Raw genomic sequence first — 56,820 nt, 5'->3', positions numbered from 1 at the left:
CAAGAATTAGAAAATGACGGAAGAATCAGTAATTCTGATTTAGCGGAAATTGTTGGCCTCTCACCTTCGGCCTGCCTTAGACGAGTTCAAGAACTTGAGAAGTCAAAGATCATCACAGGTTATCGTGCAAGAATCAATCGAGCCAAGCTTGGTACAAGTTTTACGGCCTATATAACTGTTGGTCTTTCTGTTCACACAAAGAAGTCACAAAAAGATTTTGAGATGGCGATTGCTGAGTCACCTGAAGTCATCGAGTGTCACAATGTTACAGGAAGCTTTGAGTATATTTTAAGAATTGAGACGACTGACCTTGTTTCTTATAAGACGTTTCACACAGATGTTCTTGGAACACTTCCACAAGTAAATTCAATATCAACATACGTTGTACTTGAGTCACCGAAAGATAAAAGAAAATAGAAAGGGATTTTAAAATGGTCGGAGTAGCAGGATTTGAACCTGCGACCCCTTGCTCCCAAAGCAAGTGCGCTACCAAACTGCGCTATACTCCGACATTGAAATTTTGGGTAGGCTATTTATAAGTGATCTTAACCTTTTTGGCAACCCAGAAATTAAACCTTTTTAAAGTTCTTGAAAAAACTTTATAGCAGCTGATACGGCCTTGGCCCTGTGAGAATTTTCATTCTTCCACTCTTCTAATTGCGCTACAGTTTGATCAGGAAAGGCTTTAGGGCAAAATACAGGGTCATAACCGAAGCCCCCATCACCTATGTAACTATCTGAAATCTCGCCTTCCATTCTTCCCTCAAAAAAATATATTTCCTCTGGAGATAAATAAAAACATAGGACACAAGTAAAGTAAGCATTTCGGTTTTGTTCACCTTTTAGCTTCTCTAAAAGTAACTCGGCCCTTTGACGATCAGCTAAACCTTCCCCGCCAAAACGCGCAGAGTAGATTCCTAACTCCTGAGGAAGAGCTTCAACTGTGATCCCTGAATCGTCTGCGACGACAGGTATCTTAAATTCCTCATAGTAAGCTTGTGCTTTTTTAAGAGCATTCTCTTGAAAAGTATTTCCATCTTCCACAACATCTAGTTTTGCGGCTGCTGCATTAATTGTAATATTAGTTTCTTTAAATAAAACAGCAAACTCTTCTGCCTTGTGGGCATTTCCAGTCGCTAAGATAAATTCTTTCATTATTTCCCTAGTGCTTCTTTTTGTTTTTCAAAAACAACTTTTAAAGACTCGGCCGCACAATCCATTAGTGCATCCATTTGCTCTCTAGAAAAAGCTTGTCCCTCTGCCGTTCCTTGTACTTCAATAAACTTTCCAGACTCAGTCATGACAATATTCATATCTGTATGACAGCTTGAATCTTCTTCGTAATTTAAGTCAGCAATGATCTTACCCTCACCATTAATTCCACAACTGATCGCCGCTAGTGGCTCAATAATTGGGCTTTCAGTAAGTTCACCTCTTGCAATTAAACTTTGGATTGCAAGTTCAAGAGCTATGAAACTCCCAGAGATTGAAGTTGTTCTCGTTCCACCATCGGCAACCATAACATCACAATCAAGAGTGATCATGCGCTCACCAAGTTTTTCAAGATCAACGATTGCTCTTAAGCTTCTTCCGATTAGGCGTTGAATTTCTTGTGTACGGCCACCAATTTTAGAGCGCTCTCTTCTTGATCTTGTATGAGTAGAACTTGGTAGCATTGAGTATTCGGCCGTTACCCATCCTTTCCCACTTCCTTTCATCCATCTTGGAACACTTTCTTCAATTGAAGCTGTGACATGAACCTTAGTGTTACCAAATTCTGCAAGAACTGAACCTGCTGCATATGGATTGATATTAATTGAAAAATTAACTTCTCTTGGAGTAGAACGTTCGATAAGTGACATATTGAATACCTCTGAATTTATTAGTATTGTTCGATAATAACATAATGAGAAAATCTATGAAACACCTACATTTTGAAGAAATTCCATCGACCCAAACAATTGCCATTGAAGAAGCGCACCATTATGACCAATTACTTGTCAGTGCCAAGCTTCAAACTTCCGCAAGAGGACGTCGACTTAATAAATGGGAAGACCTACAAGATAGTCTTTGTTTCTCTTGTAAATTAGAGGCCCAAGAGAAGCCAACTCTACTGGCCCTTGAAGTTGCTGTAATGCTTAGTAACTATTTTAATGAGCACAAGCTGCTTCTCAAATGGCCAAATGATATTTTCAATGTAGATAGTCAAAAAATTATGGGGATCTTAGTTAATAAAGACGATGATAACTATATCGTTGGTATTGGTATTAACTATGGAGGACTTCCTCATGAAACATATGGGGTGTTAAAACCTGGAAATAAGTTAAGAGATATCGATTATAAAGAATTACCACTTAAAATCTATCATTACTTTTTAAATAACAGACTTACGGAAGAAGAGACTATCAATCAATGGAATGAAAGATGCTATCATCTTAACAAAGAAGTTAAAATTGTTGACGAAGACTCTGTTATAGAAGGTATTTTTAAAGGAATTGGGGGCTTTGGAGAAGCGCTCATTGAAGTGCAAGGAAAAATAGAGAAAGCCTATACAGGCTCTCTCATTATTAAATAACTATTCTGAAATTGAAGTTAAAACTTGCTTACTAATATTTTTAAGTTCTTTCTTAATAAGATTTTCTGCAAGATCAGGAACGATTTCCCAAATAATTTTTTCAATATTTTGCTCACAATATTCACGAGCATATTTTTCAATAATTGGTGCAACTTCATTTCTAAGCTCAGCTTTAAGCTCTTCAACGTCTACGGATGGTGCTGCTGTCGCAGGAGCTGCTGAAGTTGAAGTATTAATTGATGCAGTCGTCGATGTACCAAATGAGAAATCATCATTCATTTGTGTTACTGATGAAAGATTGATTTCATGCTCATCTTCTTCAGGAGATGAGAACATCTCAGAAGACTCTTCATCTGCATCCCATAGGTTCTCATCAGAAATTTCTTCAAAGTCTTGGTCATCATCAGTCGAAGCTTCAAAAAACTTATCGTCTTCAGCTTCTTCAATATTCTCTGGGGCCTCAAAAGCTATTTCTTCAGACTCCTCTTCTTCAGGTTCTGGAAGATCAAAGTCATCTCCCAGCTCGTCATCCAAGTTTCCAAAATAATTGCTTACATCCAGCACAGAAGAAGATGCATCTTCTTGTTTGGCTTCAGGAAGACCTTCAATAACAGGTGGAAGTGTATCAAATTCTTTTGTTACATCACTACCCTTTAGATTTGTAGGATCAAACCCCCAACCATCTAATTCAGACTGTAAGTTATTATCTATGTCTTCAGAGTCACCATCAAATGTATTATTAGCTGTAAGATCAAACTCTTGAGTCTTATCTTCTTCAGATTGAGCAATTGAGCTATCAACGTCCCAACCAGAAAAATTATCTTCTTCTTGGTCATTGCTCTCAAAACTTTCTTGAGTATCTTCTTGATCATCTTCAAAAGCATCATTTAATGTATCCATCTCAGATACACCACTTTCGATTAACTCATTACATAAAGAAATGAATTTTTCCGTCTCAAATGGTTTAACAACCTTATCTGAATAACCACTAGAGCGTAATTTATTCTCGTCAACGATATCAAATGTACCAAGCATTGCTAATACAGGCGTTGTAGGAAATTTCTTACGAGTCTCTTCTCCTAACTTATAGCCATCATCAGAAAGGCCGAAATCGAGAAGGATAAGATCGAAATCATCACTTTTTGAAAATAATTCTGACTCATCAAGAGCTGAAACAATTTCAAAATCTTGATTTGCGAATGTAATATTTATTACTTTTTGGATTGTCTGACTGTCGTCAGCAACTAATACCTTTTTACTCATATAAAACCTCAATATATTGTTACGCAAAAAATCCAGCTAAGCAAGAGACAGTTTTAATGATTACGGTATGTTTCTAAATGATTGAATAGATAATAGCTGACTGATTATCTAGATTACCTCGACGATTGGCCCCATCAAAAAGATTATTAATCTGAATAACTTCATCTTGAGAAGATTCTTGAATGATTCTCTTAATATCGTGAAGACTTAGGCTTCCATAGACACCATCGCTCAAGACTATAATACGATCATTTGGTTCGACATTTAACTCCCAAATTTTAGGAGCAATATCCTCATATAAACCCAGAGCAACTAAAGGGAATGTACTTTTTTGATGTGAATTATCTGAAATTGAAATTTGTGTAACACAGTCAGGAGTATTAACTAGTGACAGATCCCCATCACGATACATGAGAACTAAACAATTACCACATGAAACGATTGATAGAATATTCTCAGACAACATAGTTAAAGCAGCGGAAACTCCCCCCTTATCATTGAGGGGCTTACTCTTATTGATATCAAGAAGATTCTTATGTGCAATAAACATTGCATTCACTAAGGCATTAGTTTCTAATACATATTGCGGTGAATAGAAGTACGGCATTGTCGCGTTCGGATCACCTGATAGTTTTGAGAAGTATGAGTCAATTGACCTTTTAGCACTTTCTAAATTTCTATCTGATATACCAGAGCCACCAAAGCCATCAAAAACTCCAAAAATCTTTTGTTTAAGATTAATGAAAGTATTATCCTCATTTAGATTTAAATAAGGGCCCTGATGTGTTCTAGCAAAGAAGCTTTGGATTTCTCTCATAGATTTTTCAGCCTTTCACTGGCCTTAAGGTAGTATTCGTTATCAATAGGTGAAATTTGTTGCACCTCTTGAAACTTCTCACGAGCATCTTCAAAAGAGCCAAGAGACTCTGAAATTAAACCCTGTCGATATACCTTTCTTGCCCTTCTCGTTAGTGTATCATTAATATCATCCAGTTCACTTTGGGCATCCAGTTCACTAGGATTATAACGTAAGACTTCTTTAAAAACTTCATAAGAAGCCTTAAGATCTTCGGCCTCTTTTAATGAACGGGCCTTTCCTAGTAATGGGCCAGTAATATTCTTAAGATTCTGACGAGACTTCTTAAGCATATCCACTGCTTTCTTCATGAGGTCTTCATCCATCGACTTTTCACTTATGAATAACTCCAAAGCACCAATGGCCTTAAACCACTCTTCTTGAAGAAAGAGTGTTTCTCCTGGTTTTAGAGCATCAACCATACGTTGTCTTTCCGCTTTCTTTTGAGCTTCTTCAAGTTCTTTTCGATTCTTTTCTTTGATATAAGAATCTAGCTCTAATTCAAGGTTAGCAACATCATAATTATTTGGATCAAGCTCTTTTATCTGTTGGAACAACCCACGAGATAAAGTGACATTTCGCTCTTTTACCGCATCTGCTGCTTTATCGAGTAGATTCTTCACCTTAGCTTGAATGAGCTTTCTCTTTTCTTCAGCACGTCTTTCAAGTTCTGCCTTTTCAAGCTCTGCATACTTATCTTTGGCAAGCTGATAAAAAGTTTGGGCCTGTTTATAATCTTTAGTAATCAGAAATAGCCTTTCAAACTCTGTGATTGCTTCTGCAACATTTCCTTCATTAGCATAACGAGTTGCTAACTGATAGAGGGCCTCTGCTTTTTCCTGCTGTTCTTTTGTAAGCTTCTTATCGATAGAAGTTACAACCTGTTTCTTCTTTTGCTCTTTTGCCTGTTTATCTTTTGCTGTCGCTTTTGGCTTCTCTCCACTATCAGGGAATAAGAACATATAGACACCAAGAAGTACGACAGTATAAATTAGAACTTTCTTACGTTTTTCTGGGTCGTTTAGAATTCGCTTTATAATAGATTTTTCTTCACTGGCCGCTGAATTATCAGATAACTCGAGATCATCAAAGCCTTCATCATCTTCTGATACTTCAACAACTTCTTCGACTTCAATAACTTGGTTATCTTCAACAGGCATCAGCATATCTTGCTGACTTTTAATAAAGTCACTTGCAATTTTAACTGTAAAAGTCGTCGAACCTATAATGAATTCATCACCATTTGTGATTTCTTTTTGGTTAATTCTCTTACCGTTTAGAATAGTCCCATTGGCCGACTGTAAATCTTCTAAAACACACGTGATCTTATTTTTTCTGAGAACAGCATGAACAGAAGAGACCTCAGGGTCTGATAAAACAATCTGACACTTACTTGGATCTCGTCCTATATAAGTCTCAGGTAGCTCAAGGTTAAAATGATCGTAAGGAACATCTTCACCAAATAGCTCAAGCACAAAGTTAGCAAAGCCTGAGAAAACTTGAGTTTTATCTCCTACATCATCATCTAATGTATCAATATCGTATGATTCATCACCATAATTATCGTCATATTCACCGTCATAGTTTTCGTCGTAGTTTTCATCAAAGCCTTCAGAAAAACCCTCTTCTTGCTGACCAAACTCATCAAAACCAGCATCTTGGGTTTCTATATTTTCAGAAGCACTGAATTCATCTTGAACTTCATCGTTGGAGTCTTGCGTCGGAGCATCAAAAGCCTGAGTCTCTTCTTCAAAATCGGATGAGTTATCGATCGGGCCATCAATAATGGCAGTCTCTTCCTCTTCAACTGAATCTTCTGGCTCCACTTCTCCAAAATCATCTTCTGGTAATTGTGGCTCCACGCTTTCTTGAACTACCTGTTCTTCGACTTCGAGGCTTTCAAATAAAACCTTATAATCATTACAAACAAGATAGTAACCACTTGAGACAGGAATCTCTTCAAGAAACATTGGTGCATTATTCACTAAAACAGTATCGTAAGTTGATAGTTTATTAAGTGTCCAACTTACACCGTTAAAATTTAGGCTTGCGAGTCTTCTTGAAATTTGAGGATCATCTAAATGAACGTGGGCTTCTTCAGAACGACCAATTAGGAAACTAGAGCTCTGCCCCATGATCACTTGATCATTAATCTCAATACGATTAAGAATTGTTCCATGTTTAGAAACAGTAATTATCACTCTTTTTCATCCCTAATTTTTCGGCCATATCTTCAACGTTTTTCTTAGCTTCGATAAAGCGTTCATCTGTCTTATATTCAATTAAAAGCTTATAGATTGCACAGTACGTTCCCAATGCTCTATTATACTTCAAAGAATCTTTATTCTTAGTTGCTTGATCAAACATATCTTTAATTTTTTCATCAAGCCTCTGTTTTGCAATATTTAAGTGATAGGCAGCATTCCCATCATTTGGATCGAGAGTTAACGCTAAGTTGAACTCTTGCATGGCCCTAAAGTAATTACCTTCTCGTGCCTCACGTCTACCACGATGAATATAGGCTTCAACTTTTTCTCGTGTTTCAAAGTCCTCAACATACTTGCGACCGGTATTACTATTTGAAGAGTCAATAATTGTACTACCTTCTTTTTTAACACTGGACTTTTTTGTCTTAGTATCGTCCCCGTCCATAAAAAAGAGTAACCCCATGACAGCAACTGCTATATAGATCAACTTCTTTCGTTTCTCTTCAGGAGTAGCAGGGCCCTTTTTTTTCTTAGGCTTAGCCTTCTTCTTTACTTCTTCTTCCTCTTCTTCCTCGTCTTCATCCTCATCATCTTCAGGGTCTTCATATTCAACGAGGGCCTTCTCTTCTTTCACTTCAATAAAAGAGTATTTGAAAACAGTCGAGCCAACGATTATTTTATCGCCAGACTTAAGCTTGTGTTGAGTAACCTTTAGATCATTTACCATCACACCATTTTGTGACTTAAGATCAGTTAACGTGTATTCATTATTTACACGTGTTAATTCAATATGCTCACGAGAAGCTTGAGTATCAAGAATTTGAATGTCGTTTGAACTTAAACGACCAAGAACGATTCGATTACCATTTAAGTAATAACAAATACCTTTATTCTTCCCAGTCATACAGATAATACGATGGTACTGCCCAGAAGACTCTGGGGAAGATAAATTCTTTGTCATTCTAATTGCGGCAACCATTTATATTTAGTCCTCTTTAATTAGTGTAACATAGAACGCTTTAGCAAAATTATCTCGCCCTATTAAACTCGTAACAAAAATATTATAAAAGTGCCCAGAAAGTTCATATTCACCCTTCTGAGATGTACCTCCATTGTCAGCAGAGGCATCACATAATTCAATTATAGTAGCTGCAAATCCTTTTTCACGTGCCACATCTAAGAGGCTCATTCCCTCAGAAGAGCTCCCCCTAATTGCCGTGATATCTTCAGCTAGTGTATTGATATGAGACAGATTCTTTTGTGAATCTAAAACAAGGACTGCCCCTTGGGCTCCTTGCATGAACTCGTATAAGCTCGAAACATAGGATTCATCACTTTCCATTTCATCGAAGCTCATTTCATCATCAGTTTTTTGAAGCTCTCTAATTCTTTGAATCATGGAGTTGATCGATGACCTCAGTGGATCAATTTCCGACCAAAGGTATTCACTATCAACGCTTTTACGATTTCCTCTTAGTGCCTCTTCAATTTGAAACTTCATTTCATCTAGATGCCTAATTGTCATATAGTAGACAATAGCGAAGAAGACGATAGAAGCAATAAATGAAGTAATAAGCGCCTCTAAGTAAGCAACGCGACTTTTCGAGGCCTCATCAGCAATTGAAGAAGGCTTAAACCTAATCGCAATTACACCTACTACATCAAGCTGGCCTGTTTTAACATTAGTTGCTTTAATCTTTTGTCCAATTCCAATTTCACCATTTGATAAACGACTTACCATTGGACGATCATCAGAATTTTTCATAGTCCTTTCGGCCCACTCTCTTACTTGGACAGAAAAAGGGTCATCAATATACATATTAAGCTTTGTAAGAGGTCTTACAATTCGTCCATCGATGTCAAATAGATCATAAGAAACAACGCCGTTATTACCTTGTTCCATAAACTTCGTGTCGACTCGATCAAGATCTTTTCTGGCCAAAGCACCTCTATTTTGTCTTTTAATCTCATCAGCATAGTGAGCACCACGCTTAGCGACCTCTAGAAGTAGTAAACTTTGCGAAGTCTTCATAACTGGAAATATTGTAAGCGTTACGGTAACAACAACAAAAATTGCCAGTAAGATACCTGTTAACACACGCCACTCATACTCTTCATTGATCCCATGAACAAGTGGCATTAAACGATATTTAAAAAGCCAGATAATCTTACCAAAGATATTCTCTGGCATTTCACCACCAGTAATATATGTTGGCTCATCATCTTCTTCTACGGCTTCAACTCTCTTTTTAATAATCTTCTTTTTCTCTTTAACAAAGACAACCTGAAGAATTGAATCTGGAAGCGCTATCTTATCACCGTTTTTAACAGTCGCTCTCTTGACAGCTTTACCGTTAACAAATGTACCATTTGAACTTCCAAGATCTTTAACAAACGCAACATCTTGAGTAACTGTAACTGATAAATGCTTTTTAGAAACACCATTTACAGGAAAGTGAACACTGCATTCCTCAGAGCGTCCTAGGGTATTTTCCCCTTCTTCTAAAATATACTCTTGTCCACGTAGCTTACCAGCTACAACAACTAACTTATACATAACTCTAGAGTATCCCCTTCCTTAATCTCTTGAGGCAACTGTCCATCGGCCAACTCTAGTACACGACTAGCACTGAAAACAATTTGCGTATGTCTCCATGGTTTTAGTCCACGGTATATTTTCTTTATTTCGTTCTTACTATTAAAGAACACAACATCGATTTTATAATTCATAAAACATGTATGAATCGCGTTTGTTCCATAGAAAATCATGCCATCAAATCCGTCCATGCTTTCAGAAAACATTAGTCCTTTTAGCTTCTTGTAAAAAGAGTCTGCTACTATCGCTTGCTTGCAAATTTCAATTCCATTACAAGAAATCTTCATTACTTTCCTCCTACAAGCTCAACAACAAGAGGAGCAAAGATCATCAACAGAACAGATGGAACGATAAATGCCATCATCGGAAATAAAATTTTAGTGGCAGCAGTGGCACCTTCTTTTTCAATTTGAGCTGATTTCTTTTGTCTGATCTCAATTGATAATGCTTTTAGTATTGGTCCAATTGAAGCACCGACAGAGTCAGCAGCAATAAGAGTTGCACAAAATGAAGATATTTGAATTAAGTCCACTCGCCAGGCCATATTTCTTAATGCCTCAGCACGACTTGCCCCAATCTTAATTTCTTTAAGAAGGATTTCGAATTCTTGAGTTAGCGGACCTGGCTTCGCTTTATCCACAACTTTTGTCATTGCAGCAATAAAATCTAGACCAGCTTCAACAGAAAGAGCTAGCATATCAACAGAAAATGGCATTCCATTAATAATATCTTTTTGGCGTTGTTCAATTTTTCCTTTAATCCAAATATCAGGATATAAGAATCCAACAAGGGCCATAACAGGTATTAACGATAGCTTCCAATCAGCTTCAGTAAATTCTCTTACAGCTAAGAACATAATTGGAAAACCAATGATGAGAAATAACTTAAAGGCAAAGAAGTCTTCAGGTGTCATGTCCTCTGTTAATCCAGCACTTGCTAACTTTCTTTTATACTTCTCTTTAATTTTCTTTTTGCTCTTCATCGAAGAAACTATGGGCGAGATATAGCGCTTAAAGAAAGGCCTAGAGTATTGGAGAACAAAACCATGCTTCTTAACATTATCAGCTTTCTTAGAGCCGCCTTCCTCTAATTTTTGTGCCGCTTGAAATGATTCGTTATCTTGAAACATCATTTGAGTCACAATATAGACGGCAATCCCAATAAGAATAATTCCGGCCCACATAAGGAGTTGTGAACTTTCAAATAACTCAGCACCCTTTCTATAATCACAAGCATTCTGCTCACCATTATCACAGGCACTAATAATTAACTTCTTTCCTTCGGCAGCGTAGTTAATACCATCTTGTTTAAAGCTCTTATCAGTAAATGTTTGATAAAGAAGACCTTGCTCAAAACAGCTTGATTGATTTCCTTTTTTACAAGATTCATCAAGTAAGTTTGCATGGTCACGTTTTGAATAATTGGCATAGCTCTGCGCATTTGCATCGAATGTTACAAGCAACGTAAACATGTAAAACAATAAAGAAGTTATGAGACCTTTAGTCATAACATAAGAATATCAAAAATAATTGATTTCAAGCAGTTAGAGGCAATATTGGCCCTATGTGCTAACCTTGATTAACCTGCTCAACAATAGATAAGTTCTCTTTGGTTCCCACCTTACCTGCGACGTCAGGAATATAAGTAGGTGAGTAATTTGATAGGTATTTTTTCTTAAGCTCTAAAACTCGTTCATATTTTTGTGAGATATCCACTTTATCAATATCACCGGCTTCAAATGCCTGTTTCACATAATCATATGCTTCACGACAAGCTTCAAATGAACGATATTCAATAACATCTGCACCGGCACTAAGAGCTTTTAGAGCTGCTTCACCAATTGTAATTTCGTCAGAGATGGCCTTCATTTCCATATCATCAGATATAATTACTTTCTTAAAGCGCAGCTCTTCACGAATTAATTCATAAGCCTTTTTGGAGAATGTACAAATATTATCTGGATCGATTGCATCCACTTTTAAATGTGCCATCATAACAAAATCAACTCTTGCTTTAACAGCTTTTACAAATGGAATAAATTCATTTTCTCTAAGTTCTTCAAGAGACTTATTAACTACTGGAAGTTTAAAGTGTGAATCTTCTAATGTGTCACCATGTCCAGGAAAGTGTTTTGCACATGACATAATTCCACTAGTTTGTTGTCCACGAATAATCGCTGAAACAAATTTCGTTACATCATCAGCATTATCACCGAATGCACGGTCACCAATAACAGTATTTTTTGGATTTGTGAAAATATCACAAACAGGCCCAAGATTTAAATTTACTCCACAACTTAAAAGTTCATTAGACATCAATTGCGAAATTTCAAAGCATAGCTTTGGAGAAGCAGTTTTTGCAACGTCTAACATCGGTGGAATTATAGTAAAGCCTTCACGAAATCTTTGTACTCGTCCACCTTCATGATCTGTTGCTATGAAAAGTGGATAGTTATCACGTAGTGATTGAATATTGTTAATTAGCTCTGCTAACTGAGCTGGAGACTCATAGTTTTGTTTAAAAAGAATAACTCCACCAATATTTTCTTTTTGAATAAAGCTTTCTTCTTCTGTCGTTAATTGTGTACCACTGATACCAGTAATAAATAATTGACCTAATATATTATTCATCTATTTGCCTTTACCTTTAAGTTTTGGATCTAAGTAATCTCTTAGGCCATCACCAAAGAGATTTAAAGAGATAATTAAACCTGTCATTAGTAAGCTAGTCACGATTACAACATGAGGTGCCTCTAAAAGAACTAGCTTTGCCATCGCAAGGATTGCTCCCCATGAGTATTCACTTGCTCCCAATCCAAGGAATCCTAAACTAGCCTCACTAATTATAACTCCACTTATTCCAAGAACAAAGTGAATGGAAATAACTGGTACAATACTTGGTAAAATTGACTTATAGAATAAACGAAATTCACTTACTCCTATTGCTCTTGCACTTTCAACATATCCTAAATTTAAGACACGCATTGTCTCGCCTCGAGCAATACGAGCATAACCAGGCCATGATGTGAAAATTAGACAGAGTACTAATCCAGTAAAAGATTGTCCCGAAAAAGACATAACTAAAATGGCGAGTAAAATACTAGGAAAAATAAAAATTAAGTTAGTAAACATATCCATTATTTCAGAAACAAACTTAATTTTTATTGCAGATAGATAACCTATAACAATACCAATAACACAAGCACTAGAACTGATTAAAAGAGAAATCCCTACTGTGTAAATAAGCCCAACGCTAAGAACCTTAAATAAGCTCCTTCCATTGATGTCTGTGCCTAAAAAATAATCTTGTGAGAAAGGTGCAAACAATTCATGAGATATAATACTTGAAGGAGTATAGTTAAAACCATTCATAAATAACCAAAGTAAGGCCCAGAGAATATATATTGAAAGGATGACGCCACCGAAGATCATTTCATTGTTTATTTTCTTCTTTCTCACTAACCTATCCTTGGATCAATTTTTTCATTTAAATAATCAACTAATACATAAACAAGCATATAGATAACTGTTGAGTAGGCGATAATCCCCTGTACCAGAGGATAATCACGATTATTAATGGCCTCAAACAATAGAGAGCCAAGACCAGGAATATCAAAAATAGTTTCAGTAATAACAGTACCGGCCAGTACTACAGAAAGTTGAATTGCAACAACATTTAAAATCGTCGGCATACAAATTTTAACTAGACGATATACGATCGCAGAGTTTGAAAGTCCCTTAGCATTTAAAACCAAAACCCATAACTGAGATTCTTCTTCAAGATACTTATTTCTCATTACTCTTACGATAACAGATGATAGAGGAAGAACTAATGTCGTCACAGGAATTACCATATGCATGACAGATTCCCACTGAGAAACTGGAAAAATCCCGAGCTTAATTGAAAAAACTAAAACAAGTAATGGAGCCAAAGAGAAGATCGGAAATGACAACAGAGTTAAAGTAATTACACGTATGGCCGTATCTGGTAATTGTGATTTCTTAATTGCAGAAATAACACCGATGGCAATTCCAATTGGTGTTGATATTAAAATTGAAATTAATGCCAACACAAGAGTTGGTGGCAAGTTTTGTTTTATTAGAGTAACAACTGACTCTTTCTTAAAAAATGACTTTCCTAGATCAAGAGTGATGATTCCTTTTGCAAAATCAACATATTGCTCAACAAGTCCTTTATCAAGTCCAAGTTCAGCACGATACTTTTGGATCTCTTCAACCTTAGCTTCGGGCCCAAGTAATCTTTCCACAGGATCACCAGGAGTTAATCTCAAGGCGAAAAATATCGTAGTGATTGCAAAAAATAATGTAAAAAATGATTTTAAGAATAACTTCATTTAACCAACTCTTTTGATAGGCCCTGGGATGCCCAGTAGTGACCAACAACATCTAGGTTCTTATTTAATATATAAACTTGCTCCTGGCCGCCAGCGGCTAAGAGAAAGCGATAATTTCCTTTTTTATCAAATTCATCAAAACTTAATCTTGCTTCAGAAAGGATTTCTTTAGGAATATTTAAATATTGTTCTTGGAAGTATGGAAAGCTTTCCCAAAGAATATGAAAATTCATGTCACCATTTTTTTTCTCTATGGCCTTCTTGATAAACCCTGATACCTTTGCACAATCAATAATCGATGAATAAAAACAAATTGCTTTTACTCCACGAGGAACATCAAACTCACGTTGTCCCAACCATTTATACTCTGGTGAATTTAGATTATAGAGGATCTTTCTTCTTTTTAAGTCAATCTGTCCACTTACTGTGTAAACATCATTATTTAAATAAAATGTTGATTCGTACTTAATTGGTACTAAGAAGAATACTTCCTTAGCAATTTTCTTTCTCTTTGAGATAACTATAGTCTTCTCATAGACTTTAGATTTGTTAACTGGAGAAACAATCTGTGTTTTACGTACGTATTCACGATCCTTGTTAAAACCAGACATCATTTCAACAAGATACTCGCCACTTACTTCTAATTGCTTATATTGATTAGTAGCCGCCGTCAGCTGATCATTAATATCCTCGTTCAGCACACTACATGAAGCAATTAAGAATAGAAAAAGCACACCAAGAGGTCGCAACATAAACTACTCCTCTATTTTTTGATTAATATACTTATTAAATTCCTCATCAAGTGAAGTTAAAATTATTGATTTATCATCAAGCTCTTGCAGATATGATTCTAGCTCACCATTACTCTCGAATTTAATACCAATTTTTTTCATTGGAATATTATCGAGTCTAAAATTTACATAATCGATATCGTAAACTTTTTGGATATTTGAGATGTCATATGAATTTTTCTCTAAAACTAAAGTTCCCATTGAGAACTTCTTATTTGAGAAGTTTTTGAAGTCCTGAAGAGACATAACAAAGGAAGCGCCATTACTTGAAATATCAATTAACTTAGCACCTCTTAATTCAGGAAAGTCACTCATTGAGCTAGAGAAATCTTTAATGAATGAATCTTCTTTATTTTTAGATTTATTAAAGTGAAGAACATTATCTGCAGAAGGCAGATCTTCTTCAACAGCATCAAAGTAGAGATATGAAGAAGTCATATATGAAACATTGAATCTCATATCTGCTCTTCTTTCACTTCGATAAACTTTACCATCGATTTTTAACTTACCACCATCAACAATCCCCTTAAAAAAGTAGCTCATATAGCGAAGACTAAAATTCGCCATAACAACACCATCAAGTGAGTGATTATCATCAATAATTAGAGTATCTTCTTCAATTGCAAAAATCTCAACAGAAGCAACTTGCTGTGAGTTCGTCCAAATTTTTAATTTACTCTTTGTGGCAATGAGCTCCCTGATTTTTAGTTTTATATCAGAGAGCTCTAATTCGATAAAAAGATTTTTAGAATTCAATTGTAAACCTATCTTCGACTTATGATAGAGTCGCTACTTGTTTTAAAAGATCGATTGACTCTAGTGCCTTACCACATCCACGAACAACACAAGTAAGTGGATCTTCAGCAAGAGCTACCGGAAGACCAGTTCTTTCTTTAATTAAAACATCTAGGTTTGCTAGAAGTGAACCACCACCAGCTAGAATAATTCCGTTATCAACGATATCGGCTGCTAGCTCAGGAGGTGTTTTTTCTAATGAAGTTTTGATTGCTTCAACAACTTCTGCGATTGGATCAGAAAGAGCATCTCTGATTTCGTCAGAAGTAACTTCGATAATCTTTGGAGCACCCGCTACAAGGTCGCGTCCCTTAACTTCATATGTTCTTACTTCATCATCAAATGGATATGCATTACCAATCGACATTTTGATTTGTTCTGCAGTTCTCTCACCGATTAGAAGTGAATACTTTTTCTTAATATATGAAGCAATTGCTTCATCAAATTTATCACCTGCAACTCTTTCAGATTGAGAGTAAACAATACCACCAAGTGAAATGACTGCAACTTCAGTAGTACCACCACCAATATCAACAATCATATTACCTGAAGGCTCAGTAATAGGAAGTCCAGCACCAATAGCTGCGGCCATTGGTTCTTCAATTAAATAAACTTCACGAGCACCTGCTTGCTCAGCAGATTCTTTTACCGCACGCTTTTCAACCTGAGTAATTCCAAAAGGAATACAAATGATAATTCTAGGCTTAACAAGCTTTGAACCTGATAGTGATTTTTGGATGAAGTACTTAAGCATCGCACCTGTCACTTCAAAATCAGCGATTACTCCATCTCTCATAGGACGAATAGCTTGAATAGATCCAGGTGTACGACCAAGCATTTGTTTTGCTTCCGCACCCACAGCAAGTACTTTTGAGCCAGTACCTTTATACCCTTGGTGTACTGCTACAACAGAAGGTTCATTAACAATGATTCCTCTATCTTTAGCGTAAACAAGAATATTTGCCGTACCTAAATCGATCGCAAGATCGTTTGAGAAGAAATTAAAAAATTGCTTTAACATTTCATATTCCTTTATAAAATTTTACCAATGATAGTGTCTGATATTCTCACCGCGGTCAGCAATGTCTGCCATTGCCTCTATTCCAAGTTCGATGTGAATATCTGTATATTTCTTGAAGACTGACTTAGCAGACTTCTTCGTCTTAATACCATCTTTAGTCATTGGACAATCAGAGATTAAAAGTAATGCTCCGATATTTACCTTACTTACAAAGCACGAAACAAAAAGAGCGGCCGTTTCCATTTCAACAGCTAAAACTCTTTGCTCAATTAAGCGTTCCTTAAAGCGATCATCAAACTCCCAGAATCGATAATCTGTAGAGTGGATCGTTCCAGTACGGTAATCATGCCCATGTTCTAATAATATTTGAGAAACGAATTTTTGTACTTTAAATGTTGGAAGGGCAGGAACTTCCCTAGGAAGAAAGTGCTCAGTAACACCCTCTGCTCTAATCGAAGCAATTGGAAGTACAAAATCACCAACTTTAAGAGAAGGGTGAACAGCACCTGCAAGACCTAAGAATAGAACGGCCTTTGGATGGATAACTGAAATAAGCTCACCAATAAGAGCGGCCATTGCAGCACCTACACCAAATTCAATAATTGTAACTTTTGCCTTCTTAGAACTTGAAGCTTTAAAAGCTGAACCTTGCGTATAAACATGGTCATCAAGAAGAGCATTGAATCTTTCTACATAGTAGTGAAAATTCGTTAAAATAATTTGTTGTTGGAAGTCTTTAAAATCATGACCCGTATAGCGTTCGATCATATCAATTGCGATCTTACGCTTGTCTTCATTCCAGTGAATACGACGTGCTCTAAGAGCAGCTTTTTTCATTTCTAGGTTAGCACCTAGCTCTGGAGTCTTGGCCTTATTATTTAGAGAAAGTTCATCAACAAATGCAGTTGATAAACTAGCCTTTGTAGGAGAACCTGTCTTACGTGAAGAAGTTTTCTTTACGGCTTTTTTCTTTGTTGCTTTCTTCGTTACTTTCTTTCTAGCAACTTTTTTAGATGATTTTTTTGTCGTTTTGCTCGCAGCTTTTTTCTTAGCTGCCACTTTTTTCTTTGCAGCGCACATTCCGTTATACCTTTTGATTAGCAATCCGTTTGCTTATATATGTAAAATGTACCATTTAGGTCATTTTATTGACAACCATTAATAACAAGTTTGGCACCGCGCATTCCTATAAAAATGACTTGGCCCTTGTCAAAATCGATATTTTTTTTTAGTATAACCAGACTATTTTCTAACACTACGCAAAAGGAAAGATTATGGGTGCAGGTAGAAAGAAAACTATTGCTAAAATGAGCAAGAAAAAAGCTCAACTTAAGAAAAAAGCAAGAATTTTACGCAGAATCAACGCTGCTAAGAAGTAATATAACTGGCGCATTAGCGTCAGTTACTTACTTCCTCTTCAATTGATTTTTCAACAGATTTTTCAATAGTCAAATTCACTTTATTCAAACGACCGCGGTATAAGCTCATGAGACTCATGTCCTTCATCCACACGTCATCTTCTAATCTCCAAGAACCTGTAATTCCAGCAACTTTCTTCGCATTAACCAGCGTTCTTTCAAGTTCATCGCGACTTGTAAAATCCCCCAACGATAACACATTAGCAGCAAGCGCCATCCCCTCAAAACCTAGAATTTCAACAACACCAGGTCGCTGCCCATAGCGTGACTGATAACTTGAAACGAAGCCAGAGTCCCCCTGAGGTACTTCTGAGTCCACAAAGAACAGCTTCCCTAGCTTAGAAGTCTCTCTTGAGATTCTTCTTGATCTCCAATTTGGACCACCTACTAAATTTACATTAAATGCATCGTAGTAGTTGAAAGATGGAATTAGCTGAAGGGCATCATTTGGAGCTGCAGGTAATAGAACCCAATCAAAGTCTACAATTGGTCCAAGTGTCTGCACACGTCTAATTGAAGTATTCCCTTCTAATTTATGAACAGATTTTAGAAGTTCAAATTCCTCTTGTCTTTCGCGTGTAAAGTATAAACCTAGTATCTTAGCAACAGTTGATCTGTGGTCTGTCTGATTAGTATCAAATGATTGGATACTGACAATTTCTGCACCGGCCTTCTCGGCCATCTTCCAAGCAGAATCAACATATGAATAACCAGTATCTGTATTAGGATAAATAATTGATACTTTATTTCCAAATTTTGAAAGATATTTCTCAGAAAATAATAATGATACTTGAGACTCAACTGAACCAGGTACTTCAATTAGTAAGTGTCCTTTATCATCCTTACTTGTATAGATTTGTGATAGAGAAATAAAGAATGCACCATACTTTCTAGCGGCTTCATATTGTGCCTTTGCTTCATCTTTTAACAGCCCACCGATAATAATTGAAGAATTCTCTCTTTCAATCATTTCACGAACTTTTTCTTTTCCGACAATAGCACTTCCCATACTATCAAAGATTTTAATCTGAATTGGTTGAAAGTTTGGCTTCGTTGAATTCTGTTCATTATATTTGCGAACAGCGTGATCAATACCAGCAAGTGCCCTCTTCCCAAACTTACTCTTGTCACCTGTAAGTGGAAGAACAACACCAATTGAGCGAAGGTTAATTTTGCTGTACTTCTTTAAATTTTCAAAACGTGCTGTAACTAGGCCAATAACCTCAGGGTACATATTATATTGAGACTTAACCCAATCACCTACTTCTTGTGCCTTACCTTTATTTCCCTGATTAATTAATTGCTCAATTTCTAAGTACGAAAGATAGGCACAAACAAAGTCCTTCCCCTCTTTAAAGTCTTGCACTATTCGTACACGTTCCGCTTGATCAACAATGAAGTACTGAGTAACAAGTTGCCCATAGAACTTCTTCTCTTTTAATTCATCAACCGTATTAGCACCAGAGTTTAGCCAAAGTAATGAATCTAGTGCAACCGCTTGAAAATCAAGTTCTTTCGAAACACGGTAGCGTAATTTATGAAAATTTTCTAAGTCGCGATTTAGAAGCCATCTTGAATCCGTTCCATCAAGAGTCTTAAAAGTATTCTCTAGATCACCAAGCTTATAATAACTACTCGCAAGATTAAGCTTAATCTGAGCATTAAGCTGGCCATCTTCACCTGAGCTATTCAAAGCTAGATTAAATTGAAAGATAGCTTGTTCGTAGTTTTGGTTTGAGTAATTGATAACACCAATTAAATTTGTCTTAGTAGCGAGTTCAGCTGGTCTCAACTTAGCATCTTGAATTGCATTAAGTTGACCTAGTGCTAATTCCTTATTTCCATCAACGAAGCTCTTCTTCGCAACATCAAAATCTTTTAAGAATTTTTCAGTATAAAGATGTGAAGTGTCTCGGTTGATCATTTGGATACCACCGCAACTCACAAGAAGTGTGATTAAAATTAGAGAAATATACTTAAACATAGTCGACCTTTTTTAATTTTGTATGGTCTATTTTATTTGAAATATAGATAGATGAAAACAGGAGAAATATTAGGATTTTATAAACATAGGAGACTAATTCACTCAGTCTCCCATGAATATATTGAATTAACTAAATAATTCTTTTACTTTATCGATGAAACCAGTGCTCATTGGATGACACTGCTTTCCTTCAAGTTTAGCAAGTTGCTCAAGTAACTCCTTGTGCTCCTTAGAAAGCTTAGTCGGTGTCTCAACATGAACAGTAAGAATTGCATCACCTGTTCCATAGCCGCCAAGCTTTTGAATTCCTTTCCCCTTAAGTCTCATTTTCTTACCAGATTGGGTACCAGGAGGAAGATCAACAACAACTTTACCATCAAGAGTTGGAACTTCTACCTCAGCACCAAGGGCCGCCTGTGAGAAGCTAATTGGTACAGTGTAGAGAACGTTGAAGCCTTCACGCTTAAAGATTTCGTGCTCTTTAACATCCACAACAATATAAAGGTCACCGTTAGGTCCACCTTGTGCTCCAGCATCACCTTCACCAGAAAGTTTTAGACGCTGACCATGGTCGATACCTGCAGGGATAGTCACTTCTAGTTCAACTTTTTTCTTCTTACGTCCTTGTCCATGACATGTTCCACAAGGATCTTTGATCATTGTTCCTGAACCCTGACATTTCGGACAAGTCGAAGCAACTGTAAAAAATCCTTGTTGGCGACGAACTTCACCAGCTCCGTGACACATATCACATGTAGTTGGTTCTGATCCCGCTTTCGCACCTGAGCCCGAACAAGTTTCACAAGTTGTTTCTTTATTAATTGAAACTTTCTTTTTAGCACCAAATGCTGCTTCTTCAAATGAAACACTAACAGTCATTTGAAGATCATTACCTGGAACACCTGTACGACGTCTTCCACGACGGCCACGGCCACCACCGCCCATCATGTCACCAAAGATATCTCCAAAGATATCACCTAGATCGCCGAAGTCTCCAAATCCACCTTGGAAGCCACCGCCACCAAAGCCACCAGCTTGGCCATTTACGCCAGCGTGTCCAAATTGGTCATAGCGCTGACGTTTTCCATCATCTAGTAAAACCTCTGCAGCTTCAGAAGCTTCTTTAAACTTTGCTTCTGCTTCTTTATTATCAGGGTTACGGTCAGGGTGATACTTCATGGCCATCTTGCGATAAGCCTTCTTGATCTCAGCTTTATCAGCACCTTTTGCGACGCCTAGAATATCGTAATAATCTCTTTTATCACTCATATTTTTAATTCTCTATTAACGAACAAAGGGAGCACAGGGCTCCCTTCAATTCTATATTTCTAATTAAACTTCTTTAAAGTCAGCATCAACAACATCGTCGTCTTGCTTATTTGATCCTGCATTTGCACCTGCATCTGCTTCTGGACCAGCTTGCTGAGCACCAGCTTCAGCACCTGGTTGTTGATACATTTGCTGAGCGATTGCATGTGAAGCGTTCGTTAGAGCTTCTTGAGCTGCTTTTAACTCATCAAGATTCTCAGACTGAAGCTTACCTTTAGCTTCGTTGATTGCTGCTTCTAATTTAGACTTATCGTCTTCAGAGATTTTATCAGCACTGTCTTTAATCATTTTTTCACAGCTTAGGATAAGTGCATCTAGATTGTTTCTAGTATCTACGATCTCACGTGCTTTCTTATCTGCTTCTTTGTTAGCTTCTGCTTCTTGTACCATTCTTTCGATTTCTTCATCTGAAAGACCTGAACCAGCAGTAATCTTAATTTCTTGAGATTTACCAGTTGCTTTGTCTACAGCAGAAACGTGTACGATACCGTTAGCATCAATATCAAAAGTTACTTCGATTTGTGGAACACCTCTTGGAGCTGGTGCAATACCACTTAGATCGAAACGTCCTAGTGACTTATTATCTTTAGCAAACTCACGCTCACCTTGGCATACGTGAATTGTAACAGCTGGTTGGTTATCAACAGCTGTTGAGAAAGTTTGTGACTTCTTCGATGGAATAGTCGTGTTCTTCTCAATTAGTGGAGTCATAACACCACCTAGAGTTTCGATCCCTAGAGTTAGTGGAGTTACGTCTAGAAGAAGTACGTCTTTTACATCACCAGCTAGAACACCACCTTGGATTGCAGCACCTGCAGCTACAACTTCGTCAGGGTTAACACCTTTAGAAGCTTCTTTACCAAAGATTTCTTTTACTCTTTCTTGAACAGCTGGGATACGAGTTGAACCACCAACAAGAATTACCTCATCGATTTCGCTCTTCTCAAGACCAGAGTCTTCAAGACAAGTTAAACATGGTTTAGCAAGAGCAGTTAAGTGATCACCGATTAGAGATTCAAACTTAGCTCTTGAAAGGTTTACGTTTAAGTGTTTTGGACCTGAAGCATCTGCAGTGATGAATGGAAGGTTAACATCTGTCGAGTTAACATTCGATAGCTCATGCTTAGCTTTTTCAGCAGCTTCTTTAAGTCTTTGAAGTGCCATTTGGTCTTTTCTTAAGTCGATTCCGTCTGACTTTAGGAACTCTTCTGCAAGGAAGTTAATGATTTTTTCATCAAAGTTCTCACCACCAAGGAATGTATCACCGTTAGTTGCTTTTACTTCGAATACACCGTCTGAAGTGATCTCAAGAATTGAGATATCAAAAGTACCACCACCAAGGTCAAATACTGCAATGTTTTTATCTTGCTTAGATTCTAGTCCGTAAGCAAGTGCCGCAGCAGTTGGCTCATTGATAATTCTTTTTACTTCAAGACCTGCAATCTTACCTGCATCTTTAGTTGCTTGTCTTTGAGAGTCATTAAAATATGCTGGAACTGTAATTACAGCTTCAGTAACTGTTTCACCTAAGTAATCTTCTGCCGCTTTCTTAAGCTTTTGAAGAACTTTTGCAGAGATTTCTTGAGGAGACATTGCCTTCCCATCAACCTTTACCCATGCATCACCATTGTCATTTGCGAAAATTTCAAATGGAGCAACGTCAGCAAATGACTTTGCTTCTGGTGTATTAAATTTACGACCAATAAGTCTCTTGATCCCATAAAGTGTTTTTGAAGGATTTGTTACAGCTTGTCTTTTTGCAACTTGACCTACAAGCGTTTCACCGTTGTTAGCGAAACCAATAACAGATGGAGTTGTATTGTGTCCTTCTGCGTTTGCTACGATTTTGTACTTACCGTTTTCAAGAACGGCAACACATGAATTAGTTGTACCTAAGTCGATTCCAATAATTTTTCCCATTATAATCTCCTTTATATAATTAGTTTTTTGCTACTACTACTTTTGCTGCTCTAATCACTCTACCGTTTAGTGAGTAACCGTTTTGATATGTTTGTATGATCTCTTGATCTTCTTTTCCTTCTGCTGGCATCTGGGCCATTGCTTCGTGGAAATGAGGATCAAAAATCTTACCTTCTGTTTCAATTTTTTCTAAACCATTCGTCTTAAGTGTTTCAAGGAACTGGTTTTTAACCATATCTACACCAGTGTAAATATTTTTAACCTTATCATCTTCATCACTTTCAATCGCCTGAAGAGTTCTTTCTAAGTTATCAACAACATCTAGAAGTCCCATCATCACCTTTTCAGTCCCAAATTTAATTTGATCTTGAAGTTGTTTTTCATGGCGTCTTTTAAGATTTTCCATCTCAGCTGCTACATAATAGAATTTATCTTTAAATTCCATTAACTCTTTCATTTCTTCTGAAACTTCATTTTCAGCTTCTGTATCTTCTACTTGAGAAGTTTCCTGAGTTTCTTCATTAGTTTCAGGCCCTAGTTCTTTTTCATTTTCTTCATTAACTTGAGTTTCAGACATTTCAACTACCTCTTTAAATTTATCTCTAACCTAAAGATGGTATTCTTTGGCCCAGTGTCAACGTTGCGCAATGACTTTTTTTTGAATTACTTTGCAACTAATTGAAATTACTTGGACATTTTAAATATTTCATCAATAATTGAGTCTAGGATAAGAAAGCCGCGGGACGTTAAATAGAAATGATCACGTCCGGCCATGGCCAGTCCACGAGATTTTAGTGATTGAACGAGCTCACTAAGATCACCCCAGTAAGAATCTTTAACAGGAAAGCCAACACTAGAACGTAAATTCATATAAAGTCGCTCTATTTGAAATTCGTCTTCGTTAAGATCCTCTTCGACAACTTCGGCACCTTTGGTTTTCCACTTATAGCGATAACGATTATTTTTAATATAGCCAGTAGCAGAAGGGCCAATCGCTGCAACAGATTCCATCTTCCAGTAATTTAAATTATGAATAGATGCCTTACCTGCCTTTGCAAAATTTGAAACTTCGTAATGTTTGAAACCATTGATAGCTAGGAAGTTAGAGACTTTAATATATTCATCACTTATCCACTCTTCGTCTGGCAATTCGTCATAATGTTTATAGTGCTTTGGTACAGTAAGAATATAAAGACTTATGTGACTTGGGTTATATGTTAGAATTTCAGTTAACTCAGCTATAATATCGCGGTTATATTTTTCAGAAAATGGTAAGCCAATCATGAAGTCCACAGAGAAATTATAATTTCCTTTATTAAAATATTTTAATGTTTCATGGACATCATCAATATTGTGGACGCGGTCGATAATTTTTAGAAAGTTCGAGTTTAAAGATTGAACCCCTAAAGAATAGCGATTCGCTCCGATACTTCTCCAACTACTCAAAGTCTCTTCTGTCCATGCCCCAGGATTTACCTCAAGAGTAAATTCACAATCCTCTTTCAAAGAAATCTTATTGTCAGACAACCAGTCTCTTAAGAAGTAGGCTCCACGACTTCCCCACAAACTTGGTGTTCCTCCACCAATATAAAGAGACTCTAACTCTTCAAGGGTAGCGCCATGACTATCTAGAATTGACTTATGCTTTGTAGACATATCTGCAAAGAGTCTTTCGAAATCATCGAGTTGCCCATCATTCTCTTTAATTGACTTAAAAAAGTCACAATAATTACAGAGGTGACGACAGAACGGGAAATGTATATATAACGACTTTATTTCTTCCATATTATTTTTTTGTAACCCAGACTATAATTAACAAATACCTAAAATTAAAAGGCAATGTAAATGAAATATGAAATAGAAAAGTTAAATAATGGTTTGGAAGTCATTTTTGTTGATGTTCCTGGAAATACAAGTGCATCTGTACAAATTTGGTTTCGAGCAGGATCAACTCTTGAAGATGAATCAAATTTTGGTATCGCTCACTTCCTAGAACATATGTTTTTCAAGGGAACACAAAAAAGACCAGGAGCTAAAATTGCTCACGATGTTGAGTCATTTGGTGGCGAAGTAAATGCCTTCACTTCTTTTGACTACACTTGCTACTATATTAACTCACCTATTGCCTACTTTAATACATCAATTGATATCATCATGGATATGGTTTCTAATCCAATGTTCAATCAAGAAGATCTCATTCCTGAAAGAGAAGTAGTTTTCGAAGAGTATCGTCGAAGCCAAGATAACCCTGGCCAATTTTCTTTCCAAAGAATTCAAGAAATGTCTTTTAACGGAGGCTATGCCCACCCAATTCTTGGAAATGAACAAACAATAAAAAACTTCACTCAAAAGCAGTTAATTGATTTTAGAAATAATCACTACAATAATGCTAATGCATTTTTAGTTGTCGCTGGAGACTTAAAAAATAAAAAGAAATATATTAAAACAATTGAAGGTTACGAACTACCAAAAGGTAAGCGTTCAGAGAGGCCATCTTTTTCACTCCATAAAAAGTCTACGATTGAAATACATAAGAAAGACGTTCGTATGTGCCAACTGACAATGGCGATTGAATGTCCTCCAATGAAGTCTGATGGTGCTGCTGGAGAAGATCTAGCATACAATGCCCTTGGATACGGTGAGACCTCGCCACTATATAAGAACCTTGTTTTAAATAATACTATTGCCAATAACTGTACTTCTTCTTCAATGTTCTTCGCAGATGGTGGAATTCATTTTTTAAGAATCAACTTCCCAAAAGAGAATTACCAAAAAGTTATGCACGAACTAGAGAAGACAATCTCAGAAGCAACAACTGTTGGCCTTAAAGAAAATGATATCAAAAAAATAAAGAATCAATATGTAGCAGCTAAGATTTATGAGAAAGAATCTTTAGAGTCCTACGCCTTTTCACTGGGTAGTAGTTATGCTGGAGCAAAAGATCTTGAAATCGAACAAGAGTTCATTAGCAAGATTAAAAAAACGAGCCTAAAAGAAGTTAATAAGAAATACTCAGATATTTTTGGTCGCTCGCTTCACTTAAGTTTACAAATTCCAAACGACCTTAAGCCACAAGACTTTAAACCAAAGCTAGTGGAATTTAAGAACAAAATTGCTAAGCTTAAAAAGAACAAAAAAGAACAAGTGATTAAAGCAACAAAATCAAAGCATGACCCTGCGACTCAAATTGTTGAAATCAAACCAGGCATCAAACTCCTATATCGCTATAATGCTATTACACCAACATTTGTAATGCACGCATACCTAAAAGGTGGGCTTGTTGATGAGACAACTAAAACAAATGGTATCTATAGTCTTATGAGCTCTCAACTAACAAAGGGTTACAAAGGCCTAAGCTATGAAAAGCTGAAGCTAGACCTCGACAATAAGTCCACAATGTTTAATAGTTTTTCAGGAAAGAACGCTTACGGAATGACAATGCACGGTCAAAGTGAATACTTTTCTGACCTCTCCAAACATTTTTTTAAGTCACTTATTCATCCAACATTTCAAGCAAAGTTCATAGCTCATGAAAAGAAGTTAATCTTTAGAACTATTGAGGCAAATAAGTCAGACCCAACAAGGCACTGCTTTAATGAAGCAACGAACTTACTATTTAAAGGTCACCCTTATGCCCTTTCAACTATTGGTACTGAGAAATCGGTTAAAGCCTTAAAGAAGGAAGATCTTGCAAAACTTCATGAAAAGAACTTAAAAACGAAAGAAATGCTTATTACTTTTTGCGGAGACCTTTCACTAGATGAAGTAAAAGAAAAAGTTGAATTCTACTTTGAAGGGATAAAGCCAAGAAAAGGAAAGAAGAGGGAAGCGAAGAAAGTTATTCCTATTAAGACGGTTGAAAAACATATTGATTTTGATCGTGAACAAACTCAAATTCTAATTGCAACTCAAACAAAAAAACTTACGGCCAAGGAAAACGTTGTCTTTAAAATGTTAACAACTCACCTATCTGGCCAGTCTTCGGAACTCTTTGTTGATGTTAGAGATCGTAAAGGACTTTGCTATGTTGCGCAGCCAATTCATATGAATGCTCTTGAAGCTGGGTACTGGGGAATTTACATGGCCAGCGGTCATGATAAAACAGTCGAAGCAATCAATGCTATCAATACCATTTTATCTAAGCTTCAAAAAGAAGGTCTTTCTAAATCTGACTTTGATCGCATAAAGATGATGATTGATGGACAAAATCAACTTAACCTACAAGTAAATGATGACTACGCAAATGTCTACTCTGTCCCGGCCCTTCACGGCCTTGGTGTTGATTACTTCTACAAATCAAATGAAGAAATTAGAAACTTTAAATATGAAGACTTTCAAAAAATCATCAAGAAAGTTTTAAAGCAAAATTGGATTACAATTACAGTTGGAAAAACTATAGATAATAGTATTCCAACTACGATACATCCTTAGTGAAGAGCAAGTATTGTTCTTCATTTAAGCGGCAATCGCTTTGCAGTAAACTCATTAAGTTTGTAATGTCATAAAACTGCGAAGCGAGCTCCTTAAAGAAACCATTAAAGTCATAAAATGTATGCTGATAGCAATCAAGTTTTTGATATGCAGTTTTTCCAATTTCACAGTAGTATCCTAAATCAATAATCTTCTCATTAACTGAATTAGAAAAATATCCACATAGAAATAATGCTGTGTCTGCAATATCACGTAACTCTCTTTTCTTTTCTCTTTCACTTAAGTGCTCGGCCTGTAAGAGTTTTATCCCAAGTGTCTTCTCTTTTAACCTTCCGTCTTTTTGTTCTTCAAAATAATGTTGAGAAAGTCCGAACTTATCCATTACTAAGGAAGAGTAAAAAATAGATAACTGAGGTAAAGGATTTTGCCTTTTAAGATTTATACGATGCAGCTCATCATAGAAATATGCCTGCAGTGAAGGTTCAAGAGAAATGTTGGTCGTATGCTTTTTCACAATCTCCTCCGTGTCTATAAATTATAACTTAATCTCATGACGCAAAACAACAACGAAACAAATTCCTAGGTTTTTATGGTATAAAATTGGAATGAATTCGATCGGAAAAAAGATTAGTAATTTCAGTGTCTTAGATAGCTCTGTCATTGATGAAATTTTGGCCATTGCAAAAACAAGACCTTATATCTTCTTTGATATGGATGGAACAATCTTAGATAGTGAACCTCTTCATTATGAAGTTGTTAAAAATCTATGCAATGGAAAGAAAATTCCAACAATGGAAGATACCTATGGAATGTCTGATGGCGAGGTTTTCCCAATGATAAAAGAAGCATTGGGCCTTAACAGCTTGGAAGAATATCTCGTAAAGAAAAATGAGGCATTAGTCGAACTAATTGGCCAGTCGGACGCAAGTAATATAAGACATAGAAATATTCAAGAACTGCTAAATCGCCTAAGAGATAGTGGTACTCGACTTGCGCTTGTGACAGCAAGTCAATATGAAGTGACTCATCCAATATTAAAGCATTGTGAGTTAGATGGTTACTTTGAAAAAATTATTACAGAAAGAGAAGTAGATTATACAAAGCCTAATCCTGCACCATATTTATTGGCCCAGGATTTTTTTAAAGCTCAAACACATGAATGTCTAATTTTTGAAGACTCACCTACAGGAATCGAAGCTGCCCAAAGAGCTGGTATTGATCACGTCGTAGTAAAATGGTTTGAAGGAGAATAAATGAGTAAGTTAGATACTTGGAAAGAACTAGCAGAAAAAGAATCAAGAGGAAAAGGGATTAAAGTAACTCAAACTCCAGAAGGAATTGAGATGAAGGCCCTTTATACAAAAGCAGATATTGAAAATAATGACCTAACAGACACTATGCCTGGAATGGACCCATTTATCAGAGGACCAAGAGCAACGATGTACACAGGTCGTCCGTGGACAATTCGTCAATACGCTGGATTTTCAACTGCTAAAGAATCAAATGACTTTTACAAGAAAGCACTCGCTGCTGGTGGACAAGGTGTCTCTGTCGCCTTCGACCTTGCAACACACAGAGGTTACGATTCAGATCACCCTCGAGTAAAAGGTGATGTTGGGAAAGCTGGTGTTGCTATCGATACAGTTGAGGATATGAAAGTTCTATTCGATGGAATTCCATTAGATAAAGTCTCTGTTTCGATGACAATGAACGGGGCCGTTCTTCCGGTACTAGCAGGATATATTGTTGCTGCAAAAGAGCAAGGTGTATCACTAGATCAACTTTCAGGAACTATCCAAAACGATATTCTAAAAGAGTTTATGGTAAGAAATACTTATATCTTTCCTCCGGCTCCTTCGATGAAAGTTATCGCAGATATTTTTGAATATACTTCGAATAATATGCCAAAGTTTAACTCAATCTCGATTTCGGGATACCATATTCAAGAAGCTGGTGCAGACGCAGCTCTAGAGCTTGCCTACACACTTGCGGATGGAAAAGAGTATATCGACACTGCAATCAAAGCAGGGATGCAGATCGACCAATTTGCTCCAAGGCTTTCATTCTTCTTTGGTATTGGAATGAACTTCTATATGGAAATTGCAAAGCTTCGCGCCGCAAGACTTCTGTGGTCTGAGATCGTTGAAGAATATGAACCAAAGAATATTAAATCAAAGATGTTACGTACTCACTGTCAGACTTCAGGTTGGTCACTAACAGAGCAAGATCCATACAACAATATTATACGTACAACAATTGAAGCAATGGCCGCAGTATTCGGTGGAACTCAATCACTTCACACAAACTCTTTTGATGAAGCAATTGCCCTTCCTACAGAATTCTCAGCTCGTATTGCAAGAAATACTCAAATCATCCTTCAAGAAGAAACAGGTATTACTAATACTGTTGATCCATGGGGTGGTTCATACATGATGGAAACTCTAACGAAAGAGATTGCAGACAAAGCACGTGGTCTTATTAAGGAAATTCAAGAAGCTGGTGGCATGGCCAAGGCAATCGAAACAGGACTTCCTAAACTTAAGATTGAAGAATCGGCTGCCCTAAAGCAAGCACGTATTGATCGCGGTGAAGATGTAATTGTAGGTGTTAACAAATACAAGCCAACAAAAGAAGATCATGTAGAGGTTCTTGAGATCGATAATGTTCAAGTCCTTAATGAACAAATTAAGAGACTTGAAGAAATTCGTGAATCCCGTGACGAAGCAAAAGTTAGCGAGTGTATGGCCAAGCTTGAATACTACGCTAAAACTGGAAATGGTAACGGACTAGAGCTAGCTGTAGAGGCAATGGAAGCACGTTGTAGTGTTGGTGAAATCACTTACGCACTCGAAAAAGAGTGGGGACGCTACAATGCAAACACGAAAACTGTTTCTGGTGTTTACGGTAAATCATTTGAAAGTGATGAGGAATGGATGAGCATTAAGAATGAAATTGACCAATTCGAGAAAGATTTCGGACGTCGCCCGAGAATCTTAGTTGCAAAAATGGGACAAGATGGACATGACCGAGGAGCAAAAGTTGTCGCAACAGCTTATGCCGATGTAGGTTTTGATGTTGACCTTTCTCCACTCTTCTCAACTCCAGAAGAAGTCGCAAAACAAGCAGTAGAAAATGATGTACATGTCGTTGGAGCATCTTCACTTGCTGCCGGACATAAGACTCTTATTCCAGAACTAATTGCAGAGCTTAAAAAACTTGATGCTGAAGATATCATCGTTGTTGCTGGAGGAGTAATCCCTAGAAAAGACTACGACTTCTTATATGAAGCTGGTGTTAAAGGTATCTACGGGCCAGGAACGACAATTGCTGAAGCCGCAAAAGATGTAATTACTAAAATCAAAGAGGCCCAAAAGTAATGCAAATAGATATCCAGAAATTAAAAAGTGGAAATATTAGATCACTTTCTAAATTCATCACTTTAATCGAAAGTAAGAAGAGCGAGCATCAAAAAGAAGCTCAGACGCTCTTAAACGAAATTTTACCTTTAACAGGTAAGTCTATTCGTATCGGTATTTCTGGAACACCAGGGGTTGGTAAGTCGACATTTATCGAATCCCTGGGACTTCATTTAATTAATAAGGGACTAAAGGTTGCTGTCCTAGCAATTGATCCTAGCTCCCCACTAAGTGGTGGAAGCCTTCTTGGCGACAAGACTCGAATGGAGAAGCTTGCCCAAGAAAAAAATGCTTTTATTCGCCCAACTCCATCTTCTGGGAACCTAGGTGGTGTTGCACTAAAAACACGCGAAGTAATGCTAGCCTGTGAAGCTGCAGGATATGATGTTGTTCTTATTGAAACAGTTGGTGTTGGTCAATCTGAATACGACGTTGCAAATATTGTGGACTTATTCACAGTTCTTCTACTACCAGGTGGAGGAGATGAGCTTCAAGGGATAAAAAAGGGAATCATTGAACTCTGTGATAATATCGTTATTAATAAAGCAGATGGTGATAACAAACAAAAAGCTCACGATACAATGGTTCAATACAAGTCGGCCCTAGGCGTGATCAAAACAGAGCAAAAAATCGGTGCCAATGTCATGATGGCCTCGGCCCTAGAGAATAAAGGTGTAACTGAATATTGGGAGCTGATTGAAAAAATCTACCAAGAAAATCAAGAAAAGATTCAACTAAAGCGTAAAAGACAAAATCAAGACTGGCTTAAGAAGCTGTTTAATGAGCTACTTGAAAATAAGGTTAGGGCAAATCCATCTCTTCAATCAGAATGGACAAAATTAAATGACAATATACTAAATGAAGTTGAAACACCTCTAAGTGCTGCAAATAAATTAATTCATATTTTATTTAACAACTGAGCACTTCATTTTCTTAGTTAAGCTCTTAGGGCCTACAAGCTTTAACTCTCCTTCATTCCCTTTCAAAATAAAACGGAAACCAAGGTATCCCTCTGCTTTAAGAACTCCTGTATAATTAGGGCCAGTTTGCTTTACGGAAACATCATAAGTTGACTCTAAAGTTTTAATGACTGCTTTGTTTTCATGAACATTGAACGAGTACCCACCACCTTGGCAACTTATATTTGTCGTATTTGCAAAAGCAAATGATGTAATAAGAAAAATTACAAATAAATTAATTAACTTCATTCAATCTCCTAGATCGAAATATAGAATTTCCCATCTTCATAAGTAACATTACTTCCTACGATAGCATTCTTAATAATCTTTTCAATTAACCAAATCCACTTAACTTTGATAAAACCAAATGGAACAACGACATCTGTTACATCCATAATAATTTGAGAATCTTTTTCATTAAAAGAAACACTCGCAGTTAAATCTACATCAAAATTCTTTTTCAAAAGAACATTCTTATATGCATGCGCCTTAACTTTAGCGATACCATTAGTAATTTTAATTGAAATATCTGAAAGGTTTGATTTATCTAAACTTAGATTTGCTAAAGGCCTATAAGTATCTATTTCTAAATTCTTATAACGATTCGAAACTGTTTGCCTAGAAACGATACGTCCACGAGGGTCCCTAACGATCTTAATATCTTCACTCGTTTTTAGCTTATCAATTTCTATAGAACCATCAATTAAGCACTCTTTAATCATTGAAGGTATATCTAATAAGTCTGATTGAATTAACTTTTGGCATTTTACGTCAAGATCCTTTACTGTGACAGACTTCTTCGTATCGATAAATTGAAAAACATCTGAATGAAAATTCAATCTTTCACTTTTCACGTTTAATGTATCGATATCAAAATAAAATTTTGTTTTCTCTTTTGAATTAGAAACCAAAATCTTTGGAACATTCAAAGCTGCAGTGTTTTCACAACCACTCATTAGAGAATCAGAATCGATTTCAACAAGGTCCTCGTCCTTTTCACATTTAAGATCAACAGATTTTGCTTGTACATCATATTGCTTGTAATCCATAACAAGTAGTGGTGAAGCAATTTGTAAAAATCTAGCCGCTTGCAATTGCATCGTACCAATATCACCACTCGCCGCAAACGTGGCCCCATCTTCTAACTTCTTCTTAAAAACAAAATTCACAGGATTTTCATGCGACTTAGGCGTTATATTAAGCTCTGTCATACAGCCCTTAATAATCCCATCTCCAGTGGCCATATCGTATTCAGGATCATTTGTTGTACAGAAAACAAAAAAGTTATTTGCCTTTAATTCAAGCCCTTCTCTGTCCATATAAAAGCTAGAACCATTTATATTGAAATAGGTAGCATTAATCGCCGTTTCAGCATTTTTAATTATTAATTTATCGAGTGTATTTAAAAAAGTATTACCACTCATATCAAATTGAGCAGTCATCATTCCATTATCAAGTTTTAGCTGATTATTTTTAAAGTAAACCTCTGCACTTGATTTGCTCTTATTTCGATCTGAGATATTAAATGAAAGACTATCACGAGAAATAATAGCACTTTCGTACTCCATGTAGCCTAGTCTTCCAAAGATATCATCTTGCTTAGAAACATTAAGATCATGAACCTTAACTTCGATAAAGTTATTGGCCATGGCCAAATAAGGCAGAAAAGATAGGAGGAGTATTTTCTTCTTTAACATAGATTGTAATATAGAAGAAAAAGACACCAAGATACTGAAAATTGAAAAAAATCAGTACCTTGTCTATTTAATTAACAATAAAAAAATCTTGTAAAAGACTGAAATTACTAAAGAATTCCAGCACCTTGTCTAATGACATCAGCTTCACCATTAGTGAAGTCAACAATTGTTGATGAGCCTACAAACTCATGCTCTCCTGGATCAACAATAAGAGACACAACTCCCGCTAATGATTCCTCAATCATATAAGAGTATAATTCATCATAAGAAGAGAGAGCAGGAGTAAACTTATCCAAATCTACATTACTCGATAATACCGGCTCTCCATGAATCTCAAGTAGTCGACTAATAAGTGTCGAAGGAACAAATCGAATTCCTACTTCATGGTCAGTTTTATTTGCTGCAACGGCCTTAGTAATTTTCTTATTCGCATTAAAAATAAATGTATAGTGACCTGGAATAATTCTCTTAATATAGCGAAAAACGCCATCATCAATATTGGCCACATCAGAGGCCATTGAAATCGAGTCACATAGAAGTGAAAATGTCTTTAGTTTTGGAGCATTCTTATATTTATAGATTCTTTCAATCCCCTTCTTATTAAAAGGAGAAGAGATAACGACCCAACTAGTATCAGTTGGTAAGCACACAAGCTCTCCATTATTAAGAGCCTGTGAGACTTTTTGTAATACGCGATCATCTGGATTTTCTGCAATTACATATTCAATCAATGCTTACCTCAAGTATTTTAAAAATTCGTTATCATTAGAGATTATAAACTTAGTTTTACCTTTAATTGATGTCTTATATGCTTCAAGAGATCTCACGAACTCAAAAAAGCTTGGATCTTGAGAAAAAGACTTCGCATAAACTGCTGATGCCTTTGCTTCTGCACGACCTTTAATCAATTGCGACTTCTTATAGCCTTCTGATTGAATTGTTTGTAAATCTTTTACTAAACGTCCTTCAATCTTGGCCTTTTCACCTTCTCCAATTGATCTAATCTTTTGTGCAATCCTCTGACGTTCAGAAATCATTCTCTCGTAAACTTTACGTTCTACTGACTTCTCATATGAAATACGTCTTAATTGGACATCAATTAATTGAATACCAAATTGTTCTAACTCTCCATCGGCTTTGCTTACAATTAGTTGAGATAATTTTTCTCTACCGACGCTTACATCTTCGATATCACCAGTTATTTCTTCTTCAATTTCGTTAACATCTACTTTAGTTGCATTTAACTTATCAATAATTGCATTAGAGTTACGTACAGCTTCAACAAGGTCATGAGATGAAATCACATTTCTTGTTGCTGAATCTAAGATCGTATCAATTCTCTTCTTGGCACCTTCTGTATTACGTACAGTTTGGATAAATTTAAGAGCATCAATAATTTTAAATCTTGCCGTCGTATCTACTTTAATGAATTTCTTATCTTTTGTAGGGATTTGATTTGGAAAACCATCCCAGCTTAGAATTCGTTTATCAACAAATCGTACATCTTGAACAAATGGTTTCTTAAAGTGTAAACCTGCATCTGTAATTGGCTTTCCAACAGGTTTACCAAATTCAGTGATAATTGCTTGTCTACCTTCACTAACGATAAACAGTGACTGCTTACTTAGAATTAAACCAATAAATACAACAACAATAAGAGTTACTACTTTATTCATTTCTTAGCTCCTTGGTTGTAAATTGGAAGAAGTCCCTTAACCTTAGGGTCAATAATCGTAAGATTATCGTACTTCTTATAAAGCCCTTCCATTGCTTCAATATAAAGACGTTTTTTTGTAATTTTTGGAGCACGACGATATTCTTTAAGAATTTCCTTAAACTTCGCAACATCCCCTTCTGCACGGTTTACAAGAGCAGCAGCATACCCCTCGGCTTCAGAAACCATTTTTTCTGCTTTACCACGCGCCTCAGGAATAACTTTGTTATAAGCACCCTCGGCTTCGTTGATAGCCTTCTCTTGTTCTTGCTTTGCTTCGTTAACTTCATTAAATGAAGCCTTAACAACCTGAGGAGGATTAACATCTTGAAGTTTCACCGAAATAATTGAAACTCCCATGTCGTACTTATCAATCACTTCTTGCATTAAAACCTTTGCATCAGCTTCAATTTCAACTTTACCAACTGTTAGAACATCAGTAACTGATCTATCACCAACAACTCTTCTCATAATCGACTCAGAGATGTCGCGAATATTTCTTACTGGCTCACTTGTTTGAAAGATAAACTTAAACGGATCTCTTACTTGATACTGGACTGCCCACTCAACAGAAGCGACATTTAAGTCACCAGTTAACATTAGAGACTCATTATCAAAGTTGTCACCTGAGTAAGATGAACGACGAGATCTTGTACTCTTTGTTCTAAATCCAAATTCTTCTTGAAGAACTGTTTTAACCTTAACCTTGATAACTTCATCAATTCCAAACGGGATTTTAAAATGAAGACCTGGAGTATTCGTATTAATATACTTCCCCAGACGGATTACCACGGCCTCTTCATCAGGCTCAACAGTGTAAAAAGATGTGTACCCGAAAATAACTAAAACAATAAATACAAAAAAGGGCCCAAGTAACTTGAGCCCCTTATCTAAATCTTGTTTCATTTTTTCGAAGTCATTCCTTGGTGCTTGTCCATTATTAAAAGACATATGCTCTCCTTGACTTGCGTCTTATGCTTCTACTTCTAACATGAGGACGTTTTCTTCTAAGGCGTCCCCTTCCTTAACGTGAATTGCTTTAACAGTTCCATCGATTCCACTCTTGATCTCGTTCTCCATTTTCATGGCCTCAAGAATAATTAGAGTTTCACCGGCCTTAACTGCTTGACCAACTTCAACATTGATCTTAACAACCTTACCTGGCATTTTAGTAAGAAGCTCACCAGCGTCAGCTCCACCTAAGCCAGATGGCTTATACCCTCTAAATAGAGAGTAAACTTTATCAACATTCACAACCCTTGATGGAAGATCCTGTCTTGGAATCTTTTTCCAAGTTTTATTATCTCTAGAGATAAAATATTGGCCACAAAGCTTTCTTAACCACATCGTTTCATGAAGGCTTCTTTCACCTTCTTTTAATGTAGAAAAATCAAACTCAACTAAGCTGTGATCGTGAACTTTAGTTCTTGTTAAATCAACAATTACTTCTTCATTATCATTAATTAAATATGTTCTCATATTAGATACCCATCCTACGTGCTTCAGAACCAGCAATGATCGTATAAAGCTTAATATGATCTAGGTCTGTCTTCACGTTGTTCTGAGGTGCTACTTCACCAATGTAAGCTGTTGAGTAGTGACCTTCAACAAAGTTCTTCTCTGTCATAATTTCTTTTAGAAGAGGTAGATTTGTCTTAAGTCCTTCAATGAATAGTCCATCAAGAGCTGCATTCATTTTTCTAACAGCAACGTCACGAACGATTCCCTTACAAACTAACTTACCAACCATTGGGTCGAAGTCAGGAGTTACTTCAAGTCCTTTGTATAGACAGTGATCAAAACGAGTTCCTTGTGGGAAGTTTGTTTCAAAACCTGTTACAAGACCTGGAGCTGGAAGCATTGTAATTGGATCTTCAGCACAAATACGACACTCAATCGCATGCCCTGATCTTCTGATAAATTCTTGAGAAGGAATTCCTAACTCATCACCAAAAGCAGCTTGGATCATACAAACAATAAGATCCATTCCTGTGATTTCTTCAGTGATTGGGTGCTCTACCTGAATACGTGTATTCATTTCTAGAAAGTAAAATTGCTTATCTTCACCCATGATGAATTCAACAGTTCCTGCTGAGTCATAGTTTACTGCCTTAGCAAGCTTAACTGCCGTTTCACAAACACTTTGACGAAGTTCTTCATCAGTTCCAATAAATGGAGATGGTGCTTCTTCAATAATCTTCTGGTGTCTTCTTTGTACCGAACACTCTCTTTCAAAAAAGTGGAAAGTATTACCTTTCTTATCTGCAAGAATCTGAACTTCAATGTGACGTGGATTAACAATTAGTTTCTCAACTAAAAGGTCTCCGTTATTGAAAGCTGCCATAGACTCACGTCCAACGGCTTCAAACTGAGCACGTACTTCAGCTTCATCTTTACATGCACGCATACCACGTCCACCACCACCGGCAACAGCTTTTAATAGAACTGGATAACCAATTCTACTCGCAATCTCAACCGCTTCATCAACAGTTGGAACAGCGTGGTCTGTACCTGGAACAGTAGGAACACCAGCATCGTTTGCTAGCTTCTTAGATGTTGCCTTATCACCCATAACTCTAATGGCCTCAACATGTGGCCCAATGAAAGTAATTCCTGCATCAGATAGAGCATTTGCGAAATCTCTATTCTCAGAAAGAAAACCGTAACCAGGGTGTACACCATCGGCTTTAACTTCCTTAGCAAGAGCAACAAGCTTTTCAACATTTAAATATGTTTCAGCATTTGTATTTCCCGGAAGGTATACCCACTCATCACAAAATTGTAAGTGAGTTCCTTGTGGTTCATTATCTGTGTAAATACCAATTGCAGTATGCCCAAGCTCACGACAAGCTTTTGCAACACGTGAAGCAATTTCTCCACGGTTAGCAATTAGTACTCTTCTTTCCATGTTCTTTGGCTGTCTGATCATCATAATTGAATATTCCCGTGTTTACGTTTTGGACGGTCAACGTTCTTATCTTTTAGAACAACTAGGTATTCATATAGACGCTTTCTTGTTTCTTCAGGAAGAATAACAGCATCAATATATCCTCTTTCAGCTGCAACATATGGATTAGCGAAGTTATTCTCATAGTTTGCAACTAGCTCAGCTTTCTTCTTATCAAAAGCTTCACCTTCAAGGCCTTGAAGTTCTTTTCTAAATACAATATTAACTGCACCTTCTGCACCCATAACTGCAATTTCACCAGTTGGGTAAGCAAGGTTTACGTCTGAACGAATGTGCTTAGATGCCATAACGTCATAAGCTCCACCGTAAGATTTTCTTGTAATAAGAGTAATTAATGGAACAGTAGCTTCTGCGTATGCGTATAGAAGTTTTGATCCGTGCTTAATGATCCCACCGTACTCTTGAACTGTACCTGGTAAGAAACCTGGAACGTCTACAAGTGAAACAATAGGAATATCAAAAGCATCACAGAATCTGATGAAACGAGCAGCTTTACAAGATGAATCGATATCAAGAACACCAGCTAGAACTTCTGGTTGATTTGCTACGATACCAATTTTAATTCCACCAATTGATGCGAAACCAACGATGATATTTCTTGCATAATCTTTATGTACTTCTAAGAAGTGCCCATCATCAACGATATCAAGAATTACTTCTTTCATATCGTATGGCTTCTTAGGATTACCTGGCACAACTTCTTTTAGTTTAGAGTTATCTCTATAAACTGGATCCGAAGTATACTTAGGCGCTTGCTTTTTAAAGTTAGAAGCTGGAATATAGCTCATTAACTCTCTTACTCTTTCAAATGTTTCGTCTTCGTCTTTACACTTAAACTGACATACACCTGACTTTTCTGAGTGAGCTGTTGCACCACCAAGATCTTCTTTTGTTACTTCTTCGTGAGTTACAGTCTTGATAACATCTGGACCCGTAACAAACATATATGATGACTTATCAACCATGAAGATAAAGTCAGTTACAGCTGGAGAATAAACAGCTCCACCTGCTGAAGGACCCATGATTAATGAGATCTGAGGAATTACACCTGAAGCCTTTACGTTTCTGTAGAAAATTTCAGCGTATCCACCAAGTGCATCAACACCTTCTTGAATACGAGCTCCACCTGAATCTTGAATACCAATTACAGGAATTCTGTTATCAAGAGCAAAGTCCATAATCTTACAGATCTTTCTTGCATGAGCTTCACCAAGTGCTCCACCCCAACAAGTAAAGTCTTGAGAGTAAACCGCAATTTTTTGTCCGTTAATCTCTGCAATACCTGTAACAACACCATCACCGTAAAACTTCTTATTTTCCATTCCGAAGTTCACACAACGATGTGTAACAAATTTATCAAACTCAATGAAAGTACCTGGATCAACAAGTCTTTCAATTCTTTCTCTTGCAGTATACTTACCTTGCTCATGTTGCTTAGCGATTCTCGCTTCACCACCACCAAGCTCGGCCTGCATTCTTCTGTCTACTAAAAGAGCTCTTTTTTGCTCTAATATATTTTCACTGGTTGTTGACATACATCCCCTCCACCAATTTCTCTTTCGAGATTCTTTGTAATTAATTATCCGAGCATATTACACCCTTAAAAGGTAATTTGCCCAATCACATTGCGTTATTTTCGAGGGGTTAAGTAACTGAAATTATGGAAATATAAATAAAAAGGCCCTCGCAGAGGGCCTAAAAGTGTCTATCTTTTTATTTTAAAGCAATTATTCTATTCATTACCTGCTTTCGCACGTTTATCTAGTCCATACTTATCAACTTTCATGATAAGGCTGGCCCTAGACATCCCAAGCTCTTTAGCAAGCTTTGACTTATTGAAGTTGCATCTCTTAAGACCTTCACGAATCATAATGATCTCTAGCTCCATTAGTGCATCCTTAAGTTTACCTGATGTATTAACACCTCTAGTTGACTCAACTGGAGCTGCGCCATGATCAAGAATTTGAGGGCTTAAGTTATCTGGAGTAATTGATTTATCATCACCAGCAAGCACAACCAGTCTCTCAACTTCGTTTTCTAGCTGACGTACGTTACCTGGCCATGGGTAATCTAGCATTTTTTCCATACACTTCTTAGAGTATGACTTCATCGGCATCCCCGACTCATCACATTTCTTCTTAAGAAAGTGCTCCATTAATACAGGAATATCTTCTTTTCTATCTCTTAGCGGAGGAAGATTTACATTTAGAACGTTAATTCTATAGTAGAGGTCTTCTCTAAATTCACCTTTTGCCATCATTGTTTTAAGGTCTTTATTTGTCGCCGCGATAATACGAACATCAGTTCTTCTAGGTGAATCAGCACCTACAGGAAGATATGTACCTTCTTGAAGAACACGAAGTAGTTTTACCTGCATTGAAAGTGAAGTATCACCAATTTCATCAAGAAATAGTGTTCCACCATTTGCTAGTTCAAATAAACCAGATTTCTCTTTATGTGCTCCTGTAAATGATCCCTTAACGTGACCAAATAATTCAGAGTCTAATAAGTTTTCGTTGAATGCTGAACAGTTCACAGCTAGGAACTGAGCATCTTTACGTGGAGAAGCAAAGTGTACGGCCTTAGCAACAAGTTCCTTACCAGTCCCGTTTTCACCTTGAATAAGAACTGATGATTCACTCGTAGAAATACGCTCTAGTAGTGAATAAATCTTTTGCATTTGCTTAGATTTACCAATCATATTGTGATAGCGAAACTTTTCACCTAGCTCAGAATTAAGCATATGAATTCTTTCTTCACGCTTAGAGATTTCATGGTGAAATGTAGAAATTTCACCTGCAACTAGCTCAACTAACTCTTTTAAATATTCAATTTCTCTCGGGAATAATCTTCTTGTTTCATTAACACATTCTTGTGCTGCTTCTGGAGATGCACCATGCTCAATTAGTGCCGTTACCAACTCTTTTTCTTCTGATTCAGTAAATGTACTTTTTAAGAAAGGAAAAGCAAATACAGTTCCATGATACTCACCTTCAATTTCAATCTTAGTACCCATCATTTTAACACCTGGGAAATATGAATCAAAGATCATAACAACCTCACCAGACTGGCTTAGTTCATCACTAAATCTCTCAACATCGGCCGTAACAAAATCATAACCATGTGGAAGTGACATTTGTGTCTCAAAGAAAAGGTTTTTAAAATTATAGTCCTTATCAGTGTGTGAACTTCTAATCTTAAAATGGTTATCTGCGTAGAAAACCTCTACACCAAACCACTTATGAATTACTTCTTCGAGCTTAGAAATAACATGAAGTCCTTTTAGTTCATTCCAGTTGATCATTTTTATTCTCCGATGTTTAATTCTTTGGCACAAAAAACGATAGGCCAAAGCAAAGTCTGTAAAACTTTTCGGCAGAATTTAATAAAACTTAACTATGAATGATAAAAAAATAGACGAATTTAAAGAAATATTATTAATTTACTTCACGCCTAAATAGCTAAGAACACGTACAAAATATGAATCCATTTTCCAATCCTGAGGACCTTTAAACATGATTCTGTGCTCTAGTTTTGAATTGAAGACAAAGGTCTCCGGAACCTTTACAACACCTAATTTACTCATAGAGATACCTGCTTGATCATGAATCACTATAGAATTTGATGGTAAGTTATTGAATCTTTTAAGAAATTTTTTAATTTTCATGTCATCATCTTTAACGGCCATGAAAACAACCTTAACATTTTTCTCTTCCAGCTTGCGTGCAAATTCAACAAATTCAGGAAATTCAGCTTCACAAGGTGCACACCAAGTACCCCAAAAGTGTACTACTAAACCATTAGAGTTTTTAGCTAAATCCTGAAGTTCAACCTCAGTATTGTCAGCAAAGTTATCAAGCTTAACACTTGGCAGTGACTTAAGAATATAATCACGACTTTGGTCTACATAAGTATCCACTTTACCCTTATGATAAATAGAATAACCTAGTGTAATAGCAACAATAATGAAAATAATAGAAACTTTAGAAGATGTGCTCATAGATATATTGGAAAAGTTTTAAATAAAAAAACCCATCATACGCAAATATGATGGGTTTATTCTATCTTATTCAGATTAAAAATTAATCAACAAATGCGATGTATGCCATTTTAGAGTTATCACCAACTCTATTCTCAGAAAGTCTCATGATTCTAGTGTAACCACCGTTTCTTTCTTTGAATTTTGGCCCAAGCTCAGTAAAAAGCTTGTTTACAGCATTTTTATCATTAAGTTTTTTGTATGCAAGTCTTCTGTTAGCAACTGTATCATTTTTAGAAAGAGTTACTAATTTTTCAACTACTGGCTTGATTGCTTTAGCTCTTGTAAGAGTAGTTTTAATCATACCGTGATCGATAACTTCAGAAGCAAGGTTTTTAACCATTGCAACTCTGTGTGAAGGACTTACACCTAGTTTATACTTATGTTTTTGATGTCTCATATCTCTACCTCAACTTATAACAACTTTTATTCTTCTTTTAGATCTTGCATGATGCTATCAACTTTCATACCCAGACCAAGTCCCATTTGAGAAAGTACTTCTTTAATCTCATTTAGTGACTTACGTCCAAAGTTCTTAGTTCTTAGCATCTCGCCTTCAGTCTTAGAAACTAGCTCATAGATATACTTAATATCTGCGTTCTGCAAGCAGTTTGCAGATCTTACAGACAGCTCAAGCTCAGATACAGGCTTTAATAGAGCTGCATTAGCAGTATTTTGTTGTTTCTTAGGCTTAGTTTCCATTCTTGTGATTTCTTCTTCATCTTCGAAGCTAAGGAATACAGCAAGTTGGTCTCTTAGGATCTTCGCTGAGTAAGCTACTGCATCCGAAGGCTCAACACCTGCGTTAGTCCAAACTTCAAGAGTAAGCTTATCAAAATCTGTTCTCTTACCAACACGTGAATTAGTAACTGTATAGTTAACACGTGCAACAGGTGAGAAAAGAGAATCAAGATAAATCCAACCGATTGGAAGATCAAAAGACTCTTTATTATCAAGAGCTGTAACGTATCCTTTACCTCTAGCAACAAGTAGTTCCATTTTAATAGATCCACCAGTTGATAGATTACAGATAGCGTGCTCTGGATTTAAAACTTCAACATTTGCAGACTCAGAAATGTCACCAGCAGTAACAACACCCTCTACTGATTTCTCAAGAGTAAGAGTTACCTGCTCTTTATCTTTAATTCTAAAGTGAACTTCTTTAAGGTTAAGAATAATCTCAGAAACTTCTTCTTTTACGTTGTTGATTGTACCAAACTCATGTTCAACACCATCAATTCTGATTGCAACAATAGCTGCACCCTGAAGTGAAGATAGAAGTACACGACGTAAAGAGTTTCCAAGAGTTTGTCCATAACCTCTTTCTAGTGGCTTAGCAACGAACTTACCATAAGTATTAGTTAGCTTATCGTTATCCATTTCCAAAGCTACTGGTCTTATCATTCCTGTCCAATTTTTTGCTGTAAATGTGTCCACAGACAACTCCTTAATATAAATCTATATAATTATACTCTTCTTCTTTTCGGTGCACGACATCCATTGTGTGGAATTGGTGACCTATCAGCAACAGAAGTGATTTTAAGGCCTGCAGCGATGAATGCTCTAACAGCATTTTCTCTACCTGCACCCGGACCCTTAACTCTTACTTCAACAGTAGATAGTCCGTGCTCCATAGCCTTTTTAGCTGCTTCCATAGAAGCCATCTGTGCCGCGAATGGAGTCGATTTCTTAGACCCTCTGAATCCTAATTGACCAGCAGATGCCCATGAAATAGCGTTACCGTTCATGTCAGTGAACGTAACGATTGTATTATTGAAAGAGCATTGAATGTGTGCAATACCTCTCGAAATATTCTTTTTAACTTTTTTCTTTGAAGCTGTTTTCTTAACCATCATTAACTCCTAACAATTACTTCATTGACTTAATTGACTTCTTACCTGCGATTGCAACAGCTGGTCCCTTACGAGTACGAGCATTTGTAGAAGTTCTTTGACCTCTTACAGGAAGACCTTTTCTATGTCTGATCCCTCTGTAACAACCTAAGTCTTTTAGTCGTTTAATGTTAAGACCAACTTCTCTACGTAAGTCACCTTCTACAGTGTACTCACTTTCAAGAAGAAGTCTGATTTCGTTTGCTTCTTCTTCAGTTAGTTCGTTTGAATTTTTGTTTAAATCGATGTTTGTTTTTTCTAATACTTCCTTAGCAACCTTCGGTCCTACACCGTAAATTGATTGCAGGGCAATTTTCATTACCTTATTTCTAGGAATATCAACACCAAGAATTCTCGCCATAGCTACACTCCTTTCCTATGATTAACCTTGTCTTTGCTTGTGCTTAGGTTGCTTACATACAACTCTAAGTACGCCTCTTCTTTTAATAACTTTACAATCTTTGCACATCGGCTTTACAGATGCTCTAACTTTCATAACAACCTCGTAAATTCTACACTAGCGTTTTTTACTTCTATATGTAATTCGGCCCTTCGTTAAGTCATACTTGCTAATCTCAACAAGCACCTTATCTCCAGGTAAAATTTTAATAAAGTGCATTCTCATTTTTCCACTAATGTGGGCAATGACAGAATGTCCGTTAGGTAATTTAACCTTAAATTTTGTGTTTGGAAGAAGTTCAGTAACTTCTCCTTCAACTTCAATCGTTTCCTGATTACTCATATACTTTAAAACCTAAAGTAATTGCTTATATATGACTCAGGGCCATATTGCAAGGCGAATTACTTATAAAATAAATTATTTAACTACTTTTTTTATTTCTTCAAAAATCTCATCAAGCCCGTTAGTAGCATCAACTCTAACCAAGCGGCCCTGAGATTCATAATACTCAAGAACTGGCTCAATATTATCTGTAAAAACCTTCATTCTTGTTCTTACAGTCTCCTCGTTATCATCCTTACGATGCACAAGGTCTTCACCTGAAACGTCACACTTACCTTCAACTTTAGGTGGCTTTGTCTTTAGATTGTAGATCTCACCGCTTCCAGGAGCCACGCGTCTATTAACAATTCTCTCAACTAAAGTATCAAGTGCGATATCAAAGTAAATTGCCTTAGAATCGACTCCACCGAGTAGAGCACTATCTAAATCCTTTGCTTGAACTAAGTTTCTTGGATAACCATCAAAAATATATGTCGACTTCTCTACAGCACAATTTGCCTTAAGAAGATCTAATACTAACTCGTCACTTACTAGTTCACCAGAATCCATAACGGCCTTAATCTTTCGACCAAGCTCTGACTCTTTAGCTACTTCTGCTCTAAGCAAGTCTCCAGTAGAAACATGTTTGTACCCAAGCTCAGAAACAATATTCTTAGCTTGAGTACCTTTTCCTGATCCAGGAGCTCCAATTAAAATAAGTTGTGGTGCCATGGACTAGAACCTTCTATTATTTCCGTTATATTTACCTTTTGACTTGTATGACATTTCATACTTGTCAGCAAACATAAACGATTGAACATTCATCATAACTCTAACTGATACAGAAACTAAAATAAGCATTGAAGTACCACCAAATCTAGTTTGTGCTCCTGTAATTAATGAAGGAACAATACAAACTACGATTAAGAAAAGAGCCCCAAAGAATGATAAACGATTTAATAATGTATCTAAATACTCTTTAGTTTTATCACCTGGCCTAATACCTGGAATAAAAGCATTATTCTTTTGTAACATCTCTGAGATCTTCTTCGTTTTGAATTGGATCGGTGCATAGAAGTAAGTCATATACACAATAAGTGTTGCAAAAAGAATATTAAATAAAAGTTGTCCTGGAGCTAAACTTTGCTGAATTGTATCAAAGTATGGCTTAAAAGCACTGTCTGCAGGAATAAATGTAGCAAAAGTTGCTGGAGCTGCTAATAAAGAAGAAGCTAAGATTGGAGGCATAACACCGCCAGTATCAACTCTCATTGGAAGAGTTTGGTTACCACCATAAACTCTATTATTAACAACACGTTTTGCATACTGAACCGGAACAGCCCTAAAAGCTCTTTCGATAAATGCAACAACAAAAAATGCAACAATAATAACGGCTACAAATGTAAGAAGCTCTAGTCCTCCCATTTCACCGTTTCTAAATAGTGTAATTTTTTGAATAACTTCTGATGGTAACTCTACAGCAATACCAGCAAAAATAATCAGAGAAACACCATTCTCTAAGCCAAATTCTGTAATACGTTCACCAAGCCAAAGTAGGAACATTGTCCCTGCAGCTAAAGTAATCATAGTTACAATTCTAAAAAGCATACCTGGCTCAGGGATAACTCTAGCGCCTCCTGGTGAAACAAATGTTTCGAAAACAGCGGCCATTGAGTAACCTTGTATGCAACAGAGAATTACTGTTGCATACCTAGTCCACTTTTGAATTTTTTTGTTACCTTCTGAGTCTTCTTGTAGCTCTTGGATTTGAGGAATAACCTCTCCTAAAAGAGAAAAGATGATAGAAGTAGTAATATACGGCATAATCCCCAGTGCTAAAACCGAGAATCGCTTGAAGGCACCACCACTAAAAGTGTTGATTAGGTCAAAAAGACTTCCTCCACCAGCTTCCGCAAAATAAGAAGAGATTGCCTGCGCATCAACTCCTGGTACAGGAATTTGCGCAACCAATCTATATACTACTAATAATAAAAAAGTAAAAAAGACTTTTTTCTTAAGCTCTTCAAGTTTTCCTTGAGCGTTTGACATCAGACGATCCTTTTATCTATTTTGTTGCTATTTTTCCACCAGCTTTCTCGATTGCTTCTTGAGCACCTTTAGAAAACTTTTCAATATTAACAAAATTTAACGATTTTGAAAGCTCTCCGTTAGCAAGAATTTTCACTGGACGTCTTTTATCTGCACCCTTAAGGATACCTTTCTCAATTAGAGCTTCTTTTGTAACGTCTCCGCCATCAAATTTAGCTTCTAATGTAGATAGAGAAACTTCTGCATACACAGTTTTAAATGGTGCATTAGAGAAACCTCTTTTTGGAAGACGCATGTAAAGTGGCATTGCTCCACCTTCGAAACCAGTTCTTACACCGCCACCAGCACGAGCCTTTTGACCCTTGTGCCCTTTACCAGCTTGAGTACCTTGACCTGAACCTTGTCCACGACCAATTCTCTTAATGTTTTTATGTGCACCTTTTGGACTTTTTAAGTTATTTAAAGTTAACATATTTACCTCTTAATCAACTAATACTGCTTATTCTTGAATGTCTAAAAGGTGAATTACCTTTTTGATCATCCCTCTAACAGCAGAAGTGTTTTCTAAAGTTTTTGAAGTTCCAGTTTTTCTTAGACCAAGTCCTCTTACTGTAGCTTTCTGCTTCTCAGTACATTTTATAGTACTTTTCTTTAATGTTACTGTAATTGTTTTCGCTGTCATATCAACCTCAATTAACCTTTAATTCTTAAGCCTTTAGCTTCTTTTCCACGTACTTTAGCTACTTCTTCTACAGATCTTAGTTGTTTAAGAGCGTCAAAAGTTGCCTTAACGATGTTATGTGGGTTGTTACCTCTAAGAGACTTAGTAAGTACGTCTTTAACACCTGCAAGTTCTAGGATTGAACGACATGCACCAGCAGCCTTAACCCCTGTACCTTCCGCAGCAGGCTTAAATAGAATCTTACCAGCATCAAATTCTCCAAGTACAGTGTGAGGAATAGTTCCTGCATCAACTGGTACTGAAATCATGCTTTTTTGAGCAGCTTGTGTAGCTTTTCTGATTGCTTCAGGTACTTCCTTAGCTTTACCAAGACCGTAACCTACGCGACCATTCTTATCACCAACGATCATTAGAGCACTGAAAGAAAATCTTCTACCACCCTTCATAACCTTAGCAACTCTATTTACAGCAACAACTCTTTCTTCTAATTCAACATCCATAGAGTTAGCTTGACGCTTTTTCGCTGGAGCTTTCTTAGAAGCTTGTCTTTTCTTTGGTTCTGCTTTTACTGTTTTTTCAACGCTTTTATTTTCTTCAGTCATCACTTACTCCTAAATTTGAATTCCATTTTCTCTAGCAGCTTCAACAACAGCCTTAATTACACCGTGGTATCTAAGTCCGTTTCTGTCGAATACAGCAGTTGAAATATTGTTAGACTTTAGGTTTTCAGCAAGTTTTGTCCCAACTAGCGTTGCACCAGCAACATTGCTTTTTCCTTCAACAGCATTTTTACCGTAAGTTTGAACACTGAAAAGTGTCTTATTAGCAACATCATCAATTACCTGAACTGTAATGTGCTTGTTTGTACGGTTAACCGATAGACGTGGTCTCTCAGCAGTTCCGTTAACTTTCTTACGGATAGCAAGTTTTCTTCTAATTTTTCTAGCTGTACTTGCTTTACCAGCTTTACCATAAGGCTTTCTAATCATTTTTAACTCCTCACCCTAGGCCCTCACTGCGGGCCATTCTCAGGCTACTATTTATTACTTACCGCCAGATTTACCAGCTTTTCTTACGATTGTCTCTTCAGCGTATTTAACACCTTTACCTTTGTAAGGCTCTGGTGGTCTGAATGAACGGATCTTTGCAGCAGCAAAGCCAACTAGTTCTTTATTTGATCCAGTAAGTTCGATTTCTTTACCAGCAACTTTCGCTGCTACGCCTTCTGGAAGAACATATTCAATTGGGTGTGAATAACCAAGGTTAAGAGTTAGTGTATTTCCACTAACCGCTGCCTTATAACCAACACCGTTGAACTCTAGCTTTCTAACAAATCCATCAGTAACACCAGTTACCATGTTGAAAACGATTTGTCTTGCTGTACCCCACATTGCACGAGACTTTTTAGACTCATCAACTGGGTTTACTTTAACTTCATTACCTTCTTGTGTAAAAGTCACTCTATCATTGAAAGTGTACTCTAGCTCACCTTTAGGTCCTTTAACTGATACATTTGTACCATTTATTGTAACCTGAACTTTCTCAGGAACTACTACCGGGTTTTTTCCTACACGTGACATTACTCGCTCCCTACTACCAAATATTACAGATTACTTCACCACCAACTTTAGTCGCTCTCGCTTCTCTATCAGAAATAATTCCTTTAGAAGTTGATAGGATTGAAGTACCAAGACCACTAATAACTCTAGAGATGTCCTTGTAACCACGGTACTGTCTAAGACCTGGTTTAGATACTCTCTCAAGACCTACGATAGCGTCGTCTTTAAGTAATACTTTGATTCTAATATCTGATTGGCTCTTTGCAATGATTTTGAATGAGCGAATATAACCTTCGTCTTTCATAACTTTACAAACACCTGCTTTCATTTTCGAAGCTGGAAATTCCACTCTATCGTGTCCAGCATTAATTGCATTTCTAATTCTTGTTAACATATCTGCAATAGGATCAGTCATCATAATTTCGTCTCCTCAACCATTACCAGCTTGACTTAGTTACACCAGGGATCATTCCTCTAAGTGCTAACTCTCTAAATTGAATTCTTGATAGTCTGAACTTTCTATAGAAAGCACGTGGACGACCTGTTAATTCACATCTATTTCTAACTCTAATTGCAGCTGAATTTCTTGGTAGCTTTTGTAGCTTGATCATCGCTTCAAATCTTTCTTCATCTGAAAGATTCTCGTTGATAATAGCAGCTTTAAGTTCTTTTCTTAAAGCACCATATTTTTCAGCAAGTTTAGCTCTTTTTTTGTTACTTTCAATTTTCGCTTTTCTAGCCATTACATTATCCTCAATTACTTGTTAAAAGGCATACCAAAAAGGTTTAGAAGCTCTCTACCTTCTTCGTTGTTTCCAGCAGTAGTTACGATTGAGATTCCTAGACCTCTTACTTTATCAATTTGATCGTAAGAAATTTCTGGGAAAATAATCTGCTCTTTTAAACCTAAAGTATAGTTACCTTTTCCATCAAAACCTTTAGAAGAAACACCTCTAAAGTCACGAACTCTTGGAAGAGTGATGTTAACAAGTCTATCTAGGAATTCGTACATTCTATCACCACGAAGAGTAACATTTGCACCTAATGCCATACCTTCTCTTACTTTGAAACCAGCAACAGATTTTCTAGCTTTAGCTACAACTGGCTTTTGACCAGTAATAGTACCAAGATCGTTAACAATCGACTGAACAACTTTAGAGTTAGTTACTGCGTCTCTTGTACAACAGTTAACTACTATCTTTTCTAGCTTAGGAATTTGGTTAACATTCTTATAACCAAACTTCTCAGTCATTTTATTTTTTATTTCGTCATTATATAGTTTTTTGAATCTGCTCATTTTTGCCTCTATCCTTAACTCAGTACTGATCCACAAGACACAGCGACTCTAACCTTCTTACCATCTTTTTCTTCAATTCTTACTCTCGTAGCCTTTTTTGTTTTTGGGCTAACAACAGCAACATTTGAGATGTTAAGAGGTGCTTCGATGTCTACGATACCACCAGCTGGGTTCTCTTGAGTTGGTTTAATTGCTTTTTTTACTAGATTAACACCACCAACATAAACAACTTTGGTCTTGAAGTTGATTTTCTTAACTTCACCAGTTTTGCCTCTGTCTTTACCTGTTAAAACTACAACATTATCATTAACTTTTAGCTTTTGCATAACTTCCTCACTGAACCTTTAATTAAAGAACTTCTGGCGCTAAAGAACAGATCTTCGTAAAGCTCTTGTTTCTTAACTCTCTCGCAACAGGACCAAAAATACGTGTACCTACTGGTTCATTGTTATTATTTAGTATTACAACGCTGTTCTTATCAAATCTGATGTATGAACCGTCGTCTCTTCTAATAGGGTACTTCGTTCTAACGATAACCGCTTTCTTAACGTCACCCTTTTTAATTTTTCCACCTGGTAGTGCTTGCTGAACTGCTACAACAATAATGTCACCAAGATTTGCGTTCATTCTTTTTGAACCACCAAGAACCTTGATACACTTTACTTCTTTAGCTCCAGAGTTATCAGCAACTTCTAACTTAGTTTGCATTTGGATCATTACTAACTCCTAAAATAGGCTTATTAAGCCCTACTTATTTACCTTTAACAGTTCCCACTTTTTGAGTTTTGAATAAGGTTTACTTTCAATAATTGTTACATTGTCACCTAGATTCGCTTCTAAACTTACGTTATGAGCGTGGTACTTCTTAGTTTTTGTAACGAATTTGCTGTAAACAGGGTGCTTGAAACGTCTAGCAACATTCACAACAACTGTGTTTTCATTCTTTACAGAAACAACTACACCATCTAGCTTTCTCTTAAACGTATTTGTACTCATGGTTACTCACCTTTAGCATTTTTTGCTGTTAATAATTTAGCAATATTCTTTTTTGCAAGTTTTAGCTCATGAGGCTTCTCGATTCCACTTGTCGTTTTAGACATGTTGATATCAAAGATAGCTCTTCTCATTTCAACTACTTTTGCATCAATTTCTTTACCGCTTAAACCGCTTATATCTTTGTACTCTAACTTTTGCATAACTTCCTCTCAACGATTTAAAGTTCCTGCTGCTCTCTAGAAATAATTCTAGTCTTTACAGGTAGTTTATACATTGCAAGCTTAAGTGCTTGTTTACTTAGCTCAGGATCAAAGTGCTTGATTTCAAACATTACTCTTCCTGGTTTTACTACTGCAACCCAAGAGTCTGGAGAACCTTTACCTTTCCCCATACGAACTTCAGCTGGTTTCTTTGTAAGGACCTTATCTGGGAAGATCTTGATCCAAACATTACCACCTCTTTTGATCTTTCTTGTCATTGCAATACGGGCAGCTTCAATTTGACGGTTAGTTATATACCCACATGATAGGGCTTGTATAGCAAATTCACCGAACGTGATAGTATTTCCACGGTTCGCCTTACCCTTCATTCTTCCTTTCTGCTGCTTACGCCACTTTACTTTCTTTGGACTTAACATATTTACCTCAATAAAATAAATTCACTAACGAATTTCCTACTACTTATAGATCTCACCTTTGTAAACCCAAACTTTTACACCGATAACACCGTATGTAGTGTGAGCTTCAGCAGTATTGTAATCAATGTCTGCTCTAAGAGTATGTAGTGGAACTTTTCTTTCTGTATAACCTTCAGCTCTTGCCATCTCAGCTCCGCCAAGACGTCCTGCTGTTCTAACACGGATACCTTTTACACCAGCTCTGAATGCTGACTGCATAACTTTCTTCATTGCTCTTCTGAAAGCTACACGTTTTTCAAGCTGACCTGCAATGTTTTCCGCGATTAACTTAGCTTCTGCATCTGGTCTCTTAACTTCTGCGATATTGAAGATTAGTGTACCTTTAGTAAGTTTCTTAAGGTCGTTTCTAATTTTTTCAATTCCTGCACCTTTTTTACCAATAGCAACACCTGGCTTAGCTGTGTAAACAGTAACTTTAACCTGGTTTGAAGTTCTTGATAATTCGATATTAGCTACAGAAGCATTTTTCATGTTCTTTTCAATGTAGTTTCTAATCGCTAGATCTTCGTGAAGAGTCTCACCGTATTCTCTATCGTTAGCAAACCAGTTTGAATGCCATGACTTAATATAACCTAATCTAAAACCGTATGGATGTACTTTTTGTCCCATAATTTATCCTATGCTTCTTTTAGTTCTACTGTTATGTGACTAGTTCTTTTTCTAATTCTGAACGCACGACCTTGAGCTCTTGGCTGAATACGCTTTAAAGTTGGACCTTCGTCTGCTTTAATCGTACCGATAACTAGGTTATCTAAGTCATACTTTTCAGAATCAGCTGCGATTGCTAATCCACTATTAATTAATTTTGTTAAAACAAGTGCAATTTCTTTCTTCTCTTGGAAGCGTAAGATTCTTAGCGCCTCAGAAGCTTTCTTCTTTCTGATTAGATCGCAAACCTGTCTTACTTTTCTTGGTGCGATACCAACTCTACTGTTTCTAACTGTAATGGCCATCTGACCTTCTCCTTATTCAACTCTAACTTAACTATCTTTTCTTAGCTTTTTTATCTGCACCGTGACCAAAGTATGTTCTAGTTAGTGCAAATTCACCTAATTTATGTCCAATCATATTGTCAGTTACATAAACCGGTATGAATTTCTTACCGTTGTGAACGGCAAAAGTAAGTCCGATGAACTCAGGAACAATTGTTGATCTTCTAGACCATGTCTTGATCACTTTGTTACCTTTGTTACCTTCTTCTTGCATTTGTAGAGCTTTTTTCATTAAGCTAATATCAACAAATGGACCTTTTTTTAATGAACGGGCCATATTAATCTCCTACTACTTTCTTCTCTTAACGATGAACTTATCAGTTCTCTTATTAGTTCTTGTCTTGTAACCCTTAGCTGGTGTTCCCCATGGTGATACTGGATGACGTCCACCTGAAGTTCTACCTTCACCACCACCGTGTGGGTGATCAACTGGGTTCATAGCAACACCACGAACAGTTGGTCTGAAACCAAGCTTTCTCTTACGTCCAGCTTTACCAATGTTACGTTTTTCATGATCAAGATTACCAACCTGACCAATTGTAGCTACACAACTAACTTCAACTTTTCTAAGCTCACCTGATGGCATTCTAAGAAGAGCAAATTTACCTTCTTTCGCCATAATTTGAACGTAAGAACCTGCAGAACGTGCTAGCTGACCACCAGCTCCTGGATACATTTCAACATTGTGTACAAGAGTACCAACTGGAATGTCCTTAAGCTTCTTAGCATTTCCTACTTTAATATCCGCATCTGCAGAAGCGATTACCTTATCTCCAACCTTAAGACCAAGTGGAGCTAAAATGTAGCTCTTTTCACCGTCTAGGTATGCGATAAGTGCAATATTACAAGTTCTGTTTGGATCGTAAGAGATCGCTTGAACAGTTGCAGGGATATCTGTTTTATTTCTTTTGAAATCAATAATTCTGTATCTTCTCTTAACACCGCCACCTCTGTGTCTAACAGTGATGCGACCAGCGTTATTTCTACCTGCAAAATTTTTCTTAACAGCTGTAAGGCCTTTAACTGGCTTTACACCTTTTGTTAACTCATCACTATTTACGACTTGCATCTTTCTTAGTGAAGGAGTTGTTGGTTTAAATCTTTTAATACCCATAATTTCCTCAGCTAACTAGTTAAACACCTTTAAAAAATTCAATCTTTTGACCTTCCGCTAATTGAACGAAAGCCTTCTTGAATTTACTAGTCTTTTTAACACCCTTACCAGCTCTCTTAACTTTACCTGGAGTAATGTTTGTCTTTACATTTAAAACTTTCACATCATATAGAGCTTCAACTGCATTCTTAATTTGATGCTTATTTGCCTTAAGATCTACAACAAAACCAAAACGGTTTTCATTATCTGTAGCAACAGAAGTCTTTTCAGTGATAAGTGGTTTCTTTAATACATTTTCTAACGTCGCCATAATCTACACCAACTTACTTAATAGGGTTTCTAATGCACTCTTTTCGATAACTAGGTTTTCAAATTTTACTGCTTCGTATACAGAGAAACCTTCTACGGCCATCCCTTTACCCCACTGTAAGTTCTTCACTGCTCTAAGAGCTGGTGAGTTTTTATCAGCAGTTACTACTAAAGCAGGAAGTAAACCCTTACCATTTAATAGAGTGTACATATCTTTAGTTTTTCCAGTTGATTCAATTGTATCTACTACTGTCAACTTTCCAGCTTGGAGTTTGTCAGCAAGTACAGATTGAATTGCAACCTTTGCCATTTTCTTATTTACTTTTTGTACGTAGCTTCTTGGGCTTGGACCGTGAACTGTTCCACCGCCTACCATAAGAGACGATCTAATTGAACCTTGTCTAGCTCTACCTGTACCTTTTTGCTTAAAAGGCTTAGCTCCACCACCGCTAACATCTGAACGACCTTTAACACAAGCATTACCTTGTCTTCTTCCCGCTAGAGTAGCCTTAACAACTTGGTGTACAGCCGCTACGTTAATATCTTCAGCAGTAAGACTTACATTTGTAGTAAGCTTTCCTGCTTCTTCTAATTTTGCATTTAATACTGTTACATCACTCATAACTATTACCTCAGTCTACTATTACTTCTTAAGTGCTTTTGCGATTCTTACAAAACCATTTTTTGAACCAGGAACTGATCCCTTAAGTAGCATGTATCCTTTATCTTGATTAACTTCAACAACCTTGATGTTTTGGATTGTTTTTGTGTCACAACCCATGTGACCAGGCATTCTTTTGTTCTTCCAAACTTTACCAGGAGTAGCTCTGTTACCGATCGAACCACCACGTCTGTGGAATTTCGAACCGTGAGTAGCAGGTCCACCTTTGAAGTTGTGACGCTTCATCTGACCTTGGAAACCTTTACCTTTAGAAGTTCCTGTTACATCAACATATGTAGAAGCTTCAAATGACTCTAGAGATAGATCTTTACCTAAGTTAGCAGCATCAACGCCTTCTGTTCTAACTTCTGCAAATTTTACAAAGTTATTTTCAACGTTAGCAGCTTTTAGGTGACCTTGAGTTGGCTTATTAACAAGCTTTTCTCTTTTTTCGTAGTAACCCACTTGGTAAGCTTCGTAACCGTCTCTGTCTAAAGTTTTAACTTGTGTAACTTTGTTAGGGATTAGTTTGATAACTGTTACTGGAACGTGGTTTCCAGCTTCATCAAAGATTCTTGTCATACCAGCTTTCACACCATAGATAGTGTTAAGCGATACAGTAGCAGTAGTCTCAACTGCTTGAGTTTCTTCTGTCATTTTGCCTCCACAGCATCACTCTTCTCCAAGAGATGCATGCATGGTTAATAATAAAAATTTTTTTCGTTTATACTAGTACTTGATCTCTACGTCAACACCAGCTGATAGATCTAACTTCATTAGGCTATCAACAGTTTGTTGAGTTGGATCAACAATATCAATTAGTCTCTTGTGTGTTCTCATTTCGAACTGCTCACGAGATTTTTTATCTTTGTGAGGTCCTCTAAGAACTGTAAACTTGTTAATTTCAGTTGGTAATGGGATTGGACCCGCTACTCTTGCGCCTGTCTCTTTAGCTGTTTGTACGATCTCATCAACTGAGCTATCTAGAAGCTTGTGATCATATGCGCGTAATTTAATTCTTAACTTAGAAGCTTTCATACTCATCCTATTATCAATTTTAAAAGTTGAACCTGACTTTTACTGTTTTTTTGGGCCTGTTGTCAAATTATTTTTACGCTAGGCCATATATTTTTTACGCGTCAATTTAAAGTATTGAGCGCAAAAAAGGGGTGATCAAGAGACCACCCCAAAATTTAAACAAAAATTTAGTCTAAAATTTCAGAGACTGTACCAGCACCGATTGTTCTACCACCCTCACGGATTGCGAACTTAAGACCTTTTTCCATCGCGATTGGAGTAATTAGCTCTACTGCGAAAGAAGTATTGTCACCTGGCATAACCATTTCAACACCGTCTGCAAGTGTGATGTCACCTGTTACGTCTGTTGTTCTGAAGTAGAACTGTGGTCTATAACCTTTGAAGATTGGAGTGTGACGTCCACCTTCATCTTTTGAAAGGATATATACTTCACAGTTAAATTTCGCGTGTGGCTTAACTGAACCTGGCTTAATTAGACAT

At 36.7% G+C, this 56,820-nt stretch carries 67 protein-coding genes, 1 tRNA gene and 1 pseudogene (1 of these 69 only partly in view); 6 read left to right on the top strand and 63 right to left on the bottom strand.

The features are described 5' to 3' along the window. On the top strand, positions 1-417 hold the 3' portion of the coding sequence (locus tag ACRXC1_RS00895; protein WP_433655771.1) for an Lrp/AsnC family transcriptional regulator. It extends 36 nt beyond the left edge of the window; only the last 417 of its 453 coding nucleotides appear in the window; its start codon lies beyond the left edge, outside the window; the stop codon is at positions 415-417. 15 nt (positions 418-432) lie between these two features. Here ACRXC1_RS00895 and ACRXC1_RS00890 read toward each other — a convergent pair. The 3 genes from ACRXC1_RS00890 to rph form a co-directional block, all read right to left on the bottom strand. Continuing rightward, positions 433-509: transfer RNA gene (locus ACRXC1_RS00890), tRNA-Pro, on the bottom strand. 70 nt (positions 510-579) lie between these two features. Next, the gene (gene rdgB, locus ACRXC1_RS00885; RefSeq protein WP_392909724.1) at positions 580-1,155 is read right to left on the bottom strand and encodes an RdgB/HAM1 family non-canonical purine NTP pyrophosphatase; all 576 of its coding nucleotides are present in this window, start codon (positions 1,153-1,155) and stop codon (positions 580-582) included. Beyond that, positions 1,155-1,862, bottom strand: a complete 708-nt coding sequence (rph, locus tag ACRXC1_RS00880) for a ribonuclease PH (RefSeq protein WP_433655769.1) — start codon at positions 1,860-1,862, stop codon at positions 1,155-1,157. Before rph ends, rdgB begins: the two co-directional genes overlap by 1 nt. Positions 1,863-1,906: 44 nt before the next feature. Here rph and ACRXC1_RS00875 point away from each other — a divergent pair, with 44 nt between their 5' ends. Beyond that, positions 1,907-2,575: a biotin--[acetyl-CoA-carboxylase] ligase gene (locus ACRXC1_RS00875; protein WP_433655767.1), complete on the top strand. Its 669-nt coding sequence runs from the start codon at positions 1,907-1,909 to the stop codon at positions 2,573-2,575. Here the strand turns inward: ACRXC1_RS00875 and ACRXC1_RS00870 are convergent, their stop codons facing one another. The 19 genes from ACRXC1_RS00870 to ACRXC1_RS00780 form a co-directional block, all read right to left on the bottom strand. Further along, the gene (locus tag ACRXC1_RS00870; RefSeq protein WP_433655765.1) at positions 2,576-3,838 is read right to left on the bottom strand and encodes a response regulator; all 1,263 of its coding nucleotides are present in this window, start codon (positions 3,836-3,838) and stop codon (positions 2,576-2,578) included. A gap of 73 nt (positions 3,839-3,911) precedes the next feature. Further along, positions 3,912-4,655, bottom strand: a complete 744-nt coding sequence (locus ACRXC1_RS00865; RefSeq protein ID WP_433655763.1) for a PP2C family protein-serine/threonine phosphatase — start codon at positions 4,653-4,655, stop codon at positions 3,912-3,914. Next, positions 4,652-6,895 carry an FHA domain-containing protein gene (locus ACRXC1_RS00860; RefSeq protein ID WP_433655761.1) on the bottom strand — a complete coding sequence of 748 codons (2,244 nt, stop codon included), beginning with the start codon at positions 6,893-6,895 and terminating at the stop codon, positions 4,652-4,654. Before ACRXC1_RS00860 ends, ACRXC1_RS00865 begins: the two co-directional genes overlap by 4 nt. Next, a complete protein-coding gene (locus ACRXC1_RS00855) occupies positions 6,876-7,880 on the bottom strand; it encodes an FHA domain-containing protein (RefSeq protein ID WP_433655759.1) in 1,005 nt (334 codons plus the stop codon). Before ACRXC1_RS00855 ends, ACRXC1_RS00860 begins: the two co-directional genes overlap by 20 nt. A 6-nt stretch (positions 7,881-7,886) precedes the next feature. Then, positions 7,887-9,458 carry an FHA domain-containing protein gene (locus tag ACRXC1_RS00850; protein ID WP_433655757.1) on the bottom strand — a complete coding sequence of 524 codons (1,572 nt, stop codon included), beginning with the start codon at positions 9,456-9,458 and terminating at the stop codon, positions 7,887-7,889. Then, positions 9,446-9,784: a DUF192 domain-containing protein gene (locus tag ACRXC1_RS00845; protein WP_433655755.1), complete on the bottom strand. Its 339-nt coding sequence runs from the start codon at positions 9,782-9,784 to the stop codon at positions 9,446-9,448. Before ACRXC1_RS00845 ends, ACRXC1_RS00850 begins: the two co-directional genes overlap by 13 nt. Next, positions 9,784-10,968: a type II secretion system F family protein gene (locus tag ACRXC1_RS00840; RefSeq protein WP_392909713.1), complete on the bottom strand. Its 1,185-nt coding sequence runs from the start codon at positions 10,966-10,968 to the stop codon at positions 9,784-9,786. Before ACRXC1_RS00840 ends, ACRXC1_RS00845 begins: the two co-directional genes overlap by 1 nt. A 97-nt stretch (positions 10,969-11,065) precedes the next feature. Continuing rightward, positions 11,066-12,127 (bottom strand): beta-N-acetylhexosaminidase, encoded by a 1,062-nt coding sequence (nagZ, locus tag ACRXC1_RS00835; RefSeq protein ID WP_433655753.1) that lies wholly within the window; start codon positions 12,125-12,127, stop codon positions 11,066-11,068. Further along, positions 12,128-12,955, bottom strand: a complete 828-nt coding sequence (locus ACRXC1_RS00830) for an ABC transporter permease (RefSeq protein ID WP_433655751.1) — start codon at positions 12,953-12,955, stop codon at positions 12,128-12,130. Next, positions 12,955-13,851 carry an ABC transporter permease gene (locus tag ACRXC1_RS00825; RefSeq protein WP_433655749.1) on the bottom strand — a complete coding sequence of 299 codons (897 nt, stop codon included), beginning with the start codon at positions 13,849-13,851 and terminating at the stop codon, positions 12,955-12,957. The genes ACRXC1_RS00830 and ACRXC1_RS00825 overlap by 1 nt, the downstream gene beginning before the upstream one ends. Next, positions 13,848-14,603, bottom strand: coding sequence for a hypothetical protein (locus ACRXC1_RS00820; RefSeq protein WP_433655747.1), 756 nt, complete (start codon positions 14,601-14,603; stop codon positions 13,848-13,850). The genes ACRXC1_RS00825 and ACRXC1_RS00820 overlap by 4 nt, the downstream gene beginning before the upstream one ends. Before the next feature lie 3 nt (positions 14,604-14,606). After that, positions 14,607-15,398: a hypothetical protein gene (locus tag ACRXC1_RS00815; protein ID WP_433655745.1), complete on the bottom strand. Its 792-nt coding sequence runs from the start codon at positions 15,396-15,398 to the stop codon at positions 14,607-14,609. Positions 15,399-15,417: 19 nt separating this feature from the next. Further along, a complete protein-coding gene (locus ACRXC1_RS00810; RefSeq protein ID WP_021266421.1) occupies positions 15,418-16,458 on the bottom strand; it encodes a rod shape-determining protein in 1,041 nt (346 codons plus the stop codon). A 21-nt stretch (positions 16,459-16,479) separates the two neighbouring features. Then, entirely contained in the window at positions 16,480-17,538 is a 1,059-nt protein-coding gene (locus ACRXC1_RS00805) for an AMP nucleosidase (protein ID WP_433655743.1), read from the bottom strand. A gap of 318 nt (positions 17,539-17,856) precedes the next feature. Next, positions 17,857-19,860 carry an ABC transporter substrate-binding protein gene (locus ACRXC1_RS00800; protein ID WP_392909703.1) on the bottom strand — a complete coding sequence of 668 codons (2,004 nt, stop codon included), beginning with the start codon at positions 19,858-19,860 and terminating at the stop codon, positions 17,857-17,859. Positions 19,861-19,986: 126 nt separating this feature from the next. After that, positions 19,987-21,129 carry a molecular chaperone DnaJ gene (dnaJ, locus tag ACRXC1_RS00795; protein ID WP_392857939.1) on the bottom strand — a complete coding sequence of 381 codons (1,143 nt, stop codon included), beginning with the start codon at positions 21,127-21,129 and terminating at the stop codon, positions 19,987-19,989. A gap of 63 nt (positions 21,130-21,192) precedes the next feature. Further along, positions 21,193-23,109, bottom strand: coding sequence for a molecular chaperone DnaK (dnaK, locus tag ACRXC1_RS00790; protein ID WP_021266108.1), 1,917 nt, complete (start codon positions 23,107-23,109; stop codon positions 21,193-21,195). Positions 23,110-23,128: 19 nt separating this feature from the next. Then, the gene (gene grpE / locus ACRXC1_RS00785) at positions 23,129-23,686 is read right to left on the bottom strand and encodes a nucleotide exchange factor GrpE (RefSeq protein WP_392909699.1); all 558 of its coding nucleotides are present in this window, start codon (positions 23,684-23,686) and stop codon (positions 23,129-23,131) included. 107 nt (positions 23,687-23,793) lie between these two features. After that, the gene (locus tag ACRXC1_RS00780; protein WP_433655740.1) at positions 23,794-24,894 is read right to left on the bottom strand and encodes a coproporphyrinogen-III oxidase family protein; all 1,101 of its coding nucleotides are present in this window, start codon (positions 24,892-24,894) and stop codon (positions 23,794-23,796) included. Positions 24,895-24,954: 60 nt separating this feature from the next. Between ACRXC1_RS00780 and ACRXC1_RS00775 the strand changes: the two genes are divergently transcribed. After that, on the top strand, positions 24,955-27,540 hold the full coding sequence (locus ACRXC1_RS00775; RefSeq protein WP_433655738.1) for a M16 family metallopeptidase: 2,586 nt from the start codon (positions 24,955-24,957) through the stop codon (positions 27,538-27,540). Here ACRXC1_RS00775 and ACRXC1_RS00770 read toward each other — a convergent pair. Then, positions 27,524-27,922, bottom strand: coding sequence for a hypothetical protein (locus tag ACRXC1_RS00770; protein ID WP_392909695.1), 399 nt, complete (start codon positions 27,920-27,922; stop codon positions 27,524-27,526). The genes ACRXC1_RS00775 and ACRXC1_RS00770 overlap by 17 nt on opposite strands. Positions 27,923-28,145: 223 nt before the next feature. Between ACRXC1_RS00770 and ACRXC1_RS00765 the strand changes: the two genes are divergently transcribed. The 3 genes from ACRXC1_RS00765 to meaB are packed head-to-tail and all read left to right on the top strand — an operon-like array spanning position 28,146 to position 31,876. Further along, positions 28,146-28,793 carry an HAD family hydrolase gene (locus ACRXC1_RS00765; protein ID WP_433655735.1) on the top strand — a complete coding sequence of 216 codons (648 nt, stop codon included), beginning with the start codon at positions 28,146-28,148 and terminating at the stop codon, positions 28,791-28,793. After that, entirely contained in the window at positions 28,794-30,917 is a 2,124-nt protein-coding gene (gene scpA, locus ACRXC1_RS00760; RefSeq protein WP_392857952.1) for a methylmalonyl-CoA mutase, read from the top strand. Next, on the top strand, positions 30,917-31,876 hold the full coding sequence (gene meaB, locus ACRXC1_RS00755) for a methylmalonyl Co-A mutase-associated GTPase MeaB (RefSeq protein WP_433655733.1): 960 nt from the start codon (positions 30,917-30,919) through the stop codon (positions 31,874-31,876). The genes scpA and meaB overlap by 1 nt, the downstream gene beginning before the upstream one ends. Here the strand turns inward: meaB and ACRXC1_RS00750 are convergent. The 40 genes and pseudogenes from ACRXC1_RS00750 to tuf all read right to left on the bottom strand — a co-directional run. Beyond that, entirely contained in the window at positions 31,862-32,164 is a 303-nt protein-coding gene (locus ACRXC1_RS00750) for a hypothetical protein (RefSeq protein ID WP_433655731.1), read from the bottom strand. The genes meaB and ACRXC1_RS00750 overlap by 15 nt on opposite strands. Positions 32,165-32,172: 8 nt before the next feature. After that, positions 32,173-33,612 (bottom strand): hypothetical protein, encoded by a 1,440-nt coding sequence (locus tag ACRXC1_RS00745; RefSeq protein WP_393061364.1) that lies wholly within the window; start codon positions 33,610-33,612, stop codon positions 32,173-32,175. A gap of 107 nt (positions 33,613-33,719) precedes the next feature. Beyond that, entirely contained in the window at positions 33,720-34,343 is a 624-nt protein-coding gene (locus ACRXC1_RS00740) for an L-threonylcarbamoyladenylate synthase (protein ID WP_392909689.1), read from the bottom strand. Between the two features lie 3 nt (positions 34,344-34,346). Further along, on the bottom strand, positions 34,347-35,288 hold the full coding sequence (hflC, locus tag ACRXC1_RS00735; RefSeq protein WP_392909688.1) for a protease modulator HflC: 942 nt from the start codon (positions 35,286-35,288) through the stop codon (positions 34,347-34,349). Further along, positions 35,285-36,277: an FtsH protease activity modulator HflK gene (gene hflK / locus ACRXC1_RS00730; RefSeq protein ID WP_021266388.1), complete on the bottom strand. Its 993-nt coding sequence runs from the start codon at positions 36,275-36,277 to the stop codon at positions 35,285-35,287. Before hflK ends, hflC begins: the two co-directional genes overlap by 4 nt. Positions 36,278-36,298: 21 nt before the next feature. Continuing rightward, the gene (locus ACRXC1_RS00725) at positions 36,299-36,805 is read right to left on the bottom strand and encodes an acetyl-CoA carboxylase biotin carboxyl carrier protein subunit (RefSeq protein ID WP_392857963.1); all 507 of its coding nucleotides are present in this window, start codon (positions 36,803-36,805) and stop codon (positions 36,299-36,301) included. A gap of 1 nt (position 36,806) precedes the next feature. After that, positions 36,807-38,258, bottom strand: a complete 1,452-nt coding sequence (locus ACRXC1_RS00720; RefSeq protein WP_392909686.1) for an acetyl-CoA carboxylase biotin carboxylase subunit — start codon at positions 38,256-38,258, stop codon at positions 36,807-36,809. Then, on the bottom strand, positions 38,255-39,829 hold the full coding sequence (locus tag ACRXC1_RS00715; RefSeq protein WP_392857967.1) for an acyl-CoA carboxylase subunit beta: 1,575 nt from the start codon (positions 39,827-39,829) through the stop codon (positions 38,255-38,257). The genes ACRXC1_RS00720 and ACRXC1_RS00715 overlap by 4 nt, the downstream gene beginning before the upstream one ends. A 197-nt stretch (positions 39,830-40,026) precedes the next feature. After that, complete coding sequence (locus tag ACRXC1_RS00710; RefSeq protein WP_392909685.1) at positions 40,027-41,598, bottom strand: sigma-54 interaction domain-containing protein; 1,572 nt, start codon at positions 41,596-41,598, stop codon at positions 40,027-40,029. 138 nt (positions 41,599-41,736) lie between these two features. After that, complete coding sequence (locus tag ACRXC1_RS00705; RefSeq protein ID WP_433655726.1) at positions 41,737-42,294, bottom strand: TlpA family protein disulfide reductase; 558 nt, start codon at positions 42,292-42,294, stop codon at positions 41,737-41,739. An 82-nt stretch (positions 42,295-42,376) separates the two neighbouring features. Beyond that, positions 42,377-42,733: a 50S ribosomal protein L17 gene (rplQ, locus tag ACRXC1_RS00700; RefSeq protein WP_392909683.1), complete on the bottom strand. Its 357-nt coding sequence runs from the start codon at positions 42,731-42,733 to the stop codon at positions 42,377-42,379. Between the two features lie 26 nt (positions 42,734-42,759). Then, positions 42,760-43,770, bottom strand: coding sequence for a DNA-directed RNA polymerase subunit alpha (locus tag ACRXC1_RS00695; RefSeq protein WP_392909681.1), 1,011 nt, complete (start codon positions 43,768-43,770; stop codon positions 42,760-42,762). Positions 43,771-43,799: 29 nt separating this feature from the next. Next, entirely contained in the window at positions 43,800-44,186 is a 387-nt protein-coding gene (gene rpsK, locus ACRXC1_RS00690; RefSeq protein ID WP_021266246.1) for a 30S ribosomal protein S11, read from the bottom strand. A gap of 16 nt (positions 44,187-44,202) precedes the next feature. Then, positions 44,203-44,586, bottom strand: a complete 384-nt coding sequence (gene rpsM / locus ACRXC1_RS00685) for a 30S ribosomal protein S13 (protein WP_021265934.1) — start codon at positions 44,584-44,586, stop codon at positions 44,203-44,205. Between the two features lie 21 nt (positions 44,587-44,607). After that, entirely contained in the window at positions 44,608-44,721 is a 114-nt protein-coding gene (gene rpmJ / locus ACRXC1_RS00680) for a 50S ribosomal protein L36 (RefSeq protein WP_021266475.1), read from the bottom strand. 21 nt (positions 44,722-44,742) lie between these two features. Continuing rightward, complete coding sequence (gene infA, locus ACRXC1_RS00675; RefSeq protein WP_021266177.1) at positions 44,743-44,967, bottom strand: translation initiation factor IF-1; 225 nt, start codon at positions 44,965-44,967, stop codon at positions 44,743-44,745. Between the two features lie 75 nt (positions 44,968-45,042). After that, positions 45,043-45,678 carry an adenylate kinase gene (locus ACRXC1_RS00670; protein WP_433655723.1) on the bottom strand — a complete coding sequence of 212 codons (636 nt, stop codon included), beginning with the start codon at positions 45,676-45,678 and terminating at the stop codon, positions 45,043-45,045. 3 nt (positions 45,679-45,681) lie between these two features. After that, entirely contained in the window at positions 45,682-46,995 is a 1,314-nt protein-coding gene (gene secY, locus ACRXC1_RS00665; protein ID WP_392909679.1) for a preprotein translocase subunit SecY, read from the bottom strand. A gap of 16 nt (positions 46,996-47,011) precedes the next feature. Then, positions 47,012-47,467 (bottom strand): 50S ribosomal protein L15, encoded by a 456-nt coding sequence (gene rplO / locus ACRXC1_RS00660; protein WP_392857980.1) that lies wholly within the window; start codon positions 47,465-47,467, stop codon positions 47,012-47,014. A 27-nt stretch (positions 47,468-47,494) separates the two neighbouring features. Next, positions 47,495-47,677: a 50S ribosomal protein L30 gene (gene rpmD / locus ACRXC1_RS00655; RefSeq protein ID WP_021266070.1), complete on the bottom strand. Its 183-nt coding sequence runs from the start codon at positions 47,675-47,677 to the stop codon at positions 47,495-47,497. A gap of 11 nt (positions 47,678-47,688) precedes the next feature. Beyond that, a complete protein-coding gene (gene rpsE / locus ACRXC1_RS00650) occupies positions 47,689-48,177 on the bottom strand; it encodes a 30S ribosomal protein S5 (RefSeq protein ID WP_040313879.1) in 489 nt (162 codons plus the stop codon). Positions 48,178-48,288: 111 nt separating this feature from the next. Further along, positions 48,289-48,666, bottom strand: a complete 378-nt coding sequence (rplR, locus tag ACRXC1_RS00645) for a 50S ribosomal protein L18 (protein ID WP_021266175.1) — start codon at positions 48,664-48,666, stop codon at positions 48,289-48,291. A 54-nt stretch (positions 48,667-48,720) separates the two neighbouring features. Continuing rightward, positions 48,721-49,257 carry a 50S ribosomal protein L6 gene (gene rplF / locus ACRXC1_RS00640; RefSeq protein ID WP_392909677.1) on the bottom strand — a complete coding sequence of 179 codons (537 nt, stop codon included), beginning with the start codon at positions 49,255-49,257 and terminating at the stop codon, positions 48,721-48,723. Positions 49,258-49,270: 13 nt separating this feature from the next. Next, positions 49,271-49,651, bottom strand: a complete 381-nt coding sequence (gene rpsH / locus ACRXC1_RS00635; RefSeq protein ID WP_040313878.1) for a 30S ribosomal protein S8 — start codon at positions 49,649-49,651, stop codon at positions 49,271-49,273. A gap of 22 nt (positions 49,652-49,673) precedes the next feature. Next, positions 49,674-49,979, bottom strand: a complete 306-nt coding sequence (rpsN, locus tag ACRXC1_RS00630; RefSeq protein WP_392909676.1) for a 30S ribosomal protein S14 — start codon at positions 49,977-49,979, stop codon at positions 49,674-49,676. 14 nt (positions 49,980-49,993) lie between these two features. After that, complete coding sequence (rplE, locus tag ACRXC1_RS00625) at positions 49,994-50,533, bottom strand: 50S ribosomal protein L5 (RefSeq protein WP_392909675.1); 540 nt, start codon at positions 50,531-50,533, stop codon at positions 49,994-49,996. A 14-nt stretch (positions 50,534-50,547) separates the two neighbouring features. Further along, complete coding sequence (rplX, locus tag ACRXC1_RS00620) at positions 50,548-50,859, bottom strand: 50S ribosomal protein L24 (RefSeq protein ID WP_021265798.1); 312 nt, start codon at positions 50,857-50,859, stop codon at positions 50,548-50,550. 22 nt (positions 50,860-50,881) lie between these two features. Next, positions 50,882-51,250, bottom strand: coding sequence for a 50S ribosomal protein L14 (rplN, locus tag ACRXC1_RS00615; RefSeq protein ID WP_021265914.1), 369 nt, complete (start codon positions 51,248-51,250; stop codon positions 50,882-50,884). A gap of 30 nt (positions 51,251-51,280) precedes the next feature. Next, positions 51,281-51,529 (bottom strand): 30S ribosomal protein S17, encoded by a 249-nt coding sequence (gene rpsQ, locus ACRXC1_RS00610; protein WP_021266428.1) that lies wholly within the window; start codon positions 51,527-51,529, stop codon positions 51,281-51,283. Positions 51,530-51,531: 2 nt separating this feature from the next. Next, positions 51,532-51,729, bottom strand: a complete 198-nt coding sequence (gene rpmC / locus ACRXC1_RS00605) for a 50S ribosomal protein L29 (protein ID WP_021266478.1) — start codon at positions 51,727-51,729, stop codon at positions 51,532-51,534. A gap of 17 nt (positions 51,730-51,746) precedes the next feature. After that, positions 51,747-52,166, bottom strand: a complete 420-nt coding sequence (gene rplP, locus ACRXC1_RS00600; protein WP_433655718.1) for a 50S ribosomal protein L16 — start codon at positions 52,164-52,166, stop codon at positions 51,747-51,749. Positions 52,167-52,205: 39 nt separating this feature from the next. Further along, on the bottom strand, positions 52,206-52,835 hold the full coding sequence (gene rpsC, locus ACRXC1_RS00595; RefSeq protein WP_021265986.1) for a 30S ribosomal protein S3: 630 nt from the start codon (positions 52,833-52,835) through the stop codon (positions 52,206-52,208). A gap of 8 nt (positions 52,836-52,843) precedes the next feature. Next, entirely contained in the window at positions 52,844-53,179 is a 336-nt protein-coding gene (gene rplV, locus ACRXC1_RS00590; protein ID WP_021266204.1) for a 50S ribosomal protein L22, read from the bottom strand. Positions 53,180-53,210: 31 nt separating this feature from the next. Then, on the bottom strand, positions 53,211-53,495 hold the full coding sequence (gene rpsS, locus ACRXC1_RS00585; RefSeq protein ID WP_021266332.1) for a 30S ribosomal protein S19: 285 nt from the start codon (positions 53,493-53,495) through the stop codon (positions 53,211-53,213). Positions 53,496-53,507: 12 nt separating this feature from the next. After that, on the bottom strand, positions 53,508-54,332 hold the full coding sequence (gene rplB / locus ACRXC1_RS00580; RefSeq protein WP_021266159.1) for a 50S ribosomal protein L2: 825 nt from the start codon (positions 54,330-54,332) through the stop codon (positions 53,508-53,510). 19 nt (positions 54,333-54,351) lie between these two features. After that, a complete protein-coding gene (gene rplW, locus ACRXC1_RS00575) occupies positions 54,352-54,642 on the bottom strand; it encodes a 50S ribosomal protein L23 (protein ID WP_021266483.1) in 291 nt (96 codons plus the stop codon). 3 nt (positions 54,643-54,645) lie between these two features. Then, positions 54,646-55,263: a 50S ribosomal protein L4 gene (gene rplD / locus ACRXC1_RS00570; protein ID WP_392909673.1), complete on the bottom strand. Its 618-nt coding sequence runs from the start codon at positions 55,261-55,263 to the stop codon at positions 54,646-54,648. A gap of 21 nt (positions 55,264-55,284) precedes the next feature. After that, the gene (gene rplC, locus ACRXC1_RS00565) at positions 55,285-55,959 is read right to left on the bottom strand and encodes a 50S ribosomal protein L3 (protein WP_392909672.1); all 675 of its coding nucleotides are present in this window, start codon (positions 55,957-55,959) and stop codon (positions 55,285-55,287) included. A 72-nt stretch (positions 55,960-56,031) separates the two neighbouring features. Continuing rightward, positions 56,032-56,340 (bottom strand): 30S ribosomal protein S10, encoded by a 309-nt coding sequence (gene rpsJ, locus ACRXC1_RS00560; RefSeq protein WP_021265868.1) that lies wholly within the window; start codon positions 56,338-56,340, stop codon positions 56,032-56,034. 167 nt (positions 56,341-56,507) lie between these two features. Further along, positions 56,508-56,820, bottom strand: a pseudogene (gene tuf, locus ACRXC1_RS00555) (elongation factor Tu); the annotation flags it as partial.

Source organism: Halobacteriovorax sp. GFR8, assembly GCF_050955245.1.
Lineage (GTDB): Bacteria > Bdellovibrionota > Bacteriovoracia > Bacteriovoracales > Bacteriovoracaceae > Halobacteriovorax_A.
This window is presented reverse-complemented; position numbering and strand designations above follow the sequence as displayed.

Coding starts and splice junctions, on each gene's coding strand:
- rdgB (WP_392909724.1), bottom strand. CDS start 1,155: ATGAAAGAATTTATCTTAGCGACTGGAAATGCCCACAAGGCAGAAGAG.
- rph (WP_433655769.1), bottom strand. CDS start 1,862: ATGTCACTTATCGAACGTTCTACTCCAAGAGAAGTTAATTTTTCAATT.
- ACRXC1_RS00875 (WP_433655767.1), top strand. CDS start 1,907: ATGAGAAAATCTATGAAACACCTACATTTTGAAGAAATTCCATCGACC.
- ACRXC1_RS00870 (WP_433655765.1), bottom strand. CDS start 3,838: ATGAGTAAAAAGGTATTAGTTGCTGACGACAGTCAGACAATCCAAAAA.
- ACRXC1_RS00865 (WP_433655763.1), bottom strand. CDS start 4,655: ATGAGAGAAATCCAAAGCTTCTTTGCTAGAACACATCAGGGCCCTTAT.
- ACRXC1_RS00855 (WP_433655759.1), bottom strand. CDS start 7,880: ATGGTTGCCGCAATTAGAATGACAAAGAATTTATCTTCCCCAGAGTCT.
- ACRXC1_RS00850 (WP_433655757.1), bottom strand. CDS start 9,458: ATGTATAAGTTAGTTGTTGTAGCTGGTAAGCTACGTGGACAAGAGTAT.
- ACRXC1_RS00845 (WP_433655755.1), bottom strand. CDS start 9,784: ATGAAGATTTCTTGTAATGGAATTGAAATTTGCAAGCAAGCGATAGTA.
- ACRXC1_RS00840 (WP_392909713.1), bottom strand. CDS start 10,968: ATGTTTACGTTGCTTGTAACATTCGATGCAAATGCGCAGAGCTATGCC.
- nagZ (WP_433655753.1), bottom strand. CDS start 12,127: ATGAATAATATATTAGGTCAATTATTTATTACTGGTATCAGTGGTACA.
- ACRXC1_RS00825 (WP_433655749.1), bottom strand. CDS start 13,851: ATGAAGTTATTCTTAAAATCATTTTTTACATTATTTTTTGCAATCACT.
- ACRXC1_RS00820 (WP_433655747.1), bottom strand. CDS start 14,603: ATGTTGCGACCTCTTGGTGTGCTTTTTCTATTCTTAATTGCTTCATGT.
- ACRXC1_RS00810 (WP_021266421.1), bottom strand. CDS start 16,458: ATGTTAAAGCAATTTTTTAATTTCTTCTCAAACGATCTTGCGATCGAT.
- ACRXC1_RS00805 (WP_433655743.1), bottom strand. CDS start 17,538: ATGTGCGCTGCAAAGAAAAAAGTGGCAGCTAAGAAAAAAGCTGCGAGC.
- ACRXC1_RS00800 (WP_392909703.1), bottom strand. CDS start 19,860: ATGTTTAAGTATATTTCTCTAATTTTAATCACACTTCTTGTGAGTTGC.
- dnaJ (WP_392857939.1), bottom strand. CDS start 21,129: ATGAGTGATAAAAGAGATTATTACGATATTCTAGGCGTCGCAAAAGGT.
- dnaK (WP_021266108.1), bottom strand. CDS start 23,109: ATGGGAAAAATTATTGGAATCGACTTAGGTACAACTAATTCATGTGTT.
- grpE (WP_392909699.1), bottom strand. CDS start 23,686: ATGTCTGAAACTCAAGTTAATGAAGAAAATGAAAAAGAACTAGGGCCT.
- ACRXC1_RS00780 (WP_433655740.1), bottom strand. CDS start 24,894: ATGGAAGAAATAAAGTCGTTATATATACATTTCCCGTTCTGTCGTCAC.
- ACRXC1_RS00775 (WP_433655738.1), top strand. CDS start 24,955: ATGAAATATGAAATAGAAAAGTTAAATAATGGTTTGGAAGTCATTTTT.
- ACRXC1_RS00770 (WP_392909695.1), bottom strand. CDS start 27,922: ATGGATAAGTTCGGACTTTCTCAACATTATTTTGAAGAACAAAAAGAC.
- ACRXC1_RS00765 (WP_433655735.1), top strand. CDS start 28,146: ATGAATTCGATCGGAAAAAAGATTAGTAATTTCAGTGTCTTAGATAGC.
- scpA (WP_392857952.1), top strand. CDS start 28,794: ATGAGTAAGTTAGATACTTGGAAAGAACTAGCAGAAAAAGAATCAAGA.
- meaB (WP_433655733.1), top strand. CDS start 30,917: ATGCAAATAGATATCCAGAAATTAAAAAGTGGAAATATTAGATCACTT.
- ACRXC1_RS00750 (WP_433655731.1), bottom strand. CDS start 32,164: ATGAAGTTAATTAATTTATTTGTAATTTTTCTTATTACATCATTTGCT.
- ACRXC1_RS00745 (WP_393061364.1), bottom strand. CDS start 33,612: ATGTTAAAGAAGAAAATACTCCTCCTATCTTTTCTGCCTTATTTGGCC.
- hflC (WP_392909688.1), bottom strand. CDS start 35,288: ATGAATAAAGTAGTAACTCTTATTGTTGTTGTATTTATTGGTTTAATT.
- hflK (WP_021266388.1), bottom strand. CDS start 36,277: ATGTCTTTTAATAATGGACAAGCACCAAGGAATGACTTCGAAAAAATG.
- ACRXC1_RS00725 (WP_392857963.1), bottom strand. CDS start 36,805: ATGAGAACATATTTAATTAATGATAATGAAGAAGTAATTGTTGATTTA.
- ACRXC1_RS00720 (WP_392909686.1), bottom strand. CDS start 38,258: ATGATGATCAGACAGCCAAAGAACATGGAAAGAAGAGTACTAATTGCT.
- ACRXC1_RS00715 (WP_392857967.1), bottom strand. CDS start 39,829: ATGTCAACAACCAGTGAAAATATATTAGAGCAAAAAAGAGCTCTTTTA.
- ACRXC1_RS00710 (WP_392909685.1), bottom strand. CDS start 41,598: ATGATCAACTGGAATGAACTAAAAGGACTTCATGTTATTTCTAAGCTC.
- ACRXC1_RS00705 (WP_433655726.1), bottom strand. CDS start 42,294: ATGAGCACATCTTCTAAAGTTTCTATTATTTTCATTATTGTTGCTATT.
- rplQ (WP_392909683.1), bottom strand. CDS start 42,733: ATGAGACATCAAAAACATAAGTATAAACTAGGTGTAAGTCCTTCACAC.
- rpsK (WP_021266246.1), bottom strand. CDS start 44,186: ATGGTTAAGAAAACAGCTTCAAAGAAAAAAGTTAAAAAGAATATTTCG.
- rpsM (WP_021265934.1), bottom strand. CDS start 44,586: ATGGCGAGAATTCTTGGTGTTGATATTCCTAGAAATAAGGTAATGAAA.
- rpmJ (WP_021266475.1), bottom strand. CDS start 44,721: ATGAAAGTTAGAGCATCTGTAAAGCCGATGTGCAAAGATTGTAAAGTT.
- infA (WP_021266177.1), bottom strand. CDS start 44,967: ATGAGTAATCAGGAAACGATTGAAGTTGAAGGAGAAGTTACTGAACTT.
- ACRXC1_RS00670 (WP_433655723.1), bottom strand. CDS start 45,678: ATGGCACCACAACTTATTTTAATTGGAGCTCCTGGATCAGGAAAAGGT.
- secY (WP_392909679.1), bottom strand. CDS start 46,995: ATGTCAAACGCTCAAGGAAAACTTGAAGAGCTTAAGAAAAAAGTCTTT.
- rplO (WP_392857980.1), bottom strand. CDS start 47,467: ATGTTAACTTTAAATAACTTAAAAAGTCCAAAAGGTGCACATAAAAAC.
- rpmD (WP_021266070.1), bottom strand. CDS start 47,677: ATGACAGCGAAAACAATTACAGTAACATTAAAGAAAAGTACTATAAAA.
- rpsE (WP_040313879.1), bottom strand. CDS start 48,177: ATGGATGTTGAATTAGAAGAAAGAGTTGTTGCTGTAAATAGAGTTGCT.
- rplR (WP_021266175.1), bottom strand. CDS start 48,666: ATGATTAGAAAGCCTTATGGTAAAGCTGGTAAAGCAAGTACAGCTAGA.
- rplF (WP_392909677.1), bottom strand. CDS start 49,257: ATGTCACGTGTAGGAAAAAACCCGGTAGTAGTTCCTGAGAAAGTTCAG.
- rpsH (WP_040313878.1), bottom strand. CDS start 49,651: ATGACTGATCCTATTGCAGATATGTTAACAAGAATTAGAAATGCAATT.
- rpsN (WP_392909676.1), bottom strand. CDS start 49,979: ATGGCTAGAAAAGCGAAAATTGAAAGTAACAAAAAAAGAGCTAAACTT.
- rplE (WP_392909675.1), bottom strand. CDS start 50,533: ATGAGCAGATTCAAAAAACTATATAATGACGAAATAAAAAATAAAATG.
- rplX (WP_021265798.1), bottom strand. CDS start 50,859: ATGCAAAAGCTAAAAGTTAATGATAATGTTGTAGTTTTAACAGGTAAA.
- rplN (WP_021265914.1), bottom strand. CDS start 51,250: ATGATCCAAATGCAAACTAAGTTAGAAGTTGCTGATAACTCTGGAGCT.
- rpsQ (WP_021266428.1), bottom strand. CDS start 51,529: ATGAGTACAAATACGTTTAAGAGAAAGCTAGATGGTGTAGTTGTTTCT.
- rpmC (WP_021266478.1), bottom strand. CDS start 51,729: ATGCAAAAGTTAGAGTACAAAGATATAAGCGGTTTAAGCGGTAAAGAA.
- rplP (WP_433655718.1), bottom strand. CDS start 52,166: ATGTTAAGTCCAAAGAAAGTAAAGTGGCGTAAGCAGCAGAAAGGAAGA.
- rpsC (WP_021265986.1), bottom strand. CDS start 52,835: ATGGGACAAAAAGTACATCCATACGGTTTTAGATTAGGTTATATTAAG.
- rplV (WP_021266204.1), bottom strand. CDS start 53,179: ATGGCCATTACAGTTAGAAACAGTAGAGTTGGTATCGCACCAAGAAAA.
- rpsS (WP_021266332.1), bottom strand. CDS start 53,495: ATGGCCCGTTCATTAAAAAAAGGTCCATTTGTTGATATTAGCTTAATG.
- rplB (WP_021266159.1), bottom strand. CDS start 54,332: ATGGGTATTAAAAGATTTAAACCAACAACTCCTTCACTAAGAAAGATG.
- rplW (WP_021266483.1), bottom strand. CDS start 54,642: ATGGCGACGTTAGAAAATGTATTAAAGAAACCACTTATCACTGAAAAG.
- rplD (WP_392909673.1), bottom strand. CDS start 55,263: ATGAGTGATGTAACAGTATTAAATGCAAAATTAGAAGAAGCAGGAAAG.
- rplC (WP_392909672.1), bottom strand. CDS start 55,959: ATGACAGAAGAAACTCAAGCAGTTGAGACTACTGCTACTGTATCGCTT.
- rpsJ (WP_021265868.1), bottom strand. CDS start 56,340: ATGAAAGCTTCTAAGTTAAGAATTAAATTACGCGCATATGATCACAAG.